Annotated in this window: 54 protein-coding genes and 1 tRNA gene (2 of these 55 only partly in view); 25 read left to right on the top strand and 30 right to left on the bottom strand. The window is 59.9% G+C overall.

The features are described from left to right. Nucleotides 1–86, bottom strand: the beginning of a protein-coding gene (locus ACJ8QF_RS11030) for a cyclophilin-like fold protein (RefSeq protein WP_015378446.1). It extends 265 nt beyond the left edge of the window; 86 of the gene's 351 nt are visible here — the first part of the coding sequence; the start codon lies at nucleotides 84–86; its stop codon lies beyond the left edge, outside the window. Nucleotides 87–313: 227 nt separating this feature from the next. Between ACJ8QF_RS11030 and ACJ8QF_RS11025 the strand changes: the two genes are divergently transcribed. The 3 genes from ACJ8QF_RS11025 (at nucleotide 314) to ACJ8QF_RS11015 (ending at nucleotide 4,182) form a co-directional block, all read left to right on the top strand. Next, a complete protein-coding gene (locus tag ACJ8QF_RS11025; RefSeq protein ID WP_004928662.1) occupies nucleotides 314–1,213 on the top strand; it encodes a LysR family transcriptional regulator in 900 nt (299 codons plus the stop codon). Nucleotides 1,214–1,389: 176 nt separating this feature from the next. Further along, entirely contained in the window at nucleotides 1,390–1,908 is a 519-nt protein-coding gene (locus tag ACJ8QF_RS11020; protein ID WP_015378447.1) for an NUDIX hydrolase, read from the top strand. A 567-nt stretch (nucleotides 1,909–2,475) separates the two neighbouring features. Then, nucleotides 2,476–4,182 (top strand): hypothetical protein, encoded by a 1,707-nt coding sequence (locus tag ACJ8QF_RS11015; protein ID WP_004928658.1) that lies wholly within the window; start codon nucleotides 2,476–2,478, stop codon nucleotides 4,180–4,182. 47 nt (nucleotides 4,183–4,229) lie between these two features. On the opposite strand, the gene ACJ8QF_RS11010 is transcribed toward ACJ8QF_RS11015, so the two are convergent. Next, complete coding sequence (locus ACJ8QF_RS11010) at nucleotides 4,230–4,802, bottom strand: hypothetical protein (RefSeq protein WP_131164914.1); 573 nt, start codon at nucleotides 4,800–4,802, stop codon at nucleotides 4,230–4,232. A 128-nt stretch (nucleotides 4,803–4,930) separates the two neighbouring features. Here ACJ8QF_RS11010 and ACJ8QF_RS11005 point away from each other — a divergent pair, with 128 nt between their 5' ends. Continuing rightward, a complete protein-coding gene (locus tag ACJ8QF_RS11005) occupies nucleotides 4,931–5,821 on the top strand; it encodes a LysR substrate-binding domain-containing protein (protein ID WP_131164915.1) in 891 nt (296 codons plus the stop codon). Here the strand turns inward: ACJ8QF_RS11005 and ACJ8QF_RS11000 are convergent. From ACJ8QF_RS11000 to ACJ8QF_RS10990, 3 genes are all read right to left on the bottom strand, one after another. Further along, nucleotides 5,818–6,546 carry a PA1136 family autoinducer-binding transcriptional regulator gene (locus ACJ8QF_RS11000; RefSeq protein ID WP_131164916.1) on the bottom strand — a complete coding sequence of 243 codons (729 nt, stop codon included), beginning with the start codon at nucleotides 6,544–6,546 and terminating at the stop codon, nucleotides 5,818–5,820. The two genes, ACJ8QF_RS11005 and ACJ8QF_RS11000, sit on opposite strands and share 4 nt — an antisense overlap. After that, nucleotides 6,543–7,418, bottom strand: a complete 876-nt coding sequence (hchA, locus tag ACJ8QF_RS10995; RefSeq protein ID WP_131164917.1) for a glyoxalase III HchA — start codon at nucleotides 7,416–7,418, stop codon at nucleotides 6,543–6,545. Before hchA ends, ACJ8QF_RS11000 begins: the two co-directional genes overlap by 4 nt. 121 nt (nucleotides 7,419–7,539) lie before the next feature. Continuing rightward, nucleotides 7,540–8,370, bottom strand: a complete 831-nt coding sequence (locus ACJ8QF_RS10990) for an alpha/beta fold hydrolase (protein WP_044030866.1) — start codon at nucleotides 8,368–8,370, stop codon at nucleotides 7,540–7,542. A gap of 199 nt (nucleotides 8,371–8,569) precedes the next feature. On the opposite strand from ACJ8QF_RS10990, the gene ACJ8QF_RS10985 reads away from it, so the two are divergent. The 5 genes from ACJ8QF_RS10985 to ACJ8QF_RS10965 all read left to right on the top strand — a co-directional run bounded on the left by ACJ8QF_RS10985 (nucleotide 8,570) and on the right by ACJ8QF_RS10965 (nucleotide 17,107). Beyond that, nucleotides 8,570–9,994, top strand: a complete 1,425-nt coding sequence (locus tag ACJ8QF_RS10985; protein WP_257214273.1) for a coniferyl aldehyde dehydrogenase — start codon at nucleotides 8,570–8,572, stop codon at nucleotides 9,992–9,994. A gap of 259 nt (nucleotides 9,995–10,253) precedes the next feature. Then, complete coding sequence (gene katG / locus ACJ8QF_RS10980) at nucleotides 10,254–12,449, top strand: catalase/peroxidase HPI (RefSeq protein WP_131164918.1); 2,196 nt, start codon at nucleotides 10,254–10,256, stop codon at nucleotides 12,447–12,449. 626 nt (nucleotides 12,450–13,075) lie between these two features. Beyond that, complete coding sequence (locus tag ACJ8QF_RS10975; RefSeq protein WP_206194135.1) at nucleotides 13,076–13,873, top strand: VOC family protein; 798 nt, start codon at nucleotides 13,076–13,078, stop codon at nucleotides 13,871–13,873. A 41-nt stretch (nucleotides 13,874–13,914) separates the two neighbouring features. Beyond that, nucleotides 13,915–15,204 (top strand): alginate export family protein, encoded by a 1,290-nt coding sequence (locus tag ACJ8QF_RS10970; RefSeq protein WP_131164919.1) that lies wholly within the window; start codon nucleotides 13,915–13,917, stop codon nucleotides 15,202–15,204. Between the two features lie 520 nt (nucleotides 15,205–15,724). Continuing rightward, the gene (locus tag ACJ8QF_RS10965) at nucleotides 15,725–17,107 is read left to right on the top strand and encodes a serralysin family metalloprotease (RefSeq protein ID WP_131164920.1); all 1,383 of its coding nucleotides are present in this window, start codon (nucleotides 15,725–15,727) and stop codon (nucleotides 17,105–17,107) included. Between the two features lie 104 nt (nucleotides 17,108–17,211). Here the strand turns inward: ACJ8QF_RS10965 and ACJ8QF_RS10960 are convergent, their stop codons facing one another. The 6 genes from ACJ8QF_RS10960 to ACJ8QF_RS10935 all read right to left on the bottom strand — a co-directional run bounded on the left by ACJ8QF_RS10960 (nucleotide 17,212) and on the right by ACJ8QF_RS10935 (nucleotide 24,130). After that, on the bottom strand, nucleotides 17,212–18,264 hold the full coding sequence (locus ACJ8QF_RS10960; RefSeq protein ID WP_131164921.1) for an NAD(P)H-dependent flavin oxidoreductase: 1,053 nt from the start codon (nucleotides 18,262–18,264) through the stop codon (nucleotides 17,212–17,214). Between the two features lie 96 nt (nucleotides 18,265–18,360). Then, nucleotides 18,361–19,971 (bottom strand): MFS transporter, encoded by a 1,611-nt coding sequence (locus ACJ8QF_RS10955; protein ID WP_049187892.1) that lies wholly within the window; start codon nucleotides 19,969–19,971, stop codon nucleotides 18,361–18,363. Then, nucleotides 19,964–20,389: a DoxX family protein gene (locus ACJ8QF_RS10950; protein ID WP_131164922.1), complete on the bottom strand. Its 426-nt coding sequence runs from the start codon at nucleotides 20,387–20,389 to the stop codon at nucleotides 19,964–19,966. Before ACJ8QF_RS10950 ends, ACJ8QF_RS10955 begins: the two co-directional genes overlap by 8 nt. A gap of 9 nt (nucleotides 20,390–20,398) precedes the next feature. Continuing rightward, nucleotides 20,399–21,229 (bottom strand): alpha/beta fold hydrolase, encoded by an 831-nt coding sequence (locus tag ACJ8QF_RS10945; RefSeq protein ID WP_442537512.1) that lies wholly within the window; start codon nucleotides 21,227–21,229, stop codon nucleotides 20,399–20,401. Nucleotides 21,230–21,371: 142 nt separating this feature from the next. Next, on the bottom strand, nucleotides 21,372–22,769 hold the full coding sequence (locus ACJ8QF_RS10940; RefSeq protein WP_004928618.1) for an MFS transporter: 1,398 nt from the start codon (nucleotides 22,767–22,769) through the stop codon (nucleotides 21,372–21,374). Between the two features lie 170 nt (nucleotides 22,770–22,939). After that, a complete protein-coding gene (locus ACJ8QF_RS10935) occupies nucleotides 22,940–24,130 on the bottom strand; it encodes a sugar transporter (RefSeq protein WP_131164924.1) in 1,191 nt (396 codons plus the stop codon). A 260-nt stretch (nucleotides 24,131–24,390) separates the two neighbouring features. On the opposite strand from ACJ8QF_RS10935, the gene ACJ8QF_RS10930 reads away from it, so the two are divergent. Further along, on the top strand, nucleotides 24,391–25,077 hold the full coding sequence (locus ACJ8QF_RS10930; RefSeq protein WP_131164925.1) for an aspartyl/asparaginyl beta-hydroxylase domain-containing protein: 687 nt from the start codon (nucleotides 24,391–24,393) through the stop codon (nucleotides 25,075–25,077). A 17-nt stretch (nucleotides 25,078–25,094) separates the two neighbouring features. Here ACJ8QF_RS10930 and ACJ8QF_RS10925 read toward each other — a convergent pair whose 3' ends face one another. Then, entirely contained in the window at nucleotides 25,095–26,027 is a 933-nt protein-coding gene (locus tag ACJ8QF_RS10925) for an aromatic alcohol reductase (RefSeq protein WP_131164926.1), read from the bottom strand. Nucleotides 26,028–26,113: 86 nt separating this feature from the next. Between ACJ8QF_RS10925 and ACJ8QF_RS10920 the strand changes: the two genes are divergently transcribed. Next, nucleotides 26,114–26,536, top strand: coding sequence for a winged helix-turn-helix transcriptional regulator (locus ACJ8QF_RS10920; protein ID WP_004928603.1), 423 nt, complete (start codon nucleotides 26,114–26,116; stop codon nucleotides 26,534–26,536). Between the two features lie 30 nt (nucleotides 26,537–26,566). Here the strand turns inward: ACJ8QF_RS10920 and ACJ8QF_RS10915 are convergent, their stop codons facing one another. The 5 genes from ACJ8QF_RS10915 to ACJ8QF_RS10895 all read right to left on the bottom strand — a co-directional run bounded on the left by ACJ8QF_RS10915 (nucleotide 26,567) and on the right by ACJ8QF_RS10895 (nucleotide 31,605). After that, a complete protein-coding gene (locus ACJ8QF_RS10915) occupies nucleotides 26,567–27,283 on the bottom strand; it encodes an ABC transporter ATP-binding protein (protein ID WP_021505877.1) in 717 nt (238 codons plus the stop codon). Then, a complete protein-coding gene (locus ACJ8QF_RS10910) occupies nucleotides 27,280–28,155 on the bottom strand; it encodes an ABC transporter ATP-binding protein (RefSeq protein WP_004928596.1) in 876 nt (291 codons plus the stop codon). Before ACJ8QF_RS10910 ends, ACJ8QF_RS10915 begins: the two co-directional genes overlap by 4 nt. Further along, nucleotides 28,152–29,438 (bottom strand): high-affinity branched-chain amino acid ABC transporter permease LivM, encoded by a 1,287-nt coding sequence (livM, locus tag ACJ8QF_RS10905; RefSeq protein WP_131164927.1) that lies wholly within the window; start codon nucleotides 29,436–29,438, stop codon nucleotides 28,152–28,154. The genes ACJ8QF_RS10910 and livM overlap by 4 nt, the downstream gene beginning before the upstream one ends. Before the next feature lie 10 nt (nucleotides 29,439–29,448). Continuing rightward, nucleotides 29,449–30,363 (bottom strand): ABC transporter permease subunit, encoded by a 915-nt coding sequence (locus ACJ8QF_RS10900; protein ID WP_004928592.1) that lies wholly within the window; start codon nucleotides 30,361–30,363, stop codon nucleotides 29,449–29,451. Between the two features lie 123 nt (nucleotides 30,364–30,486). Next, on the bottom strand, nucleotides 30,487–31,605 hold the full coding sequence (locus ACJ8QF_RS10895; RefSeq protein WP_033632602.1) for a branched-chain amino acid ABC transporter substrate-binding protein: 1,119 nt from the start codon (nucleotides 31,603–31,605) through the stop codon (nucleotides 30,487–30,489). Between the two features lie 433 nt (nucleotides 31,606–32,038). On the opposite strand from ACJ8QF_RS10895, the gene ACJ8QF_RS10890 reads away from it, so the two are divergent. Then, a tRNA-Asn gene (locus ACJ8QF_RS10890) sits at nucleotides 32,039–32,114 on the top strand. 191 nt (nucleotides 32,115–32,305) lie between these two features. Here the strand turns inward: ACJ8QF_RS10890 and ACJ8QF_RS10885 are convergent. From ACJ8QF_RS10885 to ACJ8QF_RS10855, 7 genes are all read right to left on the bottom strand, one after another. Next, nucleotides 32,306–33,433, bottom strand: a complete 1,128-nt coding sequence (locus ACJ8QF_RS10885; protein ID WP_187212332.1) for an NADH-dependent flavin oxidoreductase — start codon at nucleotides 33,431–33,433, stop codon at nucleotides 32,306–32,308. 50 nt (nucleotides 33,434–33,483) lie between these two features. Next, the gene (locus ACJ8QF_RS10880; protein ID WP_442537511.1) at nucleotides 33,484–34,134 is read right to left on the bottom strand and encodes a flavodoxin family protein; all 651 of its coding nucleotides are present in this window, start codon (nucleotides 34,132–34,134) and stop codon (nucleotides 33,484–33,486) included. 20 nt (nucleotides 34,135–34,154) lie between these two features. Next, nucleotides 34,155–34,988: an SDR family NAD(P)-dependent oxidoreductase gene (locus ACJ8QF_RS10875; RefSeq protein ID WP_049187879.1), complete on the bottom strand. Its 834-nt coding sequence runs from the start codon at nucleotides 34,986–34,988 to the stop codon at nucleotides 34,155–34,157. A 64-nt stretch (nucleotides 34,989–35,052) separates the two neighbouring features. Then, nucleotides 35,053–35,781 carry an SDR family oxidoreductase gene (locus ACJ8QF_RS10870; protein WP_242517194.1) on the bottom strand — a complete coding sequence of 243 codons (729 nt, stop codon included), beginning with the start codon at nucleotides 35,779–35,781 and terminating at the stop codon, nucleotides 35,053–35,055. A 42-nt stretch (nucleotides 35,782–35,823) separates the two neighbouring features. Next, nucleotides 35,824–36,459 carry an SDR family oxidoreductase gene (locus ACJ8QF_RS10865; protein WP_015378474.1) on the bottom strand — a complete coding sequence of 212 codons (636 nt, stop codon included), beginning with the start codon at nucleotides 36,457–36,459 and terminating at the stop codon, nucleotides 35,824–35,826. A gap of 15 nt (nucleotides 36,460–36,474) precedes the next feature. Continuing rightward, the gene (locus ACJ8QF_RS10860) at nucleotides 36,475–37,410 is read right to left on the bottom strand and encodes an alpha/beta hydrolase (RefSeq protein ID WP_131164930.1); all 936 of its coding nucleotides are present in this window, start codon (nucleotides 37,408–37,410) and stop codon (nucleotides 36,475–36,477) included. After that, nucleotides 37,410–38,330, bottom strand: coding sequence for an alpha/beta hydrolase (locus tag ACJ8QF_RS10855; RefSeq protein WP_131164931.1), 921 nt, complete (start codon nucleotides 38,328–38,330; stop codon nucleotides 37,410–37,412). Before ACJ8QF_RS10855 ends, ACJ8QF_RS10860 begins: the two co-directional genes overlap by 1 nt. Nucleotides 38,331–38,468: 138 nt before the next feature. Between ACJ8QF_RS10855 and ACJ8QF_RS10850 the strand changes: the two genes are divergently transcribed. Continuing rightward, nucleotides 38,469–39,377, top strand: a complete 909-nt coding sequence (locus tag ACJ8QF_RS10850; RefSeq protein ID WP_004935498.1) for a LysR family transcriptional regulator — start codon at nucleotides 38,469–38,471, stop codon at nucleotides 39,375–39,377. A 122-nt stretch (nucleotides 39,378–39,499) separates the two neighbouring features. Here ACJ8QF_RS10850 and ACJ8QF_RS10845 read toward each other — a convergent pair whose 3' ends face one another. Both ACJ8QF_RS10845 and ACJ8QF_RS10840 read right to left on the bottom strand, forming a co-directional pair. Then, complete coding sequence (locus ACJ8QF_RS10845; protein ID WP_004935502.1) at nucleotides 39,500–39,802, bottom strand: XRE family transcriptional regulator; 303 nt, start codon at nucleotides 39,800–39,802, stop codon at nucleotides 39,500–39,502. Between the two features lie 4 nt (nucleotides 39,803–39,806). Beyond that, complete coding sequence (locus ACJ8QF_RS10840; protein ID WP_015378478.1) at nucleotides 39,807–40,160, bottom strand: type II toxin-antitoxin system RelE/ParE family toxin; 354 nt, start codon at nucleotides 40,158–40,160, stop codon at nucleotides 39,807–39,809. Nucleotides 40,161–40,598: 438 nt separating this feature from the next. Between ACJ8QF_RS10840 and ACJ8QF_RS10835 the strand changes: the two genes are divergently transcribed. Together ACJ8QF_RS10835 and ACJ8QF_RS10830 are read left to right on the top strand one after the other, a co-directional pair. Further along, nucleotides 40,599–41,894, top strand: a complete 1,296-nt coding sequence (locus ACJ8QF_RS10835) for an MFS transporter (protein WP_004935508.1) — start codon at nucleotides 40,599–40,601, stop codon at nucleotides 41,892–41,894. A 26-nt stretch (nucleotides 41,895–41,920) separates the two neighbouring features. After that, nucleotides 41,921–42,727, top strand: a complete 807-nt coding sequence (locus ACJ8QF_RS10830; protein WP_442537510.1) for a substrate-binding domain-containing protein — start codon at nucleotides 41,921–41,923, stop codon at nucleotides 42,725–42,727. On the opposite strand, the gene ACJ8QF_RS10825 is transcribed toward ACJ8QF_RS10830, so the two are convergent. The 3 genes from ACJ8QF_RS10825 to ACJ8QF_RS10815 form a co-directional block, all read right to left on the bottom strand. Beyond that, nucleotides 42,702–43,601: a LysR family transcriptional regulator gene (locus ACJ8QF_RS10825; RefSeq protein WP_044030852.1), complete on the bottom strand. Its 900-nt coding sequence runs from the start codon at nucleotides 43,599–43,601 to the stop codon at nucleotides 42,702–42,704. The genes ACJ8QF_RS10830 and ACJ8QF_RS10825 overlap by 26 nt on opposite strands. A 103-nt stretch (nucleotides 43,602–43,704) precedes the next feature. Then, nucleotides 43,705–44,070, bottom strand: coding sequence for a diacylglycerol kinase (locus ACJ8QF_RS10820; RefSeq protein WP_004935528.1), 366 nt, complete (start codon nucleotides 44,068–44,070; stop codon nucleotides 43,705–43,707). Between the two features lie 219 nt (nucleotides 44,071–44,289). Beyond that, entirely contained in the window at nucleotides 44,290–45,414 is a 1,125-nt protein-coding gene (locus tag ACJ8QF_RS10815; RefSeq protein WP_016927031.1) for a hypothetical protein, read from the bottom strand. 738 nt (nucleotides 45,415–46,152) lie between these two features. Between ACJ8QF_RS10815 and ACJ8QF_RS10810 the strand changes: the two genes are divergently transcribed. Genes ACJ8QF_RS10810 through spt form a run of 4 tightly spaced genes read left to right on the top strand, consistent with a single transcriptional unit; the run spans nucleotide 46,153 to nucleotide 50,254 of the window. After that, nucleotides 46,153–47,892 (top strand): fatty acyl-AMP ligase, encoded by a 1,740-nt coding sequence (locus ACJ8QF_RS10810; RefSeq protein ID WP_033645743.1) that lies wholly within the window; start codon nucleotides 46,153–46,155, stop codon nucleotides 47,890–47,892. Then, entirely contained in the window at nucleotides 47,889–48,803 is a 915-nt protein-coding gene (locus ACJ8QF_RS10805) for an NAD-dependent epimerase/dehydratase family protein (RefSeq protein WP_004935535.1), read from the top strand. Before ACJ8QF_RS10810 ends, ACJ8QF_RS10805 begins: the two co-directional genes overlap by 4 nt. Before the next feature lie 31 nt (nucleotides 48,804–48,834). Beyond that, nucleotides 48,835–49,095 (top strand): acyl carrier protein, encoded by a 261-nt coding sequence (locus ACJ8QF_RS10800; protein ID WP_004935539.1) that lies wholly within the window; start codon nucleotides 48,835–48,837, stop codon nucleotides 49,093–49,095. Then, complete coding sequence (gene spt, locus ACJ8QF_RS10795; protein WP_004935542.1) at nucleotides 49,082–50,254, top strand: serine palmitoyltransferase; 1,173 nt, start codon at nucleotides 49,082–49,084, stop codon at nucleotides 50,252–50,254. The genes ACJ8QF_RS10800 and spt overlap by 14 nt, the downstream gene beginning before the upstream one ends. 70 nt (nucleotides 50,255–50,324) lie before the next feature. Here the strand turns inward: spt and ACJ8QF_RS10790 are convergent, their stop codons facing one another. After that, nucleotides 50,325–51,056 carry an ATP-binding protein gene (locus ACJ8QF_RS10790; protein WP_015378484.1) on the bottom strand — a complete coding sequence of 244 codons (732 nt, stop codon included), beginning with the start codon at nucleotides 51,054–51,056 and terminating at the stop codon, nucleotides 50,325–50,327. 371 nt (nucleotides 51,057–51,427) lie between these two features. Here ACJ8QF_RS10790 and ACJ8QF_RS10785 point away from each other — a divergent pair, with 371 nt between their 5' ends. The 6 genes from ACJ8QF_RS10785 to lptF form a co-directional block, all read left to right on the top strand. Then, nucleotides 51,428–52,153 carry a lipoprotein gene (locus ACJ8QF_RS10785; protein ID WP_033645744.1) on the top strand — a complete coding sequence of 242 codons (726 nt, stop codon included), beginning with the start codon at nucleotides 51,428–51,430 and terminating at the stop codon, nucleotides 52,151–52,153. Between the two features lie 30 nt (nucleotides 52,154–52,183). Beyond that, complete coding sequence (locus tag ACJ8QF_RS10780) at nucleotides 52,184–52,978, top strand: hypothetical protein (protein WP_131164933.1); 795 nt, start codon at nucleotides 52,184–52,186, stop codon at nucleotides 52,976–52,978. Nucleotides 52,979–53,050: 72 nt separating this feature from the next. Continuing rightward, the gene (locus ACJ8QF_RS10775) at nucleotides 53,051–54,388 is read left to right on the top strand and encodes a lipopolysaccharide biosynthesis protein (protein ID WP_004935553.1); all 1,338 of its coding nucleotides are present in this window, start codon (nucleotides 53,051–53,053) and stop codon (nucleotides 54,386–54,388) included. Beyond that, nucleotides 54,385–55,254, top strand: coding sequence for a hypothetical protein (locus ACJ8QF_RS10770; RefSeq protein WP_016927024.1), 870 nt, complete (start codon nucleotides 54,385–54,387; stop codon nucleotides 55,252–55,254). The genes ACJ8QF_RS10775 and ACJ8QF_RS10770 overlap by 4 nt, the downstream gene beginning before the upstream one ends. Nucleotides 55,255–55,274: 20 nt before the next feature. Beyond that, a complete protein-coding gene (locus ACJ8QF_RS10765; RefSeq protein ID WP_015378488.1) occupies nucleotides 55,275–55,841 on the top strand; it encodes a YtfJ family protein in 567 nt (188 codons plus the stop codon). Between the two features lie 28 nt (nucleotides 55,842–55,869). Further along, nucleotides 55,870–55,896, top strand: the 5' end (the start) of a protein-coding gene (gene lptF, locus ACJ8QF_RS10760) for an LPS export ABC transporter permease LptF (RefSeq protein ID WP_131164934.1). 1,044 nt of this gene lie beyond the right edge of the window; only the first 27 of its 1,071 coding nucleotides appear in the window; its start codon is at nucleotides 55,870–55,872; its stop codon lies beyond the right edge, outside the window.

Genomic DNA, 55,896 nt, shown 5'->3' with positions numbered 1-55,896 from the left:
AGCAAAGACGCAAAGTCCCGGCCTGTCGGCGTATCAAAGAGGGTGGCGGTGGCGGTTTCTCCCTCCACAATGATCTCAATTTTCATAAGCGTCTCCTGCGCCACTCCCCGGTCGTTGTCACCCGCCATAGCGGACTGCGTGACGAAAAGCAGGCCGGCAAGGAGCAGCAGTGATGTTCTGCAGTAAGCGTTTTGCATAAGGGTTAGCGTTGACTTTTTCATCGCATTATTGTTACCAATATGCAGCGGGTTAACTAGCTAATGAATACTTAATACCCTTATAAGTAAAATTTATAAATGGACCGGAAACGAGCATGGCCAGACGCAATCTCAACGACTTACTCTCTTTCGTCACCGTGGCGCGTGAGGGCAGCTTTACGCGCGCTGCCGCCCAGCTCGGCGTGACCCAGCCCGCACTGAGCCAGGCGATTTCCGGGCTGGAAGAACGGATGCAAATCCGCCTGCTGACGCGAACCACGCGCAGCGTGTCAGTGACCGCCGCCGGGGAACGCCTGCTGCAGTCTGTGGGCCATCGTATTGATGAGATTGAAGCCGAGCTGGACATGCTGACGGCACTGCGTGATAAACCTGCGGGGACCGTCCGTATTACATGTGGACCTAATGTTCTGAAGACCACGCTGCTGCCAAAGCTGACACCACTGCTACGCGAATATCCTGATATTCATATTGAGTTTGATGCCAACCACGGGTTCCGGGATATCGTGGCGGACCGTTTTGATGCCGGCGTGCGGCTCGGAGACACTATCGACAAAGATATGATAGCCGTACCCATTGGCCCGAAACTGCGCATGGCGGCTGTAGCTTCCCCTGAGTATTTTGCCCGGTGCGCCGCCCCTCAGACGCCACGCGATCTGATGCAACACTGCTGTATTAATGAGCGCATGGTTCAATCGGGGAAAATTTACGCCTGGGAGTTTGAGCAGGAAAACGGTAAATTTCACGTTCGGGTTGAAGGGCAAATGACGTTTAACACATCGGAACACGTCGTTGACGCAGCTCTTGCCGGACTGGGCATTGCCTTTTTACCTGAAGAGGAGTTCGGCACACATCTGCAGGAAGGAAAACTGATCCGCGTGCTTGAAGAATGGTGCCGTCCTTTTCCCGGCTACTATCTTTATTATCCCAGCCGTAAACAGCCTTCCCCAGCGTTTTCACTCGTTGTGGATGCGTTGCGTATTAACCGGAAAATTTAACGCTGAATTATCGGGCCAATATTTCAAGAACGGACGTGAACGTCCGCTTCTGGCACGCAACGGACAGGCTACGTGGTCATTGGGTCTGCTTTGAGCGAGGAGCGGACTTTAGTAGAAAAATAGAAGGCAGTATGTAGACTATCTTCTTTTAGTGTTTATTTGTTATGGCCTTATTTATGTCTTCTGAAATGATTTTCCCACTCAAAGAAACTGAGCGGCGCGCGGTAAGAGTTGTCCTGATTGATAAGACCTGCTCGATCCTGCTTCTCAGCACACGTGATGTCAGTAATCCTAACTTCATAAATTCGTGGGAATTACCTGGCGGTGGCATTTTGGAGGGGGAATCTCACGCGGACGCAGCCATACGTGAAGTGTTTGAAGAAACGGGTTTGATAGTTCCTTTCCAAAGCGTCCGTGTACCTCAGTGGTTCAGAGATGTTCATTACTCGTATCGCGGTGAAAGGCGCCTGCAACACGAAGCTATATCCCTTGCCTATATAAATGATTTCAAACCTGATATCCATTATGCAGAACGGGAACCTTTTGAACTGGAAGATCATCTCGAGTATCACTGGTGGTCCCTGGAGGAACTAAAATCGTCGTCTGCGACTTTTTATCCAAGGAACTTACCTAAACACATTGAGCAACTGCTCCAGGGGGAAAGTATTAATGATCCCATTGAGATTTGGGATTAACTGGCTGATCTGAAATCATAATTGAAGTACTTTCTGCCAACATTCCCGATGTAAGCAAAAGAGTTTTCAGGTTTGTCGGCTAACCTGTTCAAGATTGTTAACGTCCGCTACTGGCACAAAACCGACCGCCAGAGTCCCCACTCCAGCATTCCCCCCCATTCCACACTCCAGCAGCGCCAGAGAGAAATCGCCCTCCTGCGTTGCCGTCGGTGTGAACCCGCAAAGCGGCAGCCACCGCCATAACGCCGACGCTTGGCCCCACCAGCGAAACCCACTCTTTTACCTAAGAAGATTCCTAACCCAGCTGACGGAAATCCCTCCCTGGCACCAATACGCGGGTTAACCCGCCGATTTACAGCAATAATCCTGTAAAAACAATCGATAAGCGAATTGTTCGCGCTCGGTAAGTTACGTCTATCCTTTCGCTATGGGTGCCTGCTGCCCATCGTTCGCTGCAGATCGCGGCATGCGCGTTTCTGGCTGTTCGGGTTTCGGTTTATTCCATCGCGCGCTTCCATTCATCATGTTGAATTTCAAAGCAATCTCTCAGCAACAAGGAGTGTTTATATGGCTTACGTCATTACCGACCGAGAAAAACTGCAAGCGATTTGGGAGGCCGCCAAAGCCGGCGACTGGCCGGCCGTGTATGCCGCATCCGTCGATGCGCTCACCGATCCCAACCATGCCAACCAACCCATTGAGGGCGTGGATATCGCGGTGTATACCTGGATCAAAGGCGCCTATGGCGTGAACTCGAATCAGGGGGCGTTTGCCCATTACATTCGCGACCAAACCAAGCTGCAGTATGAGCTGCGCACCGGGCATGTGCCCGATGACTGGGAGGCGCGCATTCAGAATGCCTCCGACAACATCGCCAAAAACTTCGCCAAAACGCTGTTTGGCGTCGATCTGAGCAGCGATCCCAATGCGCCGCTGCCGGATGCCCCGCCCACCAGCGCCAAAGTGCCGGATATTCACGAGGTTGGCCTGATCGACGCCGGTGCGGCGGCGTCCGAAGTGTTCACCGACGCCTCCTCGACCGGTGCTCCCAACTATTCCCCCTGGGCCGGCACCACGCTGTTCTCTTATTTAGGCGACACCTCGTTCTTTACCGAATGGGTGGCGACCAACGACACCTCGGCCTTTAAGGTGGAAGGCGGGACTTACGATCTGATTGCCGCAGCGCAGGTCTCCATGCAGATGAAAAACCTCAGTTACGTGGTTGAAACGCTGCTGGCGGGCGAAGTGCCCACCTATTTGACCACCCTCGGCATTGGCCACGAGACCATCCGCCTGGCCGCCGAGGCGGCGCGTGATTTCTACACTGAGTCCTACGGCAGCAGCGTGACCGGCGGCGGCAGCATTATCCCCGGCAAGCTGGATATCGGCTCGGCGATTTTCAACGACATTGCCGACGTGCTGTCCACGCCGAATCTGTACCGCGTCGGTACGCTGCATGACGACGATTTCACGCTGGCGTTCGGCAATATCGCCGTTAACACCGGCAGCGGCGACGACACCATCAGCGTGCCGCGCGGCTGGCAAAACAACGCCGGCAACTACGGCTGGACGGTGATCGACGGCGGCAGCGGCCACGATACGGTCGATTATTCCAGCCTGTCGCACGGGGTAAACCTGAAGTTTGACGCCCAGGGTAGCTATGGCGGGCGCGGGGTGATCGAGAAAAACGGCATCGGGCTGTATGGCTTTAAGGACGGGCTGTACAACATCGAAGCGGTTAAACTGACCGACTTTAAGGACAACGTCACCTTTAACGATCGGGTGCTGACGCCGGCCAACGGTCTGGAGGTCAACCTGGGCAAAGGCTCCAGCGAGATTCGCTTCGAGCACGGTTATACCACTGCGCCGGGTGGGAGTGCGCCGCAGGATTATCTCGGCGTAAACCTGAGCATGCTGTCCAACGATGTGCCCTTCCCCAACAGCCTGCTGAACATTCCCGTGAAGCAGACCCACAATATCTACATCGACGACAGCTTCGAGCTGGGCTTTTTACAGGCCTCCTCCCTGTCTATCGATAACCACCTGCTGGCCTTCGGCGCCGAAGGATCAAACAGCAGCTTCTCACTGAATTACAACGCGCAAACCCATACGCAGGATCTGTCGATATTCATGCAGGGCGAAAGCGCGCTCAATCAGCACGTCGTCAATATCTACAATTGGGATCAAGGATACTTTGGCATCAATCTGGAGCAGCCGGCCATTCAGCTTGTCGGTTTGCAAACCATTGCCCCGCAAGAGCTGGCGGCCGCCTAAGCGAAGCCCGCCGGGTTTACCGGCGGGCTGTTTACCTGCGGCGCGGCTCACTCCCTGTCACGCTCCGCAATCCGCGCCATCAACGCCCCCAGCAACGCCAGATCGACCAGCAGCGCCAGCGCGAAACAGCTCCCTCTCACGCCCGGCGCGGCATAGGTTTGCACCAGCGAAACGGCAACCACTACGGCTACGAGAGTCACCACCGTCGTCAGCCTGCACGCCACGGCGAACGCCGCTTTCTCCCCCACTGCCGTGCGGTAGGCGACGCCCTGGCCCAGACCGCCGAGGGCGAGGCCCGGCAGCAGGGCCGGCCAGCCGTGGCCGCCGAACAGCATCAGCAGCATCAATAGCCATCCCGCCGCCGCCAGTAAAAAGCCGTGGCGGAGAATAGCCAGCGCAGGCCGGTTCCGCAGCGTCCGCCAGCGGGCCAGCGCGGCGCCGCCGAGAAACGCCAGCGCCAATGCCGTCAGCAGCATCAGGGTCGCGCCGATACCCAGCAGATTTTCGGTCTTCAGCAGCAAGGCGCCCGCCGCGACCGGCACGCTGAGCGCCAGGGCGCTCGCCGCCGTTCCCGTGTGTTCCATGGCGCCCAGGGCGCCGTTGTTGATATAGAGGCTCATCGTTCACTCCGACATGATGGAAATGATGAAATAAATTCATTTCCCTGCTCACATGTCAGTAGCCTATCTCTTGTATAATGGGTCAGACAAACTCATAGTTTTCAGCCTTGGATGAGAATAATTCAGCCATGAGAAAAACCCGTTTGCCGCCGCTGGGCGCGCTGCGCGCTTTCCACGCCGTGGCCGTCTGCCGCAGCTTCAAACTGGCCGCCGAGGCGCTGGGCGTCAGCGCAACGGCGATCAGCCATCAGATCAAGCTGCTGGAGTCGGTGCTGGCATGCCGGGTGTGCGAGCGCAGCGCGCAGGGCGTCAGCCTGACCGAAACCGGCGAGATCCTGTATGCCGGCACCCAGCGCGCCTTCGCCGCGCTGGAGCAGTCCGTCGCCCAAATCACCCGCGCCCGGCAGCCGCCGGCGCTGACCGTCACCACCACCTCCAACTTTCTCACCCACTGGCTGGTGCCGCGCCTGGCGGATTTCAAGGCGGAGTTTCCCGCCATCGATCTGCGCCTGCACACCAGCGTCGAGCGGGTGGATCTCAGCCAGCGCACCGTGGACGTCGCCATCCGCTACCGTGAAACGCCGGAAAGCGATCTGCACTGCACCCTGCTGCATGAGGATCGCTTTATCGTGGTGGCCAGCCCGGCACTGGCGCTGGAGCGCATCGAAGATTTGCTGCGGGTGACGCTGTTTCACGTGGAGCATCGGCAGGTGCCCGCCGACTCACCGACCTGGGAGAACTGGCGGCGGCGCTACGGGCCGGAAGGATTGAACGTGGAAGCCGGGCTGACCTTCAGCGACGAGACCCATGCGCTGCAGGCGGCGGTGGCGGGCCAGGGGGTGGTGATCGCCAGCCGGCTGCTGGCGCGCGATTTGTTGCAGCGCGGCGTGTTGGCGGCGCCGTTCGAGATGTCATTGCCCGGCGCCAACTACTATCTGGTGTCCACCGAAGAGACCGCGCAGCGCCCCGATATCATGGCGCTGCGCACGTGGCTGCTGCGGCAAATGGCGGCGGGCTAACGGCTCTCGGGGGTGATTTCGCCCAGGCGGATCGCCACGCTGATCGCCTGCGCGGTGGTGGCGGCGCCGAGACGTTGGCGAATGCGCCGCAGGTGGTTTTCCACCGTGCGTTCAGACAGGCCGAGCATCGCGGCGATATCCGCCTGCCGCCGGCCAATGGCGGTCCAGCTCAGCACCTCACGCTCGCGCGCCGACAGCCGGCCCTCCCCCTCACCGGCAGCAGGTTCGAACAGCCGCCGCGCCGCCAGAAAAGCCGCTGCGCCCACCAGCGACAGCGCCAGCCGCACCGGCGGCGAGGCGTCGATGCGCTCGCCCCCCAGGCTGACCGCCCCCTCCAACCCGGCGGGGCCGAATACCGGGATCTGCACGCCGTGCAGACCGGCGCCGCGCGGCGTGCGCACAATCCGGTAGCGCTCGCCCTGCTGCGCCCGGGTTTTGGTCCAGAAGAACGGTTCTGCGGCCCGCAGCATGTGCCGGGTCACCGGGCAGTGCCGCACGTAGGTCAGCGCATCGACCGCCTCCCCCTCACCGAACCAGTCGCCCTCGACCCAGTAGATATGCTCGATCCCCGCCTCCGCCGCCGCGGAGGCGGAAAACAGCACAAAGCGGTTGAAACCGAACGGCGCGGCGAAGGCGCGAACCCGCCCCTGAATGGCGGACAAGGTGCGCTCGTGGTCCATCGCCAACGCCGTCTGGAAAGCGCGCTGCGCGATCTCGTCGCTCATCGCGCGGCGACGTCGGCCAGCAGCGTTTCTGCCGCCAGTTTGCCGAGGTTGTTGGAAGCCAGCGGGCTGTCGCCGGTCAGCAGGCGCCGATCTTTATGCACCTTGCCGGTGATGTCGGCGTTGACGATCTTAACGCCCAACTCGCGCAGGCGTTCGCCTACCAGCCAGGGCATCGGGCCGGGGATATAGCCGATATCGATGTTGGCGCCGGTATCGAGCGAGTCCGGGAACACACACATCTCATAGCCGCGATAGAGGAAATCGTCTTTGCTCTCGCCGATGCCCGCCGCCAGCAAACCGGCCGGCCCGTGGCACAGCGAGATCACGTAGCGATCGTGGTCATGTGCCCAGTGCAGCGTCTTTTTCACCTCTTCACTGAACGGGATATCGTTGAGCACGCCGTGGCCGCCGGGAATGAAAACGCCGAGGTAGTTGCCGCCATCCAGATCCTTCACCACTTCCGTCAGCTTTTTCGGCTGCTTGAGTTGGCTGCGGTACTTCTCGTAGGTGGCCTTGACCGCTTCATCTTCATGCGGGAACGCCCACATCTCCAGCTTCACCGGATCGCCGGACGGCGTGGCGACGTCGATCTCGAAACCGGCCAGATCCAGGTGATACATCGGCAGCAGCATCTCGACCGGGTGATTGCCGGTGGAGAAGAACTTGCCGTTTTGCATCAGCAGGTAGCGCTCCTGCGAGGCGATCATCAGCACCTTCCACTTGCCGCCGCGATAGGCGTTCGGGTAGCTGGCGCCCGTGAAGTCGGTTTTGGACGAGGTGTACTGGCTGAGGGAGTAAGGGGATGGGAAGAACGCATTGTCTTCCGCCACATCCGGGGTGGGATTACGATCGTTGGACACTGAATCAGTCATGATTATCTCCATATTCATCGTTGCATTGCCCATTCAGCTTAAATAACCGCCGGCAGGGCCGCAATGAGGGATATCCCTCAAGCAGCGCCCAGGCGGCGGAGCGTCCCCCTGGGCGCTGTTCTTAGCTGTTCACAAACGCCAGCAGATCGGCGTTGACCTGATCGGCGTGGGTGGTCGGGATGCCGTGCGGCGCGCCCTTGTAGGTATGCAGCGTGCCGTTTTGCACCAGCTTGGCCGAGAGCACGCCAGAGTCCTGATAAGGCACTACCTGATCGTCGTCGCCGTGGATCACCAGCACCGGAATGGCAATCTTCTTGAGATCTTCGGTGAAATCGGTCTGCGAGAAGGCGACGATGCCGTCATAGTGCGCCTTGGCGCCGCCCATCATGCCCTGGCGCCACCAGTTCCAGATAATGGCCTCCGACGGTTTGGCGCCCGGACGGTTATAGCCGTAGAACGGACCGGCCGGCACGTCGTAATAGAATTGCGCCCGGTTGGCGGCCAGCTGCGCCTGGAAATCATCGAACACCGCTTTGGGGGTGCCCTGCGGATTGGCGTCGGTTTTCACCATCAGCGGCGGCACCGCGCTGATCAGCACCGCTTTGGACACCTTGTCCTCGCCGTGGCGCACAATATAGCGCACTACCTCGCCACCGCCCGTCGAGTGGCCCACGTGCATCGCGCCCTGTACGCCCAGGTGTTTCACCACCGCGGCGACATCATCGGCGTAGTGGTCCATGTCGTGCCCTTCCCACACCTGGCTGGAGCGGCCGTGGCCGCGGCGATCGTGCGCAACCACGCGGAACCCTTGGTTCACGAAGAACAGCATCTGGGCATCCCAGTCATCGCTGGACAGCGGCCAGCCGTGGTGGAAATAGATAACCTTGCCGTTTTTGGGGCCCCAATCCTTGTAGAAAATCTCGACGCCATCGCTGGTCGTTACATAACCCATGTCGTTTCTCCCATTTACACTATGGTTAAAAAAGAAGGTTTATACTGCGCGCGGCGCCGGGATCTCTGGCTCCCTCATCCCGGCTGGCCGACGATCTTGCATTGATCGTTTAACGAGTATAGGTTTAAAGCTCACTTTAAGGTCAAACCCAATTCGGCAAACCGCATTCCCGCTTTCGATCGGCATCAGGAGTATTCAAGTGCAAGGAGATGACACCGCCACGACGATGGAGCAACGGTTTGCCGCCCAGCGCCACGCCTTCCTGCGCGACGGCGCGCCGACGATGCAACAGCGCAAGGCCGCCCTGCGCCGCTTGCGGAGCGCCATTCTGGCCCAGCGCGGCGCGCTGGCGGCGGCCGTCAGCGCGGACTTCGGCCACCGCTCGCCTTACGAGACCGACATTCTGGAGATTGTGGTCACCGTGCAGGCGATCGATTACCTGCTGCGCAACCTGAAACGCTTCATGAAACCGGATCGCCGCCACGTCGCCCTGCCGTACCAGGCTGCGCGCGCCTATGTGCAATATCAGCCCAAGGGCGTGATCGGCATCATGGCGCCGTGGAACTACCCTTTATCGTTGACCTTCATCCCGCTGGCCACCGCCCTGGCCGCCGGCAACCGCGTGATGCTGAAACCTTCGGAGCTCACGCCGCATACCAGCCAGCTCATCGAGACGATGCTGGCGGCGCAGTTTCCCGCCGACGAGGTCGCCGTGGTGACCGGCGGGCCGGAGGTCGGGGCCAGATTCAGCGAGCTGGCGTTCGACCATCTGGTGTTCACCGGCAGTACAGCGATCGGCCGTCAGGTCATGCAGGCGGCCGCTAAAAATCTGGTGCCGTTAACGCTCGAGTTGGGCGGCAAAAGCCCTGCCGTCGTGGCGCCCGGCGCGCTCACCGCCAGAATCGTTAACAGCCTGGCGTTCGGCAAGCTGTCGAACGCGGGCCAAACCTGCATCGCGCCCGATTACCTGCTAATCCATCAGAACGATGTGGAGAGCTTCATTGCGCTCTATGACGCGGCGGTCAAAACCTTTTATCCCGACGGGCCGACGGGCAGCGACTACGGCGCCATCATCAGCGACAGGCACTATCAGCGTTTGCAAGACCTGCTGGCCGACGCCCAGGCGCGGGGCGCGCAAATCATTCCGGTCGGCCATCGCCCGGACTCGGCGTCTGAACGGCCGAAAACCCTGGCCCCTACGCTTATCGTCGGCGCCCCCGACGACAGCCGGATCATGCAAGAAGAGATCTTCGGGCCGCTGCTGCCGGTGCGCACCTACGCCGCCTTTGATGAAACGATCGACGTTATCAACGCCGGGCCGCGCCCGCTCGCGCTCTACTACTTTGGCCCGGCAGGCGCGCAGCAGGATCGGCTGCTGACGCACACCACCTCAGGCAACGTCAGCGTCAACGCCACCCTGCTGCATTTCGCCCAGGACGATCTGCCGTTCGGCGGCATCGGCCCCAGCGGCATGGGGGCCTGTCACGGCATCGAGGGATTTCGGGCGCTGAGCCACGCCAAGGGCGTTTTCATCCAGAGCCGCTGGCACTTTACCGGCCTGCTGCGCGCGCCGTTCGGCAAACTGGCGGACGCGGTGCTCACGTTCATGTTGCGGCGCCGATAAAGCGGTGTGCTGACAATCAATAGCACAGCCATGAATCGCCGCAAGCTATCACAATATTCACTCATTCCTATTTTATCTCTCCGCCGCCGCTGACTAAGCTTAGCCATGAGTCCCCCTTTGCCCGTTGGCGGCGAGGGTGACGTAAATCGATTGAGTTCAGTTATTTAGCGCAACACCCGACGCAAGCCTTACCCGCATGCCTTGTTAACCGCTCCACGCCCGGCGGCTGGAGCATCTTTACGGAAGCAGAGAGCGCATTATGACAACTGAAAGCAAATGCCCGTTTTCGGGCGGCAAGCAGCCCGCACCGCAGAACGGCCCCACCAATCAGGATTGGTGGCCTAATCAGCTCAGCCTGAAACCGCTGCATCAGCACTCCCCCCTGTCCGATCCGATGGATAAAGACTTCAACTACGCCGATGCCTTCAACAGCCTCGATCTGGCGGCGGTCAAACAGGATCTGCACGCCCTGATGACCGATTCGCAGGAATGGTGGCCGGCGGACTTCGGCCACTACGGCGGCCTGTTCATCCGCATGGCCTGGCACAGCGCCGGCACCTACCGCATCGGCGACGGCCGCGGCGGCGCGGGCGAAGGCCAGCAGCGCTTCGCCCCGCTCAACAGCTGGCCGGACAACGTCAGCCTCGACAAGGCGCGCCGCCTGCTGTGGCCAATCAAGCAGAAATACGGCCGCAACATCTCCTGGGCCGATCTGATTATCCTGACCGGCAACGTGGCGCTGGAATCGATGGGCTTCAAAACCTTCGGCTACGCCGGCGGCCGCGCCGACACCTGGGAGCCGGACGACGTCTACTGGGGGTCTGAGAAGATCTGGCTGGAACTGAGCGGCGGACCGAACAGCCGCTACTCGGGCGACCGCGATCTGGAAAACCCGCTGGCGGCGGTGCAGATGGGCCTGATCTACGTCAACCCGGAAGGCCCGGACGGCAACCCCGATCCGGTGGCCGCCGCGCGCGACATCCGTGAAACCTTCGCCCGCATGGCGATGAACGACGAAGAAACCGTGGCGCTGATCGCCGGCGGCCACACCTTCGGCAAGACCCACGGCGCCGGCCCGGCGTCTCACGTCGGCGCCGATCCGGAAGCGGCCGGACTGGAGTCGCAGGGCCTCGGCTGGCACAGCACCTTCGGCACCGGCGTCGGCAAAGACGCCATCACCAGCGGCCTGGAAGTGACCTGGACCACCACCCCGACCCAGTGGAACCACGACTTCTTCCGCCACCTGTTCGAATACGAATGGGAGCTGAGCCAAAGCCCGGCCGGCGCGCACCAGTGGGTGGCGAAAGACATCGGCGAAACCATTCCCGACGCCTTCGATCCCAACAAGAAGCGCCGCCCGACCATGCTGACCACCGACCTGTCGCTGCGCTTCGATCCGGCCTACGAGAAGATTTCACGCCGCTTCTATGAACACCCGGAAGAGCTGGCCGACGCCTTCGCCCGCGCCTGGTTCAAGCTGACCCACCGCGATATGGGGCCGCGCGCGCGCTACCTCGGCCCGGAAGTGCCGCAGGAAGAGCTGATTTGGCAGGATCCGATCCCGGCGGTCGATCATCCGCTGATCGACGAGCAGGACATCGCCGCGCTGAAAAGCAAGGTGCTGGCTTCCGGCCTGCCGGTGTCCGCGCTGGTTTCCACCGCCTGGGCTTCCGCATCGAGCTTCCGCGGTTCCGATAAACGCGGCGGCGCCAACGGCGCGCGCATTCGCCTGGCGCCGCAGAAGGACTGGGCCGTCAATCAACCTGCGCAGCTCGCCGCGACGCTGGCCACGCTGGAAGGCATCCAGCGCGCCTTCAACGACGCGCAGACCGGCGGCAAGCGCGTCTCGCTGGCGGATCTTATCGTGCTGGCCGGCGCGGCGGGCGTGGAACAGGCGGCGAAGAACGCCGGTTTGACCCTGACGGTGCCGTTCGCCCCAGGCCGCATGGACGCCTCGCAGGAACAGACCGACGTGGACTCCTTCGAGGCGATGGAGCCGCTCGCCGACGGTTTCCGCAACTTCCTGAAGGGCAAATACCGCGTGCCGGCCGAAACGCTGCTGGTCGACAAGGCGCAGCTGTTGACCCTGACCGCGCCGGAAATGACGGTGCTGGTCGGCGGGCTGCGGGTGCTCGGCGCCAACGTTGGCGGCACGCAGCACGGCGTGTTCACCCATCGCCCGCAGGCGCTGACCAACGACTTCTTCGTCAACCTGCTCGACATGGGCACCACCTGGCACCCGGTGGGTGACGACGGCCTGTTCGAAGGCCGCGATCGCCGCAGCGGCGCGGTCAAATGGACCGGCACCCGCGTCGATCTGGTGTTCGGTTCGCACGCGCAGCTGCGCGCGCTGGCCGAAGTCTACGGCAGCGCCGACGGGCAAGAGAAGTTCGCCCATGACTTCGTCGCCGCCTGGAACAAAGTGATGAACCTCGATCGCTTCGATCTGGCGTAAACTCCCCGCAACGGTCTGCTTCGGCAGGCCGTTTTTCCTCCCGAGAACCACACCGCCTCCGCTCAGCGCCAGCCGTAGCGCACGTCGTTATATTTCTTTTCCCGCTTATTCGTATTTACTCAACAAGTCATATAAAAATTTGATGGGCGGCAATTCTTTTAATGCTGTATTTATATTTAGAGGGCAATGAAGAACGTAAATTCAGCGCGCTAATACGATATATCCCATCAAGGAGAACACCGTTATGGATTATCCCCAATTCACTTCAACACGCGGCGAGGCGGACCGCATTATCAGCGCCGACCCTTAGCGATAGCGGGCCTGCTGGCCCGGCGCCTCACCGTTTACGCCAATAAGAATAAATGTTCTGCCCCTGCGCCATATTCGCCGGGGCGTCAGAACTTCGCCCCTATTTAGCGTTTCATCACGCGCGTTGCGTTTTTAGCTTTTATTTTTCAGCCGACGGGAAAGCTCATAGGAAATGACGTTTCACTCAGGAAAATAACCGCTACCTGGAGGTCATCATGCAACACATTATCGGTATTTCTTCTCGTCGGCTGAGGATATCGGCCCTTGCGCTGCTGCTCCCTGCCGTATCATGGGCGGCCGATACGGCATCTCTCGCCGTGGGGCCACAATATGACACCACCCATGTCTACGTCGAACGCGGCAAGATGGATGCCTTTGTCGACAGCATCCTGAAAACCTTCGGCGGCACCAGCACCGAACGCGTGCTGGTCAACGTCACGCCGACGCCGAGCGAAACCTACTCCCAGCTGATACTGACGCCGGCCGGCAGCTTCTCGGTGTTCGATTTCAAAACGCCGATCCCGTACCCGTTCGGCGTCGAACGCAACGGTTTTCTGGTCAGGGATATGGACGCCGCTATCCGGCAGGCCAGGGCCGCCGGCGCCGATGTGCTGGTCGCCCCCTTCGACGATCCGATTGGGCGCGACGCGGTGATCCAATGGCCCGGCGGCGTCAACATGCAGCTTTATTGGCACACCAAAGCGCCCAACTACAAGCCGCTGCTGAGCGTGCCGGAAAACCGCCTGTATCTCTCCGCTTACCGCGTCGATGACTTCCTGAAAAGCTATCAGACGTTCTCGCACGGCAAAGTCGTGCGCGACGAGCAGGTCAGCGATGCGGCGATCGGCCGCAACGATAACGGCAAGATCCGCCAGATCGAACTGGACTCGCGTTTTGGCAAAACGCGCATTTTCGTCACCGATGGGCACCTGCCTTATCCGTTCGGCCATGAGCGCACCGGCTATGGCGTCGAGGATCTGCAGGCCACGCTGGCCAAAGCGACGGCCAGCGGCGCGCAGGTGCTGTGGCGTTCGACGGCGGCGGAACGCCGCGCCTCGGCGCTGGTGCGTTTCCCCGGCGGCTACATCGCCGAAATTCACCAGACAGCCAAATAAACCCAAGGCGCGCTGCGGCGCGCTTTTTTCTTCGGATATTCATGATGAAACGCACGCTACCCGCACTGTTGCTGTTCTCCACGCTCCCCGCAATGGCGGCGGAGCCCGCCGCTTCCCCCTGGAAAAACATCCCGTTGGGCGATGCGGCCACCTTATCTTTCGACGGTTCACTGCGCGAGCGCTATGAATGGACGGATCAACGGGATCTGAGCGGCGGACGCGACGACACTTTCATGCAGCGCTTGCTGGTTGGCGCGCGCCTCGACTACGGCGACTATTTCGGCGCCTATGTGCAAGTGGGATCGTCGCTGGCCACACCGCGCGATCGCGGGCGCAAGCCGACCGACGAAGATCATGCCTACCTCGGGCAGGGCTATGTGGATATGAAACTGCCCACTGCCTACGGCCTCGGCACCCTGCGGGTCGGCCGCCAGGAGATTGCGCTGGGCTCGCTGCACTTGCTGGGCACCCGCGATGGCCCCAACGTGCGCCGTTCCTTCGATGCTATCCGCGCCAGCTGGGTCAAGGATAAAAACCGCCTCGACGCCTTTATCGGCCATCCCGTCACCCTTAAAACCGGCAGTTTCGACGACGATACCGACAACAGCCAAAAGGTGTGGGGACTGTACGGCACCACGCCGCTGACGCCGCTGGCTTCTTCGCTCGATCTCTACACCTTTGGCTTTGAGGATAACGACGCCCACTACGCGCAGCTTAGCGGGCAAGAGCGGCGCTATACCGTCGGCGCACGCATCTTCGGCGCAGCGCGGGGGTTCGACTGGGATAATGAAGCTGCCTGGCAGTTCGGCAGCGCAGAACAGCGCGATATCCGCGCCTGGTCGGCGTCGGCGCACGCCGGCTATACGGTGAGCGACTGGCGCTGGCGGCCGCGCTTTGGCGGCAAGATTGGCATCGCCAGCGGCGACAAAAACGGTCACGATGGGCAGCTCAACACCTTCAACGCCATGTACCCCAAGCTGCCCTACCTGACCGAAAACGGGCTGGTGGCGCCGGCTAACCTGATCGCCATCCATCCTTCGGTCACCATTACGCCGTGGCAAACCCTGGCCATCGATTTCAGCTGGGACGCCTTATGGCGGCAACGCCGCGAGGACGCCTTCTATCTCGGGCCAATGCGCCCGGTGAAAGGCAGCGAACAGGGATCGCGCTTTATCGGCAACCAGTACCAGGTCGAAACCACCTGGACGCCGAGAAGCGATCTCCAGTTCAAGGTAGCCTATGTCTACTTCGACGTCGGCCACAGCCTGCAGCAACATGCCGGGCTGAAAGACATGAACTTCGTCCTGGCGCAGGGCACCTACAGTTTTTAAGCATCAGGCAAGTTAATCGGTGTACGCGGGCACCCTCAATAATCCCGTATCCGATTAATGACGACAGCCGGCGTGCGGCCGCCTCTATGCGTTACGGCAATGGCGGCTACTCACCGCACTTAACAGATAAAAAGCTGGAAAAAACAGAAAGATAAATCAGCAACGCAAATGCCGCGCGCCGATTACAGAGAAATATTAAATAAAGATTTAATTCCAACGAGTTATTTAAACAAGTCTTTTACTCATATCTTATGTAAAAGATTCATATAAGAATAACTAATTAATAAAATAATTGTGTTTATACTGCTTTAACTCAATCGCAGTGCACAATTAATTCCTCACCGTGATTAATGATAAGGATATATTCCGCTTGAACGCAATATTCAAGCCAGACCAAGGAGGCAAGCCAGACCAAGGAGGCAAGCCAATGATATCACATTAATTATCCCTGATTTTCAAACCTGTGTACGAGCATATAGAACGTTAGGTGCAATATTGTCAACGTCCAAAGGAGTTTGATATGTCATTAGCTACCGATAAGATTTCCGATTATTTAACCAGTTATGAAAGAGGCGATCACGCGGAGAGCAGTAAACCGTCATATACCACGCAAGAGGTTTCAGATCTGCTGCTGAGGAGCCATTATTCCGCCAATGGCAAAGGCGTGACAGACCATGCGGCTACCTTGACCTACTCTTTCCCCGTCTATACCGGCAGCGACAAGACGGGCGCCGCGCAGCTTACCGCCGCTCAGCAAACCCAAACCAAGCTTTCATTGCAATCCTGGTCGGATGTGGCCAACATCACGTTCACCGAGGTTAAAGGCAACGACACGAAAAATGCAGATATAAAGTTTGGTTTTTATAAGGCGGCCAGCGGGGGCAATTACACCTCGTATGAAAGTACGCAGAGCGATCTCAAAAGCACCATTTGGATCAGCGGTAATAACGGCTACGACGCCTCCAATCCGCAAACCAATAACTACGCCAGGGATACGCTTACCCATGAAATAGGGCATGCGTTGGGGCTTTCTCATCCCGGCAATTATGATGCGTCAAATGCCACCTACCCCACCTACGCCAACTCGGCGAAGTATTATGAAGACGACCATCAATATTCTTTGATGAGCTATTTTAACGAACAATACACCAGCGCTGACTATAAAGGCGTTTGGCCATCAGGACCGCAGCTGGATGATATTACCGCCATACAGAAGCTTTACGGCGCGAATACCACCACGCGCACCGGCGATACCACCTATGGTTTCAACTCGAATACGGACAGAGACTTTCTGAGCGTTAAAGCGTCCACGGACAAAATCGTGGCGGCTATCTGGGATGCCGGCGGCAATGACACGCTGGATTTTTCAGGCTACAGCCAGGATCAGCGCATCAACATTAACGAAGGCGCATTCTCTGATGTAGGCGGCTTGAAGGCGAATATCGCCATCGCCTACGGCGCGCAGATTGAAAATATCATCGGCGGCAGCGGTGCCGACATTCTTGTGGGCAACGCGCTGAACAATACGCTAAAAGGCGGTGCAGGCAACGACATCATTTACGGTGCCGGCGGCGCCGATCAGCTTTGGGGCGATGCAGGCGCGGACACCTTCGTCTTCCGCGAAGCCGGCGACAGCCGAGCCACCACGCCGGATTGGATCCGCGATTTCCAGACCGCGGAGGATAAAATCGACCTGTCGTGGCTCAACCAGACGGCTAAGGCCGAGGGGGGCGAGTTGCACTTCGTGGATAATTTAAGCGGCTCGTTATATGAAGCGGCGCTGAATTATGACGCGCAGCAGAATGTCACCGATCTGGCCATCAATCTCTCCGGCAATCAATTGCCTGATTTTCTGGTTAAAATCGTTGGGCATGTCGACGCTTCCGCCGATATTCTCGTCTAGCCAAGAAACCAACAGTCCGGCGCGAACGCCGGACTGTTCATCTCTTATCAGGCCTCACCCGGCGTCTTTTTACATTGCCACAGCAATAAATCGCGCAGACGAGGTCACACCGCTTCCAGCTCCGCCGCCAGGGTGGCGACCAGCTGCGCCGCCGGCATCGGCCGCGCCAGGCCCACGCCCTGCCCGGCCCACAGCGACATAAACTCCGCGCGCCCGGCCTTGGCCGCCGCCTGGCGGATATCGCCGGTGAGCGCGTTCTGCACCGGATAAGGCAGGATCTGCGCCTCTTCCGCGCGCATCTGCCGCATGAAATCATTGACGATACCGCGCGCCGGGCGGCCGCTGAAGGCGCGCGTCAGGCGCGTGCTGTCATCGCCGGCGTTGCTCAGCGCCGCCCGCCAGGCTTCGGCGATGCCCGACTCCGGGCTGCACAGAAACGCGGTGCCGAGCTGCGCCGCCTGCGCGCCCAGCAATTGCGCCGCCGCGATGCCGCGCCCGTTCATGATGCCGCCCGCAGCGATCACCGGGATTTTCACCGCCGCCACCACCTGCGGCAGCAGGGCCATCAGCCCGACGCAGGATTGTTCGATATCGCCGAGGAAGGTCGGGCGGTGGCCGCCCGCCTCCGAGCCCGAGACGCAAACGAAGTCGGCGCCCGCCTCTTCCCAGGCGCGGGCTTCCGCCACCGTGGTGGCGGTGCCGATCACCCGTGAACCGGCCTTCTTGAACTGCGTGACCGTGGCGCGCGGCAGCACACCGAAGGTGAAGCTGACCACCGGCGGCGCAGCCTCCAGCAAGGCTGCGATCTGGTCGCGGTTGTTTTCGGCGAATTGAGTGGGGATCGGCGGCTCGCTCAGCCCCAGCGCTTCGCGGAACGGCCGCAGCAGGTGCTGGGCGCGCTTCAGTTCGGCGAGATCCGGGTGCTGCTCATTGAGCAGAAACAGGTTGATGTTGAACGGCGCGGCGGTCTGCGCGCGGATCTGCTGCACACGTTCGAGGATCACCGCCGGTGAAAACAGCGCCGCTGCGCACGATCCCAGCGCCCCGGCGTTGCTCACCGCCACCGCCAACGCCGGCGGTGACGCGCCGTTCATCGGCCCCTGAACGATCGGATAGCGCAGCCCAAGCTCGCGGGCAAAAGCAGAAGGTGCCGTCATCAATGTGTCTCCCTGTACTGACTACATTCGTCTTACGGCGGCCGCGCCGCCGAACCGACCAAAAGCATAGCACCTTCTCACCGCCTGGCCGTGCAGTTAATGCTTCACCTGCCGCCTGTCCAACGACAGGAAGTGATGCACCACCGGTTTCTCCGGGCCAATATGGAAGCGCAGCGCCTCCTGCTGCAGATCGGCGTCGGCGTGCGACACCCGCTGGTGCTGCCGCAGATGCTCCGCCCAGGACTCCACCAGGAACCACTCCATGATGCATTCCGGATCGCCGGTATGCTCGGTGATACCCCAGGCGTAAGCGCCATCGCGGCGGCGCGCCCGCTCCAGCATCAGCAGCGTGCGCAAGAACTGCGGCCGATCCTGTTCGCGGATGCGGTACTCAACCTGAATCATGACCGGGCCGCGATCGTTTTCGACCGGCGTGTTGACCAACGGTTCCGGCCAATGGTTCGACGGCTGCAGATCGGCCTCACCGGTCGGCAGACGCAGGCGGTGGAACAGCAGCCCCGCCACCAACAGGCCGACGCCGCCGACCAGCAGCGTGGCGGCCACGCCCAGCTCCTGCGCCACCAGCCCCCACAGCAGGCTGCCCGCCGCCATCGCGCCGTTGAACACCATCAGGTAGATGGCCAGGCCGCGGCCGCGCACCCAGTTGGGCAGCACGCCCTGCGCCGCACCGTTGAGCGTGGTCAGCGCGATAATCCAGCCTGCGCCCAGCACCAACAGCAGCACCACCGCCAGCCACTGCGGCGGCGCCAGCGACAGGGCCGCCATCACCGCCGCCGTCAACACCGCCGCCAGCAACACCAGCCCGTCGGCATTCAGCCGCTGGCGCAGGCGCGGCAGCACAATAGCCCCGAGGATCGCCCCGGCGCCCACCGCCCCCAGCAGAACGCCGTAAAAGCCGGCGCTGCCGCCCAGCATGCGGCGCGCCACCAGCGGCAGCAGCGCCCAGACCGAGCTGGAGAAGGCGAAAAATACCGCCGCCCGCAGCAGCACCACGTGCAGCTCGCGGCTGGAGCGGGCATAGCGCAGGCCGGCGCGGAAGGCGCCGAAGAAATGCTCCGACAGGCCGCTGTCTTCGGCCTTCGGCCGCTTCCACCACAGCAGCGCCGCAATCACCAGCACATAGCTCATCACGTCCGCGCCGTAGGCCGCGCCGGCGCCGAAGCTGGCCAGCAGCAGCCCCCCGGCCGCCGGGCCGATGGAGCGAGCGATGTTGATGCCCAGCGAGTTCAGCGCCACGGCGTTTTTCAGCTCGGCGCGCGGCACCAGCTCCGGCACGATCGCTTGCCAGGTCGGCCCCATCAACGCCGCGCCGATGCCGCCGACGAACGTCAGCGCCAGCAAATACTCCACCGTCAGCGAGCCGGTCTGCGACAGCACCAGCAGGCTGCCGCTCACGCAGGCCAGCAAGATTTGCACGAAGATCAGAAAGCGCCGCCGATCGAGAATGTCCGACAGCACCCCGGCCGGGATCGCCAGCAGGAACACCGGCAGCGTAGCGGCGGTTTGCATCAGCGCCACCGCCGAAGGGTTGCTCGACAGGTCAGTGATCAACCACGAGCTGGCGACGTCGCGCATAAAGCTGCCGACGTTGCCGAGCACCGTCGCGCCCCACAGTACCGCAAATAATGGGATTTTCAGCGGCGCGAAGCCGCCCGCCGCCGCCTTGTTTTCCGTCTGCTCAGCCATCTGTTCGCTCCTTCAAATCGTTAAATGCCACCAGCAACAGCGCGCCGGCCAGCCCAAGGTGTTCAAAAAATCCGTTCATCATCTGGCCGCGCTCCGCCCCGTCGAACTGCCAGAACGGATTGGCCATCAGCGTCGCCATCAGGGTAAAACCGGCCAGCGCCAACGCGCCGAGCCAGCGATAAAAGCCGCTCAGGATCAGCGCCGACGCCGCCAGTTCGAGCAGCGTCACCAGCACGGCGAACAGCGCCGCCGGCTGCAGGCCGAAGTAGCTCATCTCGGCGACCGCGCCTTCGACGTTCAGCGCTTTGACCAACCCGCCCTGAATATAGGCGGCGCAAATGGCGAGCAGCAGCAGCCAGCGCACCACAGGCGCATGCAGCCGCTGTGCGCAGCGGGCGGCGATAGCAGTCAGGTTCATCGCGCCCCCTTAAAACGGCGAATTTTGGATGAAGGCCAGCAGATCGGCGTTGAAGCGATCGGGATCGACCTGCGCCAAACCGTGCGAACCGCCGGCGTAAACATTCAGCTCCGCCTGTTGCATAAGCTTAGCGGCTTTCAGCGCTGAGGCGCCGATCGGCACGATCTGATCGGCGTCGCCGTGCACCAGCAGCGTCGGCTTGTCGATCGCCAGCAGGTCGGCGGTGTAATCCACTTCGGAGAACGCGCGCACACACTCGTACTGCCCTTTCACGCCGCCCTCCATGCCCATCAGCCAGAAGTGGTCGATCAGCCCCGCATTGCTCTCCACCTCGTCGCAGTGGAGGCCATAGAACGGCACCGCCAAATCTTTGAAGAACTGCGAGCGGTTGCCCGCCACGCCGCTGCGAATGCCGTCGAAGGCCGCCATCGGCGTACCCTCAGGGTTGACTGGCGTTTGCAGCATCAGCGGCGGTACGGCGCCGACCAGCACCACCTTCGCCACCCGATCGCTGCCGTGGCGGCCGATGTAGCGCGCCACTTCGCCGCCGCCGGTGGAATGGCCGACCAGGATCAGATCGCGCAGATCCAGCGTTTCGATCAGCAGGGCCAGATCGTCAGCGTATTGGTTGATGTCGTTGCCGTGCCAGGTTTGATCCGAACGGCCGTGGCCGCGGCGATCGTGGGCGATCACGCGGAATCCGCTCTGGCCGAAAAACAGCATCTGGTTGTCCCAGGCGTCGGCAGACAGCGGCCAACCGTGAGAGAACAGGATCGGCTGGCCGCGGCCCCAATCCTTATAAAAAATGCGTGCGCCATCGGGCGCGGTAAGGGTGCTCATGACGTGTTCCCCGCTCGGTATCGAATTGGATTTTGTACGGGTTAACAGTACGGCAGGCGTAAAGGCAGTGATAACGGAATAATTTTCGCATGATCGCGAGTTTTTTTGCTGAAGAAGCCGGCGTCGCCGCCGGCGCAAAACGTCAGATGTTTTCCAGATCGATACCGCGCGTTTTTGGGCCGAACAGCCCGATCACCAGCATCACGATCAGCATGCTGGCGACGATAAACGCGATCACCCCCAGCGAACCGCCATACTGCAAGATAATGCCGATGATGATGCTGCTGAACACCGTCGACAGCCGGCTGAAGGAGTAGCAGAAGCCGACGGCGCGGGCGCGGATATGGGTCGGGAAGATCTCGGATTGATACGAGTGGTAGCTGTAGGTCAGCCAGGCGTTGGACCAGGTGATGAAGAAACCGCACAGGATCAGCCACAGCGGGTTGTTCTGCAGTGCGAACAGCGAGCCGAAGATCACCGTCACCAGGCAGGACAACACGATCTGCCACTTGTTCTCCATCTTGTCGGCGTAGAAGCTGCACAGCAGCGAGCCCAGCGGGTAGGCCAGCGTGATAAAGAAAGCGTACAGCAGGCTGTGGGTGACCGACGCGCCCTTGCCCGACAGCAGCGCCGGCAGCCAGTTGCCGAAGCCGAAGAAGCCGATGGCCTGAAAGAAATTCATCACTACCAGCATCAGTGTGCGATCGCGATATTGCGGCGCCCAGATGTCGCGAAAGCGGCCGCGCAGCGGCGCTCCCTCGGCATCGTCCACCGGGCGCGACGGGAAGTCCGCGGCCGCCACGCCGCAGCGCCGTTCCATGTCCCGCATCACCTGCCGGGCCTGCGCATAGCGCCGCTGTTGCACCAGCCAGCGCGGCGACTCCGGCAGCCCCTTGCGCACCAGCCAGATCACCAGCGAAGCCAGCGCGCCGGCAATCACCACATAGCGCCAGCCGCTCAGCCCCCAAATCGTCTGCGGCACCAGCCACCAGGACATCAGCGCCACCGCCGGCACCGACAGAAACTGCACGAAGAACGCGAAGGCGAAAGCCCGGGTGCGCAAGTGCGCGGGCACCCACTCCGTCAGGTAGGTATCGATGGTCACCAACTCGATGCCGAGCCCGACGCCCACCAGAAAACGCAGAAAGATCACCCATTCCGCCTGCTGTTGAAACGCCAACAGCAGCGAGAAGGCGCCATACCAGATCAGGGCGAACATAAAGGTGGCGCGCCGGCCGAAGCGATCGGCGTACGGGCTCAGCAGGCTGGCGCCGACGAACAGGCCAAGAAAGGTAGCGGAGGCAAAGGCCGCCTGATCCGACACGCCGAAAACGCCCTGCGCACCGGTGTGGAAAATGCCGTCGGCGATAAGGCCAGTGCTGATATAGCCGGTCTGGAACAGATCATAGAGTTCGAAAAAGCCGCCCAGCGACAGCAGAATGATAAAGCGCCACAGGCCGGCCGACGCGGGCAAGGCGTCGATTCTGGCCGCCAAATCCCGCGCATGGATCGGCGACGCCGCTACAGATTCACTCACCATTAACCTCGCATTAACATTTTTGATGACTTTCTATGCTAGCGAAGCGGCGTCGGAGTTAAATTTTTAATTAGCAGACTATGAAAAAAAGTTAAGCATAAAACGCTGCAGCAGCCTGTTTTATAGCAGGAAAATGTAGCGCGGGATGCCGCAGCGGCATCCCAATCGGCAGGTTAACGGCTGTGGTGCTGCTGCAGCCGTTCGCTGCGGTAGACGCTCAACAGGCACCAGCCGAGGGCGATCAGCGCCAGCGGCGCGGCGACGAAGCCGATGTTGCCCATGCCCAGATGCAGGCTCACCTGGTTGCCCAGCAACGCGCCGCTGCCGATGCCGAAGTTGTACAGGCCGGAGAAAATCGCCATCGCCACGTCGGTAGCGTCCGGCGCCAGGCTCAGCACTTTGGCCTGCATCGACAGGCCGATCGCCATGATCGCCATCCCCCAGAAGATGCACAGCACCGTCAGGTGGCTTTCACTGCCGGCCGCCGGCAACAGCAGCAGCAGGCTCAAGGCCAGCAGCGTGATGGCACCGATGAAGAAGCCGGAAGGAAACCGCTCGCTGTAGCGGCTGAACATCAGGCTGCCGACGATGCCGGCGGCGCCGAACAGCAGCAGCATCAGCGTGGTGAAGTTCTCCGACAGCCCGGCCACGGTCTGGATAAACGGCTCAATGTAGCTGTAGGCGGTGAAGTGCGCCGTCACCACAATGATGGTCAGCATGTAAAGCGCCACCAGCGCCGGGCGCTTGAACAGCAGCGGCACGCTGGCCAGCGAACCGGAATGCTCGCTTTTCAGCACCGGCAGCAGGCGCCACAGCAGCACCAGCGCCAGGGTGGCGCACACCGCGATGCCGATAAAGGTCATGCGCCAGCCGAGCAGCTGCCCGACCACCCGCCCGAGCGGCAGCCCGAGCACCATCGCCAGCGCGGTGCCGCCCGCCAGCAGGCTCAGCGCCTGGGCTTTCTTGCCTGGCGGCGCCACGCGGATCGCCAGCGAGGCGGTGATCGACCAGAACACCGAGTGCGCCAGCGCCACGCCGGCGCGCGAAATGACCAGCGTGGTGAAGTTCCAGGCCACGGCGGTCAGCACGTGGCTGGCGATAAACAGCACGAACACGCCGATCAGCAACTTGCGGCGCTCAATCTTGCTGGTCAGCAGCATGCACGCCAACGAGGCGGCGGCGACGATCCAGGCGTAAATGGTAATGATCAAGCCGACCTGTTCGGTTTGCATCGAGAAGCTGGCGGCGATATCGCTCAGCAGACCGACCGGAATAAACTCGGTGGTGTTGAAGATAAAGGCCGAGACGGCGAGGATAACCACGCGCAACCAGGCGGTTGAGCGCGAAACGGGAGCGTGTTCCATGGTAAACAAAATCCGGACAGGTGCGGGCAAGTCGCGATATTTTAACCAACCGGCCCGCTAAATGCGATATACGTCACACTTTAATTGTGTGGTTTTTTTCACCGCCCATCGACACGCTCACCGACGCACGGTTGCCAAAATGCTGTGCTAATCTATTGAAGCGTACCAATTTTTCCTGCCGTTCTTCCCAGGCCGTCCACGCGCCGCGCCGAAGAAGCGCGCAGTGTCCCTTTGGCGTTTCCTGAGGCGAGGTCATTATGATGTCCGCGATTTATGATTGGTCCGTGCTCGCATTGCGCAATGTTTACGATCGCCGCATTCAGGGCCAACCGGTGCTCGACAGCGCCGCGCTGTTCCCCGACGCCGAACGTTTCACCGCCCAATGGCGGCAGATCCGCGAAGAGGCGCTGACCGTCGCCCACGATCTGCACAATATTCCCCGTTTTCACGAGATCATGAGCCAGCAGGCGTCGATCTCCGCCAACGACGCGCGCGACTGGCGCATGTTCATCATGAAGGCCTACGGCCAGCCCATCCCCCACAACCTGGCGCGCTGCCCGACGCTGGCGGCGCTGATCGCTTCGTCGCCTGACGTGCTGTCCGCCTCGCTCTCCTTCCTGGCGCCCGGCAAACAGGTGCCGCCCCATCGCGGGCCGTTTCGCGGCATTCTGCGCGGCTATCTGGTGCTGGACATGCCCAAACGCGCCGACGGCGCGCCGGCGGCGGTGCTGAAAGTGGACGGCCGCGAATACCGGCTGCACGAGGGGGAGTTCATGCTGTGGGACGATACCTTCGAACACGAGGTGTGGAACGACAGCCCGCAGGTGCGCACCGTGCTGCTGCTGGACATCCGCCGCCGCGACATGCCCGCCGGGCTGCGGCTGCTCTCCAGCGCCATCATCGCGCTGGTGCGGCTGAACGTGCGCTGGATGCAGCGCCAGTTCTGACTGCGGCGCTCAGGCGATTAACCGCCCTGAGAAGCCAGCCACTGCTCGGCGGTGGTGGTGGCTATGCCCTGGCGCGCATTGAAGGTTTTCGCCTTATCCCAGGCCACGCCGTCGGGCCGGGCGAAAGCCAGCCGGTATTTGGCGCCGACGTCATGCGGATGATTGCGCACCTCCGCCTGCAGCCGCTCTTTGTCCAACAGGATCCTGTTGACCTCCACGCCCCAGTACGCCTGCATAAGATCGGCAAGCTCGCGGTAGGTCAGCGTGTCGCCGGCGATATAAACCACCTGGTTGCGAAACGCGGGCCGATGGAAAAAAATCGCGGCCGTCAGCCGGCCAATGTCCTCAGGGGTGGTCAGCGTCACCGCGTAGCGCCAGTCGCCCAGCGCGCGCACCGTTTTGCTTGCCGCATCCACCACGCCAAAGCCGGGGTCAAACAGGTAGCTGGTGAAAATGCCCGTGGAAACAATCACCCACTCCGTCGCCTTCTGCGCTCGCAGCAGGTGGCGCACCTCAAGCTGTTCATCCCACACCTGTTGCCCGCTGCCTTTACCCACGACATCGTAGTCCACGCCGAACTGCCACGGGAAGTAGCGCGCCACGCCCGCCAGCAAAACGGCCTGGGTGATCTTTATCTGCGTGCCCGCCCCGCCGACAAAGCCGCTGCAATTGATCACCGCGTCGAAGGAACGGAATAGCGCGCTCAGCGCCTCCACGCCGTTTTGCTGCAGATCGCCTTCCACCACGGCGATGCCGAGCCGCGCCATTTCATCCCGCCGCGCCCGGAGCGGGCCGCTGACTGCGCGAGCAGCCTCCGGCCGGAGCAGCACGCTGATTTTTAAAGATGGAGATAACCGAGCCTGCCGGCTCATCGCTCGCAGTACCGGCAACCCCAGTTCACCGGCGCCGAGTATGAGCACGGTATTGATAGATGGATTTGTGGATTTCATTCTTGCCTCCTGTCTTGACACTGCGTCATCCTGACAGCTGACAAAAACGGGTTCAATTAGGTACACGCGTGATACCGGAGAGGAATATGACGAGCGATCGGGAAGCGCTGCTGCAATTTTCGCAGGCGTTCTGTGAAGAACTGAGCAACGACGATGAAGGGTTGAAGCGTGAGATCCTCGCGCATGCGGGCAACCGTTGGTCGCTGGGGGTATTGCATATCCTGGGCACTCACGGGCCGCTGCGCCACGGCGAGATAAGCCGCCAACTGGCGGGCGTGACGCAGAGAATGCTGACGCGGACGCTGCGTCATCTCGAGCGGGACGGGCTGATATCGCGGTGCGATTATCAGGAGAAACTGCCCCGCGTGGTTTACACCATCACCGACGCGGGGGAAGAGATGCTGCTCAACATGCTGCCGCTCTGGTCGTGGATTATCGCCTCCGCCGACGCCTTCAGAGCGGCCCGTTCGCACTACGATGGCCAAGAGCGCAACGCCGCTGAAAAATGAACGCGGGCATCCCTGCCCGTGGGGCGGCGCTCAGCCGCCGCCCAGATAGGCCTTTCTCACCTCCGGATCGTTCAACAGCTCCTGGCCGCTGCCGGTGAGGCGGATCTGGCCATTGACCATCACATAGCCGCGATCGGACAGTTTCAGCGCGTGGTTGGCGTTCTGCTCCACCAGAAACAGCGTCATGCCGCTGCGGGTCAGCTCGCGCAGTACGCCGAAGATCTGCCGCACCACGATCGGCGCCAGCCCCAGGCTCGGCTCGTCCAACAACAACAGCTTCGGCCGGCTCATCAGCGCGCGGGCGATCGCCAGCATCTGCTGCTCGCCGCCGGACATGGTCATCGCCCGCTGATTGCGCCGCTCCTTGAGGCGCGGAAACAGCTCGAACATGCGCGGCAAATCCTCCTCCAGGTAGCGATTGCCGACGGTGATGGTGCCCATCAGCAGGTTCTCCTCCACGCTCATGTCCGGAAAGATGCGCCGCCCCTCCGGCGCCTGCGCGATGCCGCTGCTGGCAACAAAGTGCGTGGAGCGACGGCTGATGTCCTCGCCGCGAAACAGGATCTGCCCGCCGGCGATGCGCGGCTGGCCGAAGATCGACATCAACAGCGTGGACTTGCCCGCGCCGTTGGCGCCGATCAGCGCCACCGTCTCCCCGGCGTTCACCTGCAGCGACACCTGGCGCAGCGCCTGGATCGGCCCGTAAAACACATCCACTTCGCGAAATTCCAACATCGCTTCGCTCATCCCGCCAGCTCCTCTTCGTCCGCGCCCAGGTAGGCGGCGATCACCGCCTCGTTGTGCTGGATCTCCTGCGGCGTGCCGCGGGCGATCACATCGCCGTGATCGAGCACGATCACCCGATCGGAGATCTCCATTACCATGCCCATGTCATGCTCGATCAACAGCACCGTGATGCCGTGATGCTGCCGCAGGAAGCGAATGATGCGGCTCAGCGTGGCCGTTTCCACCGGGTTCAGCCCGGCGGCCGGCTCATCGAGGCAGATCATCTCCGGCGCGGTGCACATGGCGCGCGCGATCTCCAGCCGCCGCTGCTGGCCGTAAGACATCTCCCCCGCCAGCCGGTTGGCGCAGCTCACCAGATCCACCACCTCCAGCCAGTAGAAGGCGTGATCGAGCGCGGCGCTCTCCGCCCGGCGGTAGCCCGGCGTATTCAGCACCCCGGCGATCAGGTTACGGTTGCTCTGCATGTGCTGCGCCACCAGCAGGTTCTCCACCACCGACATTTCGCGGAACAGACGGATATTTTGGAAGGTGCGCGCCAGCCCGGCGCGGTTCACCAGGTGGGTGCCGCCGAACATCTTGTAGTAGAGGCGCGAACCAAGCCGCTTTGGGCGAATCCAGTCGCCGGCGCGGAACTTCTGCCCCAGCACCTGGATCACGTCGGTCGGCCGCTTGTGGGTATTGAGCAGGATCGCGCCGCCGCTGGCGCGGTAAAAGCCGGTCAGGCAGTTGAATACCGTGGTCTTGCCGGCGCCGTTGGGGCCAATCAGCGCGGTGATGGAGCCGCGTTCCACCTCCAGATTGACGTCGTTCAGCGCTTTGATGCCGCCAAAGTGCATCATCAGGTGTTCCACCCGCAAAATGGCGTCGCTCATGGCGCCACCCCCTTGCGTTCGGCGAAGCTGGATCGGCTGATGCGCACCAGCCCGCGCGGCCGCCAGATCATCATCGCCACCATCAGTACGCCGAACAGCAGCACCCGGTATTCGGCGAAGCTGCGCAGCAGCTCCGGCGCCACCGTCAGCACGAAGGCCGCCAGCACCACGCCGAGGGTGGAGCCCATGCCGCCCAGCACCACGATCGCCAGGATCAGCGCCGACTCGAAGAAGGTGAACGAAGTCGGGTTGACGAAGCCCTGGTAGGTGGCGAAAAACACCCCCGCCAGCCCAGCGGTGGAAGCGCCGAGCATAAACGCCGACAGCTTCACCAGCACGTGATTCAGCCCCAGAGAACGGCAGGCGATCTCATCCTCGCGCAGCGCCTCCCAGGCGCGGCCGATCGGCATGCGCGTCAGCCGGTGCTTGATATACAGCACCAGCAGCACCACCAAAAACAGCACCGCGTAGATGAAAATGAACTTGAGATTCGGGTTGTAATCGATGCCGAAAAACTCGTGGATCGACACCCCGCCGTCTTTGGCGCGCCGGCCGAACTCCAGGCCGAACACCGTCGGCGCCGGCACCGAGACGCCGTTCGGCCCGCCGGTGAGCGACATCCAGTTGTTCAGCACCAGCCGAATGATCTCGCCGAACCCCAGCGTAACGATCGCCAGGTAGTCGCCGTGCATGCGCAGCACCGGAAAACCCAGCAGTGCGCCGGCCAGCGCCGCCATCAGCGCCCCCAGCGGCAGCATCGCCCAAAACCCCAGCCCGAGATATTGGTAGCCCAGCGCCAGCCCGTAGGCGCCAATGGCGTAAAACGCCACGTACCCCAGATCGAGCAGCCCCGCCAGCCCGACCACAATGTTCAGCCCCAGGCCGAGCAGCACGTAGATCAGGCCAAGGATCGCCACCGTCAGCAGGTATTTGGTGGCGACAAACGGGAACAGCAGCGCGATCGCCGCCATCAGCGGCAGGATCCAGCGCAGGTTGGATTTATAGCCCAGCGGCCGCACGTAAACGCCGTCGTTGCCGCCGTCGAAGCGCGCCAACACCCTGCGCCCCGGCGCGGTTTGCAGGAACAGGCTCAGCAGCAGCCGCCCGGCCATCACCGCGGCGATGATCCATACCAGCCGATGCGGCTCGAAGTTGAAGCTGTAGCCGTTCAGCACGATGCCGACGATCGGCCCAAACACGATCAGGGCGATCAGCCCGGCCAAGACAGCGTCCAGCAGGCTGCGTTTAACGTCCAGCCCGCCGTTGATCACGGATTGCGACATGGCGTTCTCCTTAAACCTTGGCGATCAGGGGCCGGCCGAGCAGGCCCTGCGGACGGAAGATCAGGATCGCCACCAGCAACCCGAAGGAGAACACGTCCTTGTAATCCGAGTTCACCATGCCGGCAAACTGCGCCTCCGCCACCCCGAGCAGCAGCCCGCCCAGCATCGCGCCCGGCAGCGATCCGATGCCGCCCAGCACCGCGGCGGTGAAGGCCTTGATGCCAATGATAAAGCCGACGTAAAAATCGAAGGTGCCGTAGTTCATGGTGATCAGCACCCCGGCCAACCCGGCCATGGCGGCGCCGATCACGAACACCAGCGAGATCACCCGATCGGTATTGATGCCGAGAATCGAGGCCATTTTGCGATCCTGCTGGGTGGCGCGGCAGATGCGCCCCAGCCGGGTGCGCTGAATGATGTAGGTGAGGATCGCCATGCCGAGCAGCGACGCCACCAGAATGAACACTTTGGTGTAGGTGATCTGCACCACGCCGCCGTCGAACTCCAGGCGGAACACGCCGCTCAGCAGCGTCGGGATACCCTGCTGGCGCGGCCCCTGGCTTATCTGCGCGTAGTTTTGCAGGATTAACGACATGCCGATGGCGGAGATCAGCGGCGCCAGACGGGTGGAGTTGCGCAGCGGCTTGTAGGCGATGCGCTCGATTACCCAGCCGTACACCCCGGTGATGACGATGGTGAACACCAGCGTGCCGAGGATCAGCAGCGGAAACGAGTGCAGCCCGAAGAACGACAGCAGCGCCAAACCGATGGCGCACAGGTAGGCGGAGATCATATATACCTCGCCGTGGGCGAAGTTAATCATGCCGATGATGCCGTAAACCATGGTGTAGCCGATGGCGATCAGGCCATACACCGCGCCGAGGGTCAGGCCGTTGATCAGCTGTTGCAGAAAGAATACATCCATAATGAGCAGTCTCGCCTGGTAAGGCCGCCAACGCAGTCCGACGCGGCCAAAGGTCATCGCGGAACGGGCGCGCCAGGGCGGCGGCCCGTCGGTCATAGGGTCATAACTTCACGGTTCGGCCGTTTACAGCTGGTGATATTTGCCCTTGTCATCCCATTGATAGACCACGTAGTCCGAGACCTTCAGGTCGCCCTTCTGATCCCAGGCTTTCTTGCCCATCACGGTGTCCACGTCGTGTGACTTCAGCCATTCGGCGGCCTTGGCGCTGTCTTTGCCGCCGGTGGCGTTGAAGGCGGCGGCGATCGCCTGGATCGAGGCGTAGGAATAGAGGGTGTAGCCTTCCGGCTCAAAGCCGCTGGCGCGGAACTTGGCGATCACCGCCTTGCCCTCCGGGATCAGGCGCGGATCGTTGCCGAAGGTCATCAGCACGCCGTTGGTGTACTGCGGCCCGCCGGCGGCGGTCACCAGCTCTTCGGTCACCACGCAGTCGCCGGAGAAGAACTTGGCGGTCACGCCCTGCTCGCGCATCTGGCGCACCAGCGGCCCGGCTTCGGGATGGCAGCCGCCGAAGTAGACCACGTCAGGCTTGACCGAGGCGATCTTGGTCACCAGCGCGTTGAAGTCTTTCTCACCGCGCGACAGCCCCTCATACAGCACTTCCTTGACCCCGCGCTTGTTCATCGCCGCCTTCGCTGCGTCCGCCAGCCCCTGGCCATAGGTGTCTTTATCGTGGATCACCGCGATGCGCTTGGCCTTCAGCGTATCCAACATGTAGTTGGTGGCGATCACGCCCTGCTGATCGTCGCGCCCGCACATGCGGAACATGCTCTTCATGCCACGCTCGGTGATCTGCGGATTGGTGGAGCCGGGGGTAATGGCGATAATGCCGGCCTCGTCATACACCTCGGAAGCGGGCATGGTGGATGAGGAACAGAAGTGGCCGACCACCGCCGATACCTTGTCCTGATCCACCAGCCGGTTAGCGACCGCGACCGCCTGCTTCGGTTCGCAGGCGTCATCCCCCTGCACCAGCTTGATTTTTTCCCCTTTGATGCCGCCGGCGGCGTTGATGTCCGCCGCCGCCTGCGAAGCCCCGCGCCAATACTGATCGCCATAGGTGGCGTTCGGCCCGGAGAACGGCCCGGCGACGCCGATGACGATATCGGCCTGCGCGGAAAAAGCCGTACCTAAACAACCAATGAGCAAAGCAGCGAGCGGACTTTTTATCAATTTCGATGACATTGTTATCTTCCTCAGCACTGTTGTAGCGAAACGCCCTGGGGCGCGGATCAGTCACTTTATGTGTAGACGGGGAAAATAATTTTCTTGAGAGCGCAGTCGCATTCCCCAAAAATGGGTAAGCAAAAATCCAGCCATTGTGACGACGAATACATATTGTTTGCTTATTCATCCTACATATCAGTTGCAGCGCGGCGTGTAGCGGGGATAACCGAGAGTATGGGCAGTGCGGCTAGCATGAGAGGGAGAACGGCCCTGCACCATCGCCGTGCAAAGGCTTGTGCAATCGTTGTGGGCCGCAAAATCACCGCACAGCGATGGAAAATGCCGAAAAACAGCGCAAGATGTTCATTCCGCCAGCAAACGCGCTTTTTTTGCAGTTTAGCGCTTTGACAAACCCCAGGCGCCCCGCTATTATTCGCCCCGTTCACACGATTCCTCTGTAGTTCAGTCGGTAGAACGGCGGACTGTTAATCCGTATGTCACTGGTTCGAGTCCAGTCAGAGGAGCCATATTTAGAAAAGCCCGCTTAAGGCAACTTAAGCGGGCTTTTTGCTTTTCGGGTTATAACTCGCTGCAAGAGAGGGGTCATTCATCCAGGAATGACGACCGGTTACCTGGATCGCTAACCGGTGTTTCAATAGGGTTTACGGTGCATGTCAGCACATCATCACCGCCCCAGGGACAACATGACAATGGCGGTTCAGCTCGGGAACCAGCCTGGGGTATTTTGAATCGCTTGCCACAGTTTATGTGGGATCTGTAATTCATCCGGATCTTGCGACAAATTGAGTTTGACGTTCATGCTTCCTTCATGACCTGATTGTACTCTCTCCACCCATTGGGGATTCATAACCATCGCGCGTCCCAAAGCGACCATGGACAATCCGGCATCCAGCGCTTGCCGTGCCACGTCCGACGACGTGATTTTTCCGGCGGCCAGTATCGGCAAACGGCCGTTATTCTGCTCAATGAACCTTGCCAACGTCCCCTTTTCATCATCGTCATCCCGAGGGGTGTCCGTCAGTACATGGTGCAGCGAGATGTGCAAATAATCGATAAGCGCCTCTTCCGTCAATTGGCTCGCCAACGCCAGAGAATCATCTATACGCAGTCCCTTTTCGCCGGATTCTTCCGGAGACAACCGATACCCCAATAAGAAAGGCTGCGTAGCATGGCGTTCGATAACTCGCCGAACTTCGCGCGCCACTTCCAAGGGAAAACGCATGCGATTCTCCAGCGAACCGCCCCATTCATCCGTGCGCTGATTGAAATACGGGGAGAAAAAGTTTTGGAGCAGGAAACCATGCGCGCCATGCAATTCCACGCCATCGAACCCCGCCTCAATCGCGCGGCGAGTGGCTTCGCCAAAATCGCGGATCACAGTCAGAATTTCATCATGGCTTAACGCGCGGCCGGCTTTTTTGCCATCGTTAAACGGGCCTGCCGGTGCGGCTAGCGCACTGGCGCTAACGAGCTCGCCATCGGGGATCAAGGCCGGAACGGCTTTATTTCCCGCGTGAAAGAGTTGCAGGATCGCCGGCGCGCCGCCGCTTTTAGCGGCATCCGCCAGCCGTTTCAGGCTCGGAATAAAGCGATCGTCATAGGCCGCGAACTCATGAGTAAACCCGATGCCATTTCGCTGTACATGGGAACAGCCTGTCAGCACCAACCCAACACCGGTCGCGCGTGCCCGATAATAGGCTAACTCCGCATCTGAAATAGTTTCATCATCATTGGCTGACCAGGTGGTCATTGGGGCCATCACGATGCGATTACGCATCTCAAGACCGTTTTTAAATAAAAATGGCTGCATTAATGGATCTTTCATCATTCTCTCAGCATTTAACATTTTGATCTAAAATCAAAAATCATAAACAATCACTTCGCCAGCGGGGGTCCCAGCCAGCGATCATCGATAAATTGCAGCATCTGTTCCGGTGTGATTTGCTGCGTCATTCGCCCTCGCAGCACCGTGCGATGCTCGAAAGTTACTGCTCCCCGTGCAAGCACCTGGGCTTTAAAACGCGCGATATGCTCGTCCGAAAAGTGGCTGTTGTGGGTATTAAACAAGATGACCCGTTTACCGCTGAAATCGCTGTTCTCGATAAAAGCCCAAATCGGCGGCGCCGGGCTGTATAGCCAGATCGGCGAGCCCAACCAGAGGGTGTCAAACGGCGTCAAGTCAATCTTGGCCGGCGTTATCTCGGGCAACGCATCCTGCCGCTCTTTCAGCAAAGTGGCGTCTTTCAGCGCATACGCCAGCCCCGGCAAGCCAGGGGCATAGTTCTGCGCATCAAGCCTGAAGAGCTGTGCATCCAGGCGGTGAGCGATATGGCGAGCGGCCAGCGCCGTATTCCCTGAACGAGAAAAATAAACGACGGCGGTACGCGATACGTTTTCTCCTGAATGCGCATGAGGCTCTATCTTGGCCAACTGGGCGGCTTGTCGATTTTCAATCAGCGTGACAGAGGCCAATACGCCCAAAATGGCCAGCAAAACGACCGTCAAACCGATGAGGGTTCCATACATAGGTAAGCGCCTTGATGCCATTAATCAAAATCGGTCGTCTTGCTGAGCGCCTCAAACTCCCACGTTTCTGCGATGCGGGACTGCAACGTCGGCATGACGAAATCGATAGCATCATTACCGATTAATAGCTGGCGCGGAGGCGTGTCCATTTCCACCAACCGGCAAATCACCTGCGCAAGTTTGGCAGGATCGCCCTGTTGCTGACCATCGGCGGATGCCAGTAGCTCGCGCGCACTGCCAAAAGCGGCATAATCGGCAATGCTTCTTTCCCCGTACCGGGCAGAACTGTCATTGAGAAATTCGGTGCGGAAAAAGCCGGGCTCAACGGCGGTGACGGTAATTCCAAGGGGCGCGACCTCATCGGCCAATGCCAGGGTCATACCTTCCACGGCAAACTTCGACGCGGAATAAAATGTGGCGTTCGCGACGGCTTTTACGCCGGCGATGGAAGAGGTGTTGATAATGCGCCCGCTCCGCTGGCGCCGCATCACCGGCAGCACCGCGCGCAATACATTGGCCATGCCGAAAACGTTGGTTGAAAATTGCTGCTCTATCTGTTCGGCTGTCGCTTCTTCAAAGCGCCCCAACAAACAGAACCCGGCATTATTCACTAATACATCAATGCGGCCAAAACGGCTCACGGCCGCATCTGCAGCAGCCAGCGCCTGATGTTCATCACGAACATCAAGCTCCAGCAGCTCAATCTTTTCCGCTGCAACATCGCTGAATGTCCGGCGCAATTTTTCCCTATCCCGCCCCGTTGCGACCACACAATCTCCCTGTTGCAACGCAGCCCTGACAATATGGGCGCCCATGCCGCGCGCGGCGCCGGTGACAAACCAAATGCGATTCATATCTGTTCACCTTAATCGGTTTAAAAACTCGTACTGCCTCATTGCAGTACGCGGTGTCGAGGCACTAAAGCGTCAATTGCAAACTAGGGCGTATCACGATGTCATCGAGTAATACACCGGGCGGTTGAGCAAATGAATAGACCAATGCACGAGCCACATCATCCGGCATGAGAGCCTGAATGGCATCACGACGTTCGCGCATCATGTCCGCAGAAACATTGTGTCCCCATTCCGTATGCACCGCCCCCGGATGAATCAATGACACGCGTATCCCTTCTTCAGCCAGCTCCTGCCGCAAACCGTCACAGAACCCCCTGACTGCAAATTTGGTGGCGCAATACACGGCCCAGTTAGGCGCGCTGCTTTTCCCCCCGACGCTGGATACCGTGGAGATCATTGCGCCGGAGCGATTTTTCATCAGAGGGATAGCTTCGTAGGAACAGTTCAACACGCCGTACATATTCGCATTGATCTGCTCCTGCCAGCCCTCGGGTGAGCTCTCCTCGAACCGACCGAAAATCCCCATGCCCGCGTTGTTGAAAAGCAGATCCACACCGCCGAAGCGGCTCTTCACCTCATTAAAAAGTGACCGGACCTGAGCTAAATCAGCAACGTCAGCGTCAAAGGCGACGGCGGCCCCGCCCAGTTCGGCAGCCAGGCTTCCGATTCGCTCTTTGCGTCTTGCTACCAGCACGACCGAAACGCCTTCCGCAACCAATCGGCGGGCGGCAGCTTCACCAATACCGCTTGAAGCCCCGGTGATAACAGCGACTTTACCGCTGAGACTGTTCATCTCCATCGTCCTGCCTCTATAGAAAAATTTTATGGCGGGTATTTACATAAAATACGGCTTGTCACCGTCAGTGCCCGGCTGGTTGACGCCGATGTTCTCACCCAGATGTTTTTTCGGTTGCTCGATGATGTCGGCAACTAAAGCGGCGACGCTCTTGCGCGATACGATGGTTCCTTTGAACGGCGCATCGCGGGCGGTAAGCTCATAGTCAACCAGGTCTTCATCCGTTAACCAGGCCGGGCGCAGAATGGTGTAGTCCAGCCCGGAGGCTTCAATCGCGTCAGCCGCCCGACGAAATGGCTTGAGGGGCTCACCGATGATCGCGTTGTTCCATTCACCGAATTTTCCCGGGACCTCATCATAAATCCCCAGCGAAAGAACGAAGATCAGGCGTTTGACGCCGCTGGCCTGCATGGCGGCAATCACCGCCTCAGCCTGCACATCCAGATCCTCTCCCGTCAGGTTGGCATACACCAGATCCTGGCCCTGCATCGCTTGTTCCAATGCGGACGGATTCAACACATCGCCGATAAGGATCCGGCCGTTGGCCGGGCGCGACCGGATTTTTTCCGGCTGGCGAGCGAACAACGTTTGCACAAGCGACTGTTCATCCGCCAATCTGTCGATAACATGGCGGGCGATTTGGCCGCCGGCGCCAAGGATCAATACATTCTTCATGGTGTTCTCCATCGGTTATTCACCCAGGTGCGCGGCCAAAAACGGCAGCACCTTGTCCATCGCTGCGCGAACGGCTTCCGGTTTGTCATACAGCTCGTAATGTGAAAAGTCCGCTAACGAGACCAGCTCGCGATGCGCTGAAGCCGTTGCGCGCCCATAGACTTCCATGCCATCGCGATAGGCGCCGAAGGCACCGACTTTCTCGCCCACCACCACCATCACCGGCTGAGTCAGCAGCACCTCGGTAAAGGCGAAGGCATCCCAGGCCAGCGTTTTTTGCGCATGCGAGAACAACATGCGCGTCGCGCCACCCGGCTGTTGACCGCGCGCGGTCTTGTAATAGTCTGTCGCTTCGAAAACGTCGCGTTCGGTGAGCCCATGGGCCGTTGCCTCTTGAGGACTGGCGGGCAGCAGTTCATTGACCTGAAGCTCTCCGCCCCGCGCTTCCCGGGTGCGCTGCGCAGCCATCGCGCTCAGCGCGCCCAGCGGATCGTAGCCGCTGAAGCCTTCGCGGAAGAGTCGCCCAATATTAACGCCGGTGATGCTCACCACGGCTTTGATGCGTTTCTCTGTCAGCGTGGCATTGACGGCATAACCGCCGCCGCCGCAAATGCCCAGCACGCCGATACGCTCCGCATCGACATACGGCAAGGTGACGGCATAGTCGATGACGCGGCTGATGTCTTCCACCCGCTGGGTCGGATCTTCTATCCAGCGCGGCGCCCCGCCCGACTCCCCCTGAAAACTGGCGTCATAGGCGATAACGACGTACCCCTGCTCCGCCAACGCCTTACCGTAAACATTGCCGGAGGTTTGTTCCTTGCAGCTGCCGAAAGGATGGACGCTGACCACCGTCGGGTAGCGCTTGGATTCATCGAACCCCGGCGGCAGCTGAATGTGGGCGGCGATGTGCCAGGCCATATCGGCGTTTTGGATGCGAACATTTTTCATTACAGCATCTCCTCAAAGAACGGCGCCAGGACGGAAACGGCTTCGGCGACATAGGCTTTACCGTCATACAATTCCATATGATTCGCGCCTTCGACGATGTGGTAACGCTTGTCGCTGCTCGCGGCGCGGTCGTATAAATCGTCACTCATCCATTTACTGCCCGCCACGCTGCCCGCCACGATCTGCATCGGCTGGGTCAGATACACTTCGGCCATATGGTAGGCGTCGTAGGTAATGATCTGGTTGAGGCTGCGCAGCGTCGCATAGCCGGGCGCCGTCGGATATTGCGCGCGCGGGGTGTGGTAATACTCCCAGGCCTGGCGCAGCTCTTCGTTCGGCGCATCGGATTCTTTCATCGGCGCCAGCGGCATGGTGGCATGTTCACCGCTGCTGATATCGCCGGTGCGGGCGTTGGAGCCCGCCTCAACGTACGGCAGCGCATCAATGGACTTCACATTGTTTTCCCACCCGTTGCGGAACATCGAGCCGATATTGACGGCGCTGACGGTGCCGATGGCCTTGATGCGGCGATCCTGGATCGCAGCGTTGGCGGTATAGCCCGCACCGGCGCAAATGCCCATCGCGCCAATGCGCTCGTTGTCGACATAAGGCAGCGTGGTCAGGTAATCAATCACCGCGCTGACGTCTTCGGTGCGGATATAAGGGTTTTCCAACTGACGGGGTTCGCCGCCGCTTTCCCCCTGATAAGAGGCATCGTAAGCCACGGTCACGAACCCCTGCTCCGCCAGTTTTGCGGCATAGGTGCCGGCGGTTTGCTCTTTCACGCCGCCCCCCGGGTGAGAAACGACGATGGCCGGATACTGACGGCCCGCGTCGAAGGCCGGCGGGAAGTAGAGCACTGCGGAAAGATCGATGGTTGGGTTATTGCTATTCGTGAAGCTGATTTTCTGGTTCATCATCCGGTTCCTCATCAGGGTGGTCGGTTAACTGCATCGTTTCTGATTCTCACTATAGACATTGAACATTAAGATGATTAGACCCAAAATAATGATTAGACCTATCACTTAAATGATTAATCAGCCGAACGGAAAACAGAGATGAAACGTGATGAGATAGCCGATTTGGTGGCATTTGTGGTGGTCGCCGAGGAGCGCAGCTTCACCCGGGCCGCGGCCCGCCTGGGCATGGCGCAGTCGGCGTTAAGCCAGATCGTCCGCCGCATCGAAGAACGGCTGGGGTTTCGTCTGCTGACGCGCACCACGCGCAGCGTAGTGCCCACCGAGGCCGGGGAGCAGCTCTTGTCGACCCTGGGTCCCATGCTGCAAGACCTGGATTCCGTCATGACTTCACTGGGCGAGCTGCGCAACCGCCCTTCCGGCACCATACGCATCACCACGGTGGAGCATGCCGCTAAAACCCTTTTGCTGCCCGCCATGCGCATGCTGCTGAAATCTCACCCAGAAATTAACGTGCAGCTCATCATCGATTATGGTCTTAGCGATGTGGTCGCAGAACGTTTCGATGCCGGCGTCCGTCTGGGGGGAGAGATGGATAAGGATATGATTGCCGTGCGGATTGGGCCTGATATTCCGATGGCGATCGTTGGCGCGCCGGATTATCTTGCCCGGCGAGGCACCCCGACCTCGGTGGCGCAACTGGTCGATCATCAGGCGATTAACCTCTATCTTCCTACATCGGGCACCGCCAACCGTTGGCGGCTCATGCGCGGGGGACGTGAAGTTCGGGTTCGCATGGAAGGCCAACTGTTGTTAAACACCATCGACCTGATCCTGGACGCCGCTCTCGACGGGCACGGCCTGGCCTACCTGCCTTGCGATCAGGTGCAGAACGCCCTTGACGAGAAAAAACTCGTCCGCGTGCTGGACAAGTTCACCCCGGACTTACCGGGGTATCATCTTTACTACCCACACCGCAAGCACCCAGGATCGGCCTTTTCTTTGCTTATCGATGTGCTTAGGTTTAACGACGCGCAGAAGCCCAAATAGCGTGCTGCCGCCTGCATCCACTCCGACAGGCACAGGTATCGTCTCCCGTCAGAGAAACTCTGGTTGAGAAAAGCCCGCTCAGGAAGACCTGAGCGGGCTTTGTGCTTTTTTGCCGTTAGCGCTTACAGCACAAATTCGTAGTGCGAACCGTCCGGCAGTTCGACATCCAGGCGCAGTTTGCCGCCCGCCGCCTCAACATAGCGTTTGAGCGAAGACAGTTTCAGATCGCGGCCCGGTTTTTCCATCACGGCGACGGTCGGTTGCCTGATACCCAGCGCCTGCGCCATTTCAACCTGGGTTTTCTGCACCTTCTCGCGCAGCTCGGCAAGATGGATGTTCAGCATAATGTCCGTCGCCATTGCCTGCGCTTCGGCCACGACCTCGGGCTTTTCCTCCGCAATAAGCTGTTCCAGCGTTCTGCCCATCGCGTCACTCCTTCTCTTTTAGTGTGTTCAGCCAATTCGTGAATTCCCGATCGGCAATCTGCAGCATTCGATCGTAAAAACGTTTTTCATCGCCCGCTTTATTGCCCGCGCAAAGCACCATGCCGACGCGGTACGGATCGAAGGCGAAAAATGCCCGCAACGGTTCGCCACGGCTCTGAATACGCAGCTCTTTCATGTTGCTGTAACGCGAGCCTTTAACCGTATCGGCATAGGGCCTGGGCAAGCCGGGCCCTTTTTCCCGCAGGACCATCAATGCAGCAAGCACGCAGGCCCGGTCGGCATCGCTGAGTGATCTGAACCAATGATCAAATGCATCCGTTGTTTTAATTTCCCACACGGGACCTCCCTAAAATATAGATCAATAGCTATATAGATGTAAAGCTATAGCAGAGAGGCGCTGGGATAGCATGCAAAGGCATGCGTTGTTACTGCAAGGCTGAACGTACATCCACGCATTTTGCAAACGCAGTACGGGGCATTCACCTTTTTACGCGCGGTATCGAATAATCGTTCAGAGGCACGGGGCGTTTCCCCGCCACCCCTTTATGAACCCTGTCACAAAAAGCGCATAACGTTTTCGGCGTTCTGCGCAGCGGGCGGTGAGCGGCAAACTTGTTAACGTCACGTTACATCGGGTTAGGCAACATTGTTAACGCCGATTGATGCGTCAAACGCATCGCGCCATGCGTTTATTGCGCTTATTTACTTTATTTTCCTGAGCGAGTCTTCAGCAACAGGCGCGGCGTCAGGCGCCAATAACAAACTGGAGATAACGATGCATTCCTCTACCTCACCCATGACCATCCGGGCCAGATCCGGCGCGATACTGCGCGTCACCTCCGGCAACTTTTTAGAGCAGTTCGATTTTTTCCTGTTCGGCTTTTACGCTACCTACATCGCACACACCTTTTTCCCGGCCAGCAGCGAGTTCGCCTCGCTGATGATGACCTTCGCGGTATTCGGCGCGGGCTTTTTGATGCGCCCGATCGGCGCCATCGTGCTGGGCGCTTACATCGATAAAGTCGGCCGCCGCAAAGGGCTGATCGTGACCCTGTCGATCATGGCCGCGGGCACCTTCCTGATCGTGCTGATCCCCTCTTACCAAAGCATCGGGCTTTGGGCCCCGCTGCTGGTGCTGTGCGGGCGTCTGTTGCAAGGCTTCTCGGCGGGCGCGGAGCTGGGCGGCGTGTCCGTCTATCTGGCCGAAATCGCCACGCCGGGCCGTAAAGGCTTCTACACCAGCTGGCAGTCCGGCAGCCAGCAGGTGGCTATCATGGTGGCGGCGGCCATGGGCTTCGCGCTCAATGCGGCGCTGGAAGAAAGCGCCATTCGCGAATGGGGCTGGCGCCTGCCTTTCCTGTTCGGCTGCCTGATCGTTCCCTTCATCTTTTTCCTGCGCCGCAAGCTGGAAGAGACGCAGGAATTTACCGCTCGCCGTCACCACCTGGCGATGCGCGACGTGTTTAAAACCCTGCTGAAAAACTGGCCGGTGGTGATCGCCGGCATGCTGATGGTCGCCATGACCACCACCGCGTTTTACCTGATCACCGTGTATGCGCCAACCTTCGGCAAAAAGGTGCTGCTGCTCAGCGCCTCCGACAGCTTGCTGGTCACCCTGCTGGTGGCGATCTCCAACTTCATCTGGCTGCCCATCGGCGGCGCGCTGTCGGATCGTTTCGGCCGCAAACCGGTGCTGGTCGCCATGACGTTGCTGACGTTGGCCACCGCCTACCCGGCGCTGAGCCTGCTCGCCGCCGCCCCCAGCTTCGGCATGATGCTGGCCGTGCTGCTGTGGCTGTCCTTCATTTACGGCCTCTACAACGGCGCCATGATCCCGGCGTTGACGGAGATCATGCCAACGGAAGTGCGGGTGGCCGGGTTCTCGCTGGCCTACAGCCTGGCGACGGCGGTGTTCGGCGGCTTTACGCCGGTGGTCTCCACCGCATTGATCGAATACACCGGCGACAAGGCTTCACCGGGCTACTGGATGAGCTTCGCCGCGCTGTGCGCCCTACTGGCGACGCTGTATATGTATCGCCGCATCGCCATGCCGCTGCAAACCGCGCGCTAAGCCGCCATCTCAAAAGGAATGGTGCCATGCAAAAACTCACTCGTTCGATCCTCGCCGCGCTGGTGTGCGCCTCCTGCAGTACGGCGGCGCTGGCCAAAGACGTGACCGTCATGATCTCCGGCGGCTTCAAAGCCGCACTAGAGAAGCTGGCTCCGGAATATGAAGCCCAAAGCGGCGACAAAATCATTCTGGTGTCCGGCCCCTCGATGGGCAAAACGCCGCTGGCGATCCCCGCGCGGCTGGCGCGCGGAGAGCAAGCCGATGTGCTGATCATGGTGGGCGACGCGCTCACCCAACTGGAAAAAGAGCACTGGACCCAGCCGGGTTCACGCGTGGAGCTGGCCGATTCGCCGATCGGCATGGTGGTGAAACAGGGCGCGCCCAAGCCGGTGATAAAAACGGATGCCGAGCTGCGCAATGTCCTGCTGCAGGCTGACTCTTTCGCCTATTCCGACAGCGCCAGCGGCCGCTATGTCAGCGGCCAACTGTTCAAAAAGCTGGGCATCGAGGAACAGGTGAAAGGGAAAGCACATAAGGTTGAGCGCATTCCGGTGGCCTCTGAAGTGGCGCAGGGGAAATACGCGCTGGGCTTCCAGCAGGTCAGCGAATTGCTGCCCGTGGCGGGCGTGACCTTTATCGGCGAGCTGCCTGAAAACGTGCAGTACATCACCCGCTTCGCGGGCGCGGTAACCGCCAAGGCGGAGCACCGCCGCGAAGGCAAAGCGCTGCTGGACTTCCTCGCCTCCCCTCAGGCGCAGCCGACCATTCGCGCGACCGGCATGCGAACCGTGCCGGCGCCGCAGCCGGTCAAGCAGAGTGATACTGTTCAGTAATCAGCTTTTCCAGCTCGGCGGCGACGAAAGACTGCATGCGGCCGCCGCGTCTGATGAGACCCACGGTACGTTTCACCACCGGATCGACCAGCGGCACCGACGTCAACACCGAGTGCTCTGAAGCGGGCATCGACATGGCGGGCACGGCGGCAATGCCGATGCCCGCCTCAACCATGCCCAGCATGGTCGTCACATGGCGAGTTTCACACACGCTGGGGCGTTCCGGCACGAGGTGTTCCAGGCGCTGATCGAGCAGATTGCGATTGCCGGAGGTTTTATCCAGCGAGACGTAATCCTGCTGATAGAACTCTTGCCAGGTGAGGCTCTTTTTAGCGGCGAGCGGATGGTCGCGCCGGCAGGCGGCCACGTAGACGTCCCCCACTAACGGCACAAATTCAAGATTAGGCTGCAGCCGCCCGGCGAAGCAGATGCCGAAATCGGCCTGGCCGCCGGTGACCGCCTCGATGACATTACCTGCGCTGCCGTCGATCAGCTTGACGCGCACGCGCGGATAGCGCAGCCGGAAACGGCGTATCACGTCGGGCATGAAATAGTAGGCCGCCGAGGGCACCGTGGCGACGGTAACCAGCCCCACCCGCTCCTGGCTGACCTTGTCGATATCGGCCAACACCGCTTCGACGTTCATCAGCAGCTGATCCGAACGCTCGGCAAAGGCCTGCCCGTACAGCGTCAAGGTCACGCGCCGGGTGGTGCGATCGAACAGTTTGCTGCCCAGCGCGTTTTCCAGCTTCTCAATCCTGCGGCTCAGCGCCGACTGCGACAGGCAGATGGACTCTGCGGCCAGCCGAAAATTGCCGTACTCCACCAGCGCGCGAAACGCATAGAGATCGTTGAGATCAAAATTCACGGGCATAACGACCAACTCTCCTTGCTGAAATGGCAGAAGACGCAAAACAGCGATGATAACCGCTTATATCGCCACGTTCACCGACTGGGTGGTTGAACCACCCAAGCCCCTATCGCCCCAGCAGCACCATTCCCCAAATAATGATAGTCATCACCACGGCTACCAGCTGCGCTGCGCCGCCCAAATCTTTGGCGCGTTTGGATAACGGATGCAATTCCAGCGAAATGCGATCGACTACGGTTTCAATCGCCGTATTAAGCAGCTCAACCACCAATAGCAGAAAACTGCAGGTGATTAATAACAGCCTTTCTATATTTGTAATATCTAAACCAAATGTAACAACCAGTAAAATGGCGTTAATAACCAATAATTGGCGGAACGCATCTTCGGTAAGCACAGCATCAATAAACCCGGCCCAGGAATTCCTAATGCTGTAGGTTAATCGGCTTATTCCTTTTTTCTTTTCCACAGGCATACAATCAGCTCTCGTCAAAACTGCGACAGTCACTCGCAAATAAATCACGCAACGTGAATTTATCTCGAGTTGATTAATTAAAAACCTTAACCGTTCTCTTTCAGGAAACGATGCATTCCCTCACTCGCCGTCCCCCTGCTCCTGAAACGCCACCGCCCGAAAATGCCCTGGCGCGGTTATTATTCTGGGAGCGTAAAAAGGGGACGCGATATCAGCCGCTTAAAGCGTTTTCTCGTACAAGCGGTAACGCTTGTACGGCACCGCGCCGATGCGTTCTAAAATCGTCCGCATGCCGGTATTGGTTTCCAGGATCCACGACATTTCCAGCGCGTCGATATTGCGCTTCGCGAAAGGCTCGCGCAGCGCCTCAATCAGCAGCAGCGCAATAATGGGCCCGATGCGGCTGAATTGATATTCCTGGCGTACGCCCATCAACGGCACGCGCGCGGTGCGCACGCCGCTGACTTTCAGGCGCCACAATAGCTTCGCCCAGCCGAACGGCAATAAACGCCCCTGCAGATCGGCAATCGCTTCGTTAATGTTCGGCAGACCGACGATAAAGGCGCAGGGGGCGCCATCCACCTCGGCGATATGGATCATATCGTCGGGCACCAGGAACTTCAGCTGATCCCCCATGGTGGCGAACTCGTGCTCGGTGAACGGGACAAACCCCCAGTTATGTTGCCATCCGGAGTTGAACACCTCGCGCAGCACCTGCATCTCCTCGCGAAAGCGCTTGCGATTGAGACGGCGAACGGTCACCTTTTTACGCACCTGATCCATCATCCGGGTTAACGACGGCGAAAAATGCAGGTCGGTTCTTTTCATCCAATAGGCAAGCAAATCAATCCCTTCGCTGTAGCCCTGCTGCGCTATCTGGGCCGCGTAGTAAGGTTTCGCGTGCGTCATCAGGGCGGAAGGCGGGGTATCGAACCCTTCGACCAACAGGCCGCTTTCCTGATTGATATTGAGGCTGAATGGCCCGGTGATTTTACGCGCGCCTTTCGACCTCAGCCACTCCTCCGCTACCGTGAATAAGGTGCTGAACACGGCGGGATCGTCAACGGCGTCAATCATGCCGAAGTGGCCGGTATCCTCACCATGCAGCTCCCGGTGCAGAGAATCGATTTGCGCAGTGATGCGCCCAACCACTTTGCCCTGTTTTTTGGCCACCCATGCCTGCCATTCAATATGGTCGGTCCCGGGATTCTTCTTTGACAGGTGCTCTTCGCGCTCTACATGCAGCGGCTCAATCCAGTTCGGATCATCGCGAAACAGTTGCGAGGGGAAAGCAATAAATTCTTTAAGTTCGCGTTTATCCAGAACTTTCTCAATACGGATCATAAATAGCCTTACGTTTTAATAAAATAATTAAATAAGCACGCGACAACGCCTTTAGCATTTTTTATGCTGTTGCCTTTTATTGAATTGTGTATTGCCTCCGGCTCACTGATAAGAAAAACCGAATATTCCCCCTCGGCGAATCAGCAACGTGTTGCCTGACATTCACCCTGTGATGTCCATAATTGATAAAAAAAGGAAACAGAAAGCGGCGCAGCCAGGCTACGCTAATAGTGCTCTTTTATTATTTCGTGCTGTTATGGTAAAAGAAACTCGCCGCTTTTAGTGTACCGACTTTAATCAGGAGGTGCGCCGCCATTTTTACCACTTAATGCTATTTTTAAGATTAGCCTTAAATGAATCGTTCACTTTTGAATTTCTTGCGGCATACTGTTTAGGAAGTGTTTAAGTTCCAAGATAGCCATGCATGAGGTCATAACCTATGAGCCGACAGTTATTTCCTGCCCGACAGATGCAGACTAAAGAACGGCGAAGTCCGGATATTACAATAGTCTCTCATATCTCGCCAGGGTGCCGCTCAAGGCTGATGACTCGGGCTACTTACGCTCTGCCCGGTTAATAACCGGCATGCCGCTCGAGCACGGCAATATACGCTGTTCGCGGAATGAAGATGGTTGAATAACAAACTTATTCAAAACCTATTCATAGTAAAACATCAATTACCTCGCCAAGAGTGATTTCTCTCTTTTGGTGATTTTTAATCTATGGCTAAGTTTGTCTATGTCTGAAACAAGTTCCGTTCATTCTCTTCCCATGCGCTATGCGGACTTCCCCACGTTAGTGGACGCGTTGGATTACGCGGCACTCGGTAATACGGGAATGAATTTTTACGACCGTCGCAATCAACTCGTGACCGTTCTCGACTATCGCACGCTGCAGCAAAAAGCGATCGCGGGCGCGCGGCGTTTATTGTCCCTGAAGCTCAAGAAAGGCGATCGCGTGGCGCTTATCGCCGAAACCAGCCCGGGCTTCGTCGAAGCCTTTTTCGCTTGCCAATATGCCGGCCTGGTGGCGGTGCCGTTGGCGATCCCGATGGGCGTTGGCCAGCGCGACTCCTACACCGCCAAACTGAAAGGGCTGATCGCCAGCTGCAACCCCGCGGCGATCATCAGCAGCGAAGAGTGGACACCGCTCATCGCGTCGGCCACGGAAAACACGTCGGCGATGCACATCCTCAGCGACGCGGACTTTAACGCCTTGCCAGAGCCGGAGATCGCGTTGCCGGCGCCTTCGCCCGACGATATCGCCTATCTCCAATACACCTCGGGCAGCACCCGCTTTCCGCGCGGCGTGATCATTACCCAGCGGGCGGCCATGGCGAACCTGAACGCGATCAGTCGCGACGGGATCAAGTTGCGCGCCGGCGACCGCTGCGTTTCGTGGCTGCCCTTCTATCACGATATGGGCCTGGTCGGTTTCCTGCTTACGCCGGTGGCGACCCAGCTGTCCGTCGACTACCTGCGCACGCAAGATTTCGCCATGCGCCCGATGCAGTGGCTGAAACTGATCGCCAAGAATCGCGGCACGGTGTCCGTCGCCCCGCCGTTCGGCTACGATCTGTGTCTGCGCCGCAGCAACGCCAAAGAGCTGGCCGATCTGGATCTTTCCAGCTGGCGGGTTGCGGGCGTGGGCGCCGAGCCGATCCCGGCCGAGCTGCTCGCCCAGTTTGGCGAACACTTCAGCAGCATCAACTTCGACAGCAAAGCCTTCATGCCGTGCTATGGCCTGGCCGAGAACACCCTGGCGGTGAGTTTTTCCGACCCTTGCTCCGGCCCGCAAACCAACGAGGTCGACCGCGATATTTTGGAATACGAGGGTAAAGCGGTCGCGCCGGGCAAGAAAACCCGCGCCGTCTCGACCTTCGTCAACTGCGGCCGTGCGCTGCCCGGCCACCGCATCGAGATCCGCAGCGAAACCGGGCAACCGCTGCCGGAACGTCAGGTCGGCCATATCACGATTTCCGGCCCCAGCCTGATGAACGGCTATTTCTGCGACGATGAGTCCCAGCAGCAGATCCAGGTGACCGGCTGGATGGACACCGGCGATCTCGGCTATCTGCTGGACGGCTATCTGTACGTCACCGGCCGCAAGAAGGATTTGATCATTATTCGCGGACGCAATATCTGGCCGCAGGATATTGAGTACGTCGCGGAATCCGAACCGGAAATCCGTTCCGGCGATGCGATTGCCTTCGTGACCGAAGAACACGACGAAGCGGCCAGGATCATTTTGCAGATCCAGTGTCGAGTCAGTTCGGAAGAACGCCGTGAACAAATCGTGCATTCGCTGAGCGCGCGCATTCAAAGCGAGTTCGGCATCGCGGTGGACATCGAGCTGCTGCCGCCGCACAGCATTCCCCGCACGTCGTCGGGCAAACCCGCGCGCGCGGAGGCCAAGAAACGCTGGCTGAGCGCTTCGCTCTACCCGCAAATGCCGCAGCTGGCCGGTTTCGCGCAATGAGCGGCACCGTGGCAGTGACGGGCGCGACCGGCTTTATCGGCCGGCATATCGTCCAGGAACTGCTGGCGCAAGGGTTTAGCGTGCGCGCCCTGACGCGGCAAGCCGGAAAAGCCGCCGCAGACAACCTGCAGTGGATCCCCGGCGCGCTGGAAGATCGGCCCTCGCTCACCGAACTGGTGCGCGGTGCGGAGTGCGTCGTGCATTGTGCGGGCCAGGTGCGCGGGCATGCGGAAGCGGTGTTCACCCGCTGCAACGTCACCGGCAGCCTGAATTTGATGCAGGCGGCCAAACAGAACGGCCGCTGCAATCGCTTCTTGTTCATGTCGTCGCTGGCGGCCCGCCATCCGGCGCTGTCCTGGTACGCCCATTCAAAACAGGCCGCCGAGCAGCAACTCATCGCCGCCACGGGCGATATCGCGCTGGGGATTTTCCGCCCAACGGCGGTTTACGGGCCCGGCGATAAAGAGCTGAAACCGCTGTTCAACGGCCTGCTGCGCGGCGTGCTGCCCCGGCTGGGCGCGCCTGACGCCAGGCTCTCTTTTCTGCACGTGAGCGATTTGGCAAAGGCGGTCAGCCAATGGGTGCAAACCGAACCCGCGCAGCCAAATATTTACGAACTGTGCGACGGCGTGGCCGAAGGCTATAACTGGTTGCGCCTGCGGGACATCGGCGCCGCCGTGCGTCACGGGCCGGTGCGGCTGGTGGGCATTCCGCTGCCGCTGCTGAAAGCCCTGGCGGATATCAGCGTGGTGTGGAACCGCCTGGTAAAAAAAGAGCCGATGCTGACGCGCAGCAAAATACGCGAATTAACGCATCGCGACTGGTCCGCCAGTAATCAGGCGCTGTCGCAACAGATTAATTGGTTTCCACAGGTGAGTTTGGAACGCGCGCTGCGTGAAGGGCTGTTTTAATTATTCCAAGTAGAGGTGTGTCAACGTTCTTATGCTAAATCGCGATGCTGTAATGGATTATATCCTGACGTGTTTGCAAGGTATCGTCGAAGGCGGAGTGGAAATAAAACCTGATAGCGATCTCGTCAATGATCTTGGCCTGGAATCCATCAGAGTCTTGGATCTGCTGATGATGCTGGAAGATGAATTAGATATCTCCATTCCTATCAATATATTGCTTGATGTCAGAACGCCTGAGCAACTGCTTGACGCGCTGCGCCCTTATCTGGAGAAACACCATGGGACTGTATGATAAGTTTGCGCGGCTCGCCAATGACCGTGAACAATTTCAAACGTCCGGTCTGAATCCGTTCGGCACCTGTATCGACGAAGTGTATTCCGCCACCCAGGGGCGCATCGGCGATCAAAAGATTGTCCTCGCCGGCACCAATAATTACCTTGGCCTGACGTTCGATGCGCAGGCGATCGCCGCCGGCCAGGCGGCTCTGGCCGCGCTCGGCACCGGCACCACCGGCTCGCGCATGGCGAACGGCAGTTACGGATCGCACCTGACGCTGGAACGGGAGCTGGCGGAATTCTTCGATCGCCCGAGCGCCATCGTGTTCTCCACCGGCTATACCGCCAACCTGGGCGTCATCAGCACGCTGGCGGGGCCGGGTGCCGTGGTGCTGATCGACGCGGACAGCCACGCGAGCATTTACGACGCCTGCGCCCTCGGCGGCGCGGAAATTATTCGCTTCCGCCACAATGACGCCGCCGATCTGGAGCGCCGCATGGTGCGCCTGGGCGAACGCGCCCGCGAGGCGATCATTATCGTGGAAGGCATCTACAGCATGCTGGGCGACGTCGCCCCGCTGGTGGAAATCGTCGACATCAAACGGCGATTGGGCGGGTATCTGCTGGTCGACGAAGCGCACTCCTTCGGCGTAATGGGCGAGCACGGCCGCGGCCTGGCCGAAGCGCTGGGCGTCGAGCAAGACGTGGATATCATCCTGGGCACCTTCAGCAAAAGCCTGGCTTCGATCGGCGGCTTCGCCGTCGGCGGCAAGGGGATGGACGTGCTGCGCTACAGCAGCCGGCCGTATATCTTTACCGCTTCGCCGTCGCCGTCCAGCATCGCTTCGGTGCGCACGGCGCTGCAAAAAATCGCCCGCCATCCCGAGCTGCGGGAAAAACTGTGGAGCAATGCGCACCGCCTGTACCACGGCCTCGCCGAGCTGGGCTATACCCTGGGGCCGCGCATCAGCCCGGTGGTGCCGGTGATGATCGGTTCAAAGGAAGAAGGGTTGCGTTTCTGGCGCGAGCTGATCGCCCACGGCGTCTATGTGAACCTGGTGCTGCCACCGGCCGCGCCGGCGGGCGTGACCCTGCTGCGCTGCAGCGTCAATGCCGCGCACAGCGATGAAGAAATCGACACCATCGTGCGCGCCTTTGCGGCGCTGAAAAAATAAAGCCTTTCCTTCTCGGCCGCGGCGGCGGTGCCGAAAATGGCCACGCCGCCCTGCCGAACCGATGCGCACCTCAGTGCGCAGCCGTTGATACCCCATCAGCCGAATAGCGATACCCCTGCGCCGCCATAAATTCCGCGATGGCTTTTTCCGCCGCCGAAAGCACCTCCTCGATCGGCCGATCGGCATCGAGATCCACGATGTCGGCGCCTTCGAACGTCAATAGCGGCGTGACGGCGATCTTCTTCTCCAGCGCCGCTTTGCGGTGATCGGGTTTGCGCGCGCAGGCCACGTCCAGACTGACATTCAGCTTGAGCACCAGATCCGGTTTTTGCCCCGCCATCCATTGAAACGCCGCCCGTTCACGCGCCGCCAGCCAACGGACGAAACGGCTGCCTTCAACGTCGACGGGAAAAACCGTGCCGTCGTAAGCGCCAGGGATCTGCGCCTGCGGAAAACGGTCGGTCAACACGATGAACCCTTGCCGGCGATACGCCAGCATGCGGCGAAAACGCAGCAGCCGCCGCCCCACGAAAGCGATGATCACCGCCGACGGCAACAGGCCAATCCGGGATTTTTTCGTTTTGACTTTTTTGGTATTGCTCTCGATAGCCTTGCCCACCGAGCGCCCGAGCAACGGCAATTTCGCCGCCGCGCGCCCGACGTTACCCGCCTGTTTGCCCAGATGCACCTGCACCGCCGGGCCATAATGTTTCACATACTCGATCAGATGTTCACAAACGGTGGACTTACCCGATCCGTCGCTGCCGATAACCGCAATCAGCGGCGGAAATTTTGCACTCATAATAAGACTCTCTTTCAATACACCAGAAACGGCGTGCCATATTTGAAGCGAACGATCGCTTATCATTGCCGCAGTGGCTGCGTGAAAAAAAATTTGCCATACGCAGCGCCAAAAAGCACAAAAGATTAAGCGAAAATTGAAAACCTCTGCTCTTTTTCGCCGTGAGCCATGCCGAGAATTAACATAAAAAGCGAAACCGGCCCACGCACGAACAATTAGCACAAAATAACAAGAACAAACGCCATGAATATCAATTCAAATAACGAAAAAGAATACCGATCTCATTATTTTATCGCAGCAAAGCACAATAAATATCTTGAACCCAAGGCGTATTGGAATACAATAGTTTTTTTCGCATTGGATCAATTATTGTGAGTCAGCAGATAAGACCTTCATCTGATCGCTCGCCCGTGCGCGTAATAGCGATAACCGGCTGTGACGGCTCGGGAAAATCCACGTTAGCCGCCAGCCTGGTCAACGCTTTATCGGCACAAGAACCTGCCGAACTGCTGTATCTCGGCCAGTCTTCCGGGCGTATTGGCGAATGGATCAGTTCGCTGCCGATTATTGGCGCGCCCTTCGGGCGTTATTTGCTGAAGAAATCGGAACGCGTGCATGAGCGCCCTTCCACACCGCCGGATAATGCCACGGCGCTGGTGATATTTTTACTCTCCTATTGGCGCGTTTATAAATTCCGTCGCATGCTGAAGAAAAGCCGCAGCGGCGCATTACTGATCACCGATCGTTATCCGCAAGCCGAAGTGGCGGGGTTTCGTTTCGATGGCCCGCAGCTGGCGAAAACCGCCGGCGGCAATCGCTGGATCCGCTGGCTAAGAAAGCGCGAACAAAACCTGTACCAATGGATGGCGTCTTATCAGCCCTTATTATTAATTCGGCTGGATATTGACGAACAAACGGCCTATTCACGCAAACCCGATCACTCGCTGGCGGCGTTGCGTGAAAAGATCGCCGTCATCCCGCACCTGACGTTTAACGGCGCTAACATATTGGATTTAGACGGCCGCGAACCGGCCGACCGTATTTTCGACGCATCGCTGCACGCCGTTAAAATATCGCTGAGGGCCGCCAATGCCTAGCCGACAAATAACCTTTCCGTACCGAAACAGATGAAAAAAAATAAACTCACCGCCGAACAGGATACCTCTCCCACCTGCATCACCGGGCTGATTGCCGTGGTGGGCAGCGACGGTACGGGCAAGTCCACGCTGACCGCCGACCTGGTGAAAAACCTGCAGCAACATCGCCCCACGGAGCGGCGCTATTTGGGGCTGATCTCCGGCGAAGACGGCGACAAAATCAAGAAGTTGCCGTTCATCGGCGTGTGGCTGGAACGACGTCTGGCGGCCAAGTCCGACAAAACTCAGCGCATGAGCAACAGGCCGCCGGCGCTGTGGGCGGCGCTGATCATGTACGGCTTTTCGCTGTGGCGCGCATCCAACCTGCGCAAGGTGCGGCGGTTGGCGCAGAGCGGCGTTCTGGTGATCAGCGATCGCTACCCGCAGGCGGAAATCTCAGGTTTTTACTACGATGGGCCCGGCATCGGCGTGGAACGCGCAAAAGGGTGGCTATTAAGCCGCCTGGCGGCGCGCGAACGCCGTTTATATCAACGCATGGCCGTCTATCGGCCGGAGCTGATCATTCGCCTTGATATCGACGTCGATACGGCCTTTTCCCGCAAGCCCGATCACAGTTACGAAGAGCTGAAAGACAAGATCGCCGCCATGGTACGCCTGCAATACAACGGCTCGCGCATCATCGAGCTGGACGCCAGAGCCCCTTACGACGAGGTGCTGAGCAATGCGCTCAACGCCATTTCCGCCGTGGTGAACCCCGCGAAGCGCCCGCAGAGCGATCTCGGGCAACCCGGCGAGAACGCCGGCGAAGAAACTCAGGTTTATTAAACGAATACAGGGCAAACGCATGACTGCGGAACACAAAATGCAGCAAAACAACGATAACGGCTGGTTTGGGCTATGAAACGGTGGTTTTCCGACGGCGCGTTTCGTTCCATTTTACGTAATGCCGCCTACCTGGGTTCCGGCAGCGTCGCCAGCGCGCTGCTCGGCCTGCTGGCGCTCTCCTGCGCCGGTAAAGGCATGTCGCCTGAAATGTTCGGCGTGCTGGTGGTGATTCAGGCCTATACCAAAGCGGTCAGCGATTTCATCAAATTCCAGACCTGGCAGTTTGTGGTGCAATTCGGCACTCCGGCACTGGAGCATCAAAATACCGGGCGCTTCCGCGACGTCGTCGCCTTCTCCTTTGGCCTGGATATCGCCAGCGGCGTCATCGCCGTGCTGGGCGGCATGATCATGCTGCCGTTCTTGTCTCACGCTCTGGGGCTGGACAGCGAAAGCTTCTGGCTCGCCATGCTGTACTGCACCCTGATCCCATCGATGACCTCGTCCACGCCGACCGGCGTGCTGCGCGCCTTCAACCGCTTCGATTTAATCGCCATCCAGCAGGCGATCAAACCGTTCCTGCAGGCGGTGGGCAGCGTCATCTCCTATTATTTCGATCTGGGGTTCCCCGGCTTTATCGTCACCTGGTACGCCTCTAACCTGATCGGCGGCACGCTGTTTTGGTGGTTCACCGCGCGCGAGCTGCGCCGCCGCGATATCCATGGCGCGCTGAGGCCGCGCCTTTTCAACGTCGCGCGCCGCATCGAGGGCGCCTGGAACTTCGTCTGGACCACCAACATCGCCCATACCATCTGGGCCGCCCGCAACTCCTGCACCACCGTGCTGGTGGGCGTGGTGCTCGGCCCGGCCGCCGCCGGGCTGTTCAAGATCGCCATGACCTTCTTCGATGCGACGGGCACCCCGGCCAAGCTGCTGGAGAAAAGCTTCTATCCCGAGATCATGCGCCTGGATCCGCGCACCAAAACCCCGTGGCTGCTCGGCCTGCGCTCTTCGCTGCTGGCCGGCGGCATCGGCCTGGCCGTTGCGGTGTTGATGTTGCTGGTGGGCAAGCCGCTTATTTCCGCGGTATTCGGGCAGCAATACCTGGAAGCCTATGACCTGATTCAAATCATGCTGGGCGCGATCATCGTCTCCATGATGGGCTTCCCGCAGGAATCCTTACTGTTTATGGCGGGCAAACAGCGCGCCTTCCTGATCGCGCAGGCGACGGCCTCGGCGGCCTACATTGCGCTGCTGGTGTCGATGGCGTATGCCTTCGGCGTGCAGGGCGCCGCCTTCGCTTATTTACTTGGGCAATGTTTAGACGTTCTGTTATCCCTGATACCGACGATCGGCGCCTACCGCAATCGCTTTATGTTGGGGCTGAATGTGCCCAAAGAGAGTAATCAATGACCGCTAGCAATAATTGGAAAAAGTTCTCAGCCGAAACCACCCAGGCGCTGTTTGTCGCGGTGGAAGAGGACGACCTGGTTGAGGCGAATATCAGCCTGCCGCAGCAGATTGATCTGGAATGCTCCCCCGAGAGCATTCGGGACAACTACGCGCTGTGCCTGCAGTTTTGGGAAGACGGCTTTTCCCGCCGCGAGCTTCTGCAATTGGTGAACGGTTTCCTGCAAGACCCGCAGTTGGCGGCGGCTACCCGCATGCGCTACAAATATATCCGCGCCCGCTATAAGCACCTGCGCTTCGCCCAGCAGCTGTACGGCGCCCCGCACCGCGCCAACCGCCTGTTCCACACCACCACTGTGGTGCTCGGCCATTTTCAGGACGCGTTTCGCAACGGCAACCAGAAGAACCTGACGCTGTACGGCAACCTGCTGCGGCTGCTGCTCAGCAAGCCGGTGTGGTCTTACGTGCGCTATGCGCTGCGCCACACCCGGCTGGAAAGCGCACAGGGCTTTATCACCTACCGCCAGGAGCAAATGCGCCAGCTGCAAACGCTGATCGCCGGCCCGGCGCTGACCGGGCATCAGTTCCATGACGTGCGCAAAATCGTCAGCCGCCAGGTCTCGTTCTACGACACGCTGAGATCGATCGATCCCGACAACCGCGAGGCCCGGCAGATCTCGCGCTTCCTGGCGGCGATTAACGGCCTGATGGGCGACCGGCATGACGTGATGGTGGCGGACAAGCTGGCCGGCGGCGATATCTATGATCGGCCGGCGATCCTGGATATCGACATCCGCCAGCGCCTGGAGCTGCTGCTGGCGCGTTTTCCGCTGTCGTTTTCCCAGCCGGCCATCGCGGCGGGCAGATAAGCGGGTTGCACGGAGCCATGATGACGTTACGTCGCTTGCTGACCCTTGCGCTGCTGCTGTCGCCGCTGACGGCATCTGCGCATAACTTCGTGCATGGCCGGCCGGTGGCGCCGATCGCCATCGCCGATCGCGGCGAGCTGCTGCTGCGCAACGGCGATTTCAGCTACCGGCCGTGGAACAGCGCAAAACTGGCGGGCAAGGTGCGGGTGATCCAGTACATCGCCGGGCGCACCTCCGCCAAAAAGAAGAACTCGCTGCTGATCAACGCCGTTAAGGACGCGAACCTGCCGGGCGATCGCTTCCAGCCGACCACCATCGTCAACACCGACGACGCGATACCGGGTTCCGGCTTCTTCGTGCGCGGCAAGATCGAGAAAAACAAGCGGCATTACCCCTGGGCGCAATTCATCGTCGACAGCGACGGGCTGGGGCGCATGGCCTGGCGGCTGCCGGAGGAGAGCTCCACCATCGTAGTGCTGGACAAGGCCGGGCGCGTGCAGTGGGCGAAGGACGGCGCACTCACCCCGCAAGAAGTTGACCAGGTGATCGCCCTGCTGCGCGCGCTGATCGCGCAGGAGACGCCATGAAGCGCACGCCGCCGGGAACCGATAACGCATGTCTTTGATTGAACGCTATATCACG

This window comes from Serratia sp. CY81684, assembly GCF_052166595.1.
GTDB lineage: Bacteria > Pseudomonadota > Gammaproteobacteria > Enterobacterales > Enterobacteriaceae > Serratia > Serratia nematodiphila.
The sequence above is the reverse complement of the archived record's forward strand: the minus strand, read 5'-3'. Positions and strand labels throughout refer to the sequence as shown.

Coding starts and splice junctions, on each gene's coding strand:
- ACJ8QF_RS10800 (WP_004935539.1), top strand. CDS start 48,835: ATGCTAAATCGCGATGCTGTAATGGATTATATCCTGACGTGTTTGCAA.
- ACJ8QF_RS10805 (WP_004935535.1), top strand. CDS start 47,889: ATGAGCGGCACCGTGGCAGTGACGGGCGCGACCGGCTTTATCGGCCGG.
- ACJ8QF_RS10885 (WP_187212332.1), bottom strand. CDS start 33,433: ATGAAAGATCCATTAATGCAGCCATTTTTATTTAAAAACGGTCTTGAG.
- ACJ8QF_RS10810 (WP_033645743.1), top strand. CDS start 46,153: ATGTCTGAAACAAGTTCCGTTCATTCTCTTCCCATGCGCTATGCGGAC.
- ACJ8QF_RS10825 (WP_044030852.1), bottom strand. CDS start 43,601: ATGCCCGTGAATTTTGATCTCAACGATCTCTATGCGTTTCGCGCGCTG.
- ACJ8QF_RS11025 (WP_004928662.1), top strand. CDS start 314: ATGGCCAGACGCAATCTCAACGACTTACTCTCTTTCGTCACCGTGGCG.
- ACJ8QF_RS10775 (WP_004935553.1), top strand. CDS start 53,051: ATGAAACGGTGGTTTTCCGACGGCGCGTTTCGTTCCATTTTACGTAAT.
- ACJ8QF_RS11020 (WP_015378447.1), top strand. CDS start 1,390: ATGTCTTCTGAAATGATTTTCCCACTCAAAGAAACTGAGCGGCGCGCG.
- hchA (WP_131164917.1), bottom strand. CDS start 7,418: ATGACTGATTCAGTGTCCAACGATCGTAATCCCACCCCGGATGTGGCG.
- ACJ8QF_RS10925 (WP_131164926.1), bottom strand. CDS start 26,027: ATGAAATCCACAAATCCATCTATCAATACCGTGCTCATACTCGGCGCC.
- ACJ8QF_RS10770 (WP_016927024.1), top strand. CDS start 54,385: ATGACCGCTAGCAATAATTGGAAAAAGTTCTCAGCCGAAACCACCCAG.
- ACJ8QF_RS10870 (WP_242517194.1), bottom strand. CDS start 35,781: ATGAACAGTCTCAGCGGTAAAGTCGCTGTTATCACCGGGGCTTCAAGC.
- ACJ8QF_RS10880 (WP_442537511.1), bottom strand. CDS start 34,134: ATGTATGGAACCCTCATCGGTTTGACGGTCGTTTTGCTGGCCATTTTG.
- ACJ8QF_RS10830 (WP_442537510.1), top strand. CDS start 41,921: ATGCAAAAACTCACTCGTTCGATCCTCGCCGCGCTGGTGTGCGCCTCC.
- ACJ8QF_RS10970 (WP_131164919.1), top strand. CDS start 13,915: ATGATGAAACGCACGCTACCCGCACTGTTGCTGTTCTCCACGCTCCCC.
- ACJ8QF_RS10875 (WP_049187879.1), bottom strand. CDS start 34,988: ATGAATCGCATTTGGTTTGTCACCGGCGCCGCGCGCGGCATGGGCGCC.
- ACJ8QF_RS10790 (WP_015378484.1), bottom strand. CDS start 51,056: ATGAGTGCAAAATTTCCGCCGCTGATTGCGGTTATCGGCAGCGACGGA.
- katG (WP_131164918.1), top strand. CDS start 10,254: ATGACAACTGAAAGCAAATGCCCGTTTTCGGGCGGCAAGCAGCCCGCA.
- ACJ8QF_RS10950 (WP_131164922.1), bottom strand. CDS start 20,389: ATGAACCTGACTGCTATCGCCGCCCGCTGCGCACAGCGGCTGCATGCG.
- ACJ8QF_RS10915 (WP_021505877.1), bottom strand. CDS start 27,283: ATGAGCGAAGCGATGTTGGAATTTCGCGAAGTGGATGTGTTTTACGGG.
- ACJ8QF_RS10815 (WP_016927031.1), bottom strand. CDS start 45,414: ATGATCCGTATTGAGAAAGTTCTGGATAAACGCGAACTTAAAGAATTT.
- ACJ8QF_RS10990 (WP_044030866.1), bottom strand. CDS start 8,370: ATGGGTTATGTAACGACCAGCGATGGCGTCGAGATTTTCTACAAGGAT.
- ACJ8QF_RS10780 (WP_131164933.1), top strand. CDS start 52,184: ATGAAAAAAAATAAACTCACCGCCGAACAGGATACCTCTCCCACCTGC.
- ACJ8QF_RS11010 (WP_131164914.1), bottom strand. CDS start 4,802: ATGAGCCTCTATATCAACAACGGCGCCCTGGGCGCCATGGAACACACG.
- ACJ8QF_RS10850 (WP_004935498.1), top strand. CDS start 38,469: ATGAAACGTGATGAGATAGCCGATTTGGTGGCATTTGTGGTGGTCGCC.
- ACJ8QF_RS10860 (WP_131164930.1), bottom strand. CDS start 37,410: ATGAAAAATGTTCGCATCCAAAACGCCGATATGGCCTGGCACATCGCC.
- ACJ8QF_RS11015 (WP_004928658.1), top strand. CDS start 2,476: ATGGCTTACGTCATTACCGACCGAGAAAAACTGCAAGCGATTTGGGAG.
- ACJ8QF_RS10930 (WP_131164925.1), top strand. CDS start 24,391: ATGTCCGCGATTTATGATTGGTCCGTGCTCGCATTGCGCAATGTTTAC.
- ACJ8QF_RS10960 (WP_131164921.1), bottom strand. CDS start 18,264: ATGACGGCACCTTCTGCTTTTGCCCGCGAGCTTGGGCTGCGCTATCCG.
- ACJ8QF_RS10945 (WP_442537512.1), bottom strand. CDS start 21,229: ATGAGCACCCTTACCGCGCCCGATGGCGCACGCATTTTTTATAAGGAT.
- ACJ8QF_RS11000 (WP_131164916.1), bottom strand. CDS start 6,546: ATGAGCGACGAGATCGCGCAGCGCGCTTTCCAGACGGCGTTGGCGATG.
- ACJ8QF_RS10920 (WP_004928603.1), top strand. CDS start 26,114: ATGACGAGCGATCGGGAAGCGCTGCTGCAATTTTCGCAGGCGTTCTGT.
- ACJ8QF_RS11005 (WP_131164915.1), top strand. CDS start 4,931: ATGAGAAAAACCCGTTTGCCGCCGCTGGGCGCGCTGCGCGCTTTCCAC.
- ACJ8QF_RS10965 (WP_131164920.1), top strand. CDS start 15,725: ATGTCATTAGCTACCGATAAGATTTCCGATTATTTAACCAGTTATGAA.
- livM (WP_131164927.1), bottom strand. CDS start 29,438: ATGTCGCAATCCGTGATCAACGGCGGGCTGGACGTTAAACGCAGCCTG.
- ACJ8QF_RS10765 (WP_015378488.1), top strand. CDS start 55,275: ATGACGTTACGTCGCTTGCTGACCCTTGCGCTGCTGCTGTCGCCGCTG.
- ACJ8QF_RS10865 (WP_015378474.1), bottom strand. CDS start 36,459: ATGAAGAATGTATTGATCCTTGGCGCCGGCGGCCAAATCGCCCGCCAT.
- ACJ8QF_RS10820 (WP_004935528.1), bottom strand. CDS start 44,070: ATGCCTGTGGAAAAGAAAAAAGGAATAAGCCGATTAACCTACAGCATT.
- ACJ8QF_RS10835 (WP_004935508.1), top strand. CDS start 40,599: ATGCATTCCTCTACCTCACCCATGACCATCCGGGCCAGATCCGGCGCG.
- ACJ8QF_RS10895 (WP_033632602.1), bottom strand. CDS start 31,605: ATGTCATCGAAATTGATAAAAAGTCCGCTCGCTGCTTTGCTCATTGGT.
- ACJ8QF_RS10955 (WP_049187892.1), bottom strand. CDS start 19,971: ATGGCTGAGCAGACGGAAAACAAGGCGGCGGCGGGCGGCTTCGCGCCG.
- ACJ8QF_RS10855 (WP_131164931.1), bottom strand. CDS start 38,330: ATGATGAACCAGAAAATCAGCTTCACGAATAGCAATAACCCAACCATC.
- ACJ8QF_RS10900 (WP_004928592.1), bottom strand. CDS start 30,363: ATGGATGTATTCTTTCTGCAACAGCTGATCAACGGCCTGACCCTCGGC.
- spt (WP_004935542.1), top strand. CDS start 49,082: ATGGGACTGTATGATAAGTTTGCGCGGCTCGCCAATGACCGTGAACAA.
- ACJ8QF_RS10940 (WP_004928618.1), bottom strand. CDS start 22,769: ATGGTGAGTGAATCTGTAGCGGCGTCGCCGATCCATGCGCGGGATTTG.
- ACJ8QF_RS10935 (WP_131164924.1), bottom strand. CDS start 24,130: ATGGAACACGCTCCCGTTTCGCGCTCAACCGCCTGGTTGCGCGTGGTT.
- ACJ8QF_RS10910 (WP_004928596.1), bottom strand. CDS start 28,155: ATGAGCGACGCCATTTTGCGGGTGGAACACCTGATGATGCACTTTGGC.
- ACJ8QF_RS10845 (WP_004935502.1), bottom strand. CDS start 39,802: ATGGGCAGAACGCTGGAACAGCTTATTGCGGAGGAAAAGCCCGAGGTC.